Source organism: Hyalangium versicolor (assembly GCF_020103695.1).
Classification (GTDB): Bacteria; Myxococcota; Myxococcia; order Myxococcales; family Myxococcaceae; genus Hyalangium; species Hyalangium versicolor.
This window is the reverse complement of sequence record NZ_JAHXBF010000016.1, coordinates 298,803-342,872: the sequence shown is the minus strand read 5'-3', so window position 1 is coordinate 342,872 and position 44,070 is coordinate 298,803. Positions and strand designations below refer to the sequence as shown.

31 protein-coding genes (1 of these 31 cut by a window edge) are annotated in these 44,070 nt (G+C 66.8%); 15 read left to right on the top strand and 16 right to left on the bottom strand.

Annotation, left to right across the window (positions count from 1 at the left end; all coding sequences use genetic code 11):
• Window positions 1–96: 96 nt before the first annotated feature.
• Entirely contained in the window at window positions 97–1,056 is a 960-nt protein-coding gene (locus KY501_RS31705) for a CHAT domain-containing protein (protein WP_224367373.1), read from the bottom strand.
• 191 nt (window positions 1,057–1,247) lie between these two features.
• On the opposite strand from KY501_RS31705, the gene KY501_RS31700 reads away from it, so the two are divergent.
• Window positions 1,248–2,162 (top strand): hypothetical protein, encoded by a 915-nt coding sequence (locus tag KY501_RS31700; RefSeq protein WP_224367372.1) that lies wholly within the window; start codon window positions 1,248–1,250, stop codon window positions 2,160–2,162.
• The gene (locus tag KY501_RS31695) at window positions 2,143–3,270 is read left to right on the top strand and encodes an oxygenase MpaB family protein (RefSeq protein WP_224367371.1); all 1,128 of its coding nucleotides are present in this window, start codon (window positions 2,143–2,145) and stop codon (window positions 3,268–3,270) included. The genes KY501_RS31700 and KY501_RS31695 overlap by 20 nt, the downstream gene beginning before the upstream one ends.
• A 10-nt stretch (window positions 3,271–3,280) precedes the next feature.
• Here KY501_RS31695 and KY501_RS31690 read toward each other — a convergent pair whose 3' ends face one another.
• From KY501_RS31690 to KY501_RS31680, 3 genes are all read right to left on the bottom strand, one after another.
• Window positions 3,281–4,297 carry a helix-turn-helix transcriptional regulator gene (locus KY501_RS31690; protein WP_224367370.1) on the bottom strand — a complete coding sequence of 339 codons (1,017 nt, stop codon included), beginning with the start codon at window positions 4,295–4,297 and terminating at the stop codon, window positions 3,281–3,283.
• Between the two features lie 244 nt (window positions 4,298–4,541).
• Window positions 4,542–5,111: a protein kinase family protein gene (locus KY501_RS31685; protein WP_224367369.1), complete on the bottom strand. Its 570-nt coding sequence runs from the start codon at window positions 5,109–5,111 to the stop codon at window positions 4,542–4,544.
• Window positions 5,112–5,158: 47 nt separating this feature from the next.
• Window positions 5,159–5,386 carry a hypothetical protein gene (locus tag KY501_RS31680; RefSeq protein WP_224367368.1) on the bottom strand — a complete coding sequence of 76 codons (228 nt, stop codon included), beginning with the start codon at window positions 5,384–5,386 and terminating at the stop codon, window positions 5,159–5,161.
• A gap of 606 nt (window positions 5,387–5,992) precedes the next feature.
• Between KY501_RS31680 and KY501_RS31675 the strand changes: the two genes are divergently transcribed.
• On the top strand, window positions 5,993–7,603 hold the full coding sequence (locus KY501_RS31675; protein WP_224367367.1) for a hypothetical protein: 1,611 nt from the start codon (window positions 5,993–5,995) through the stop codon (window positions 7,601–7,603).
• A 97-nt stretch (window positions 7,604–7,700) separates the two neighbouring features.
• Here the strand turns inward: KY501_RS31675 and KY501_RS31670 are convergent, their stop codons facing one another.
• Genes KY501_RS31670 through KY501_RS31660 form a run of 3 tightly spaced genes read right to left on the bottom strand, consistent with a single transcriptional unit; the run spans window position 7,701 to window position 10,209 of the window.
• The gene (locus KY501_RS31670) at window positions 7,701–8,525 is read right to left on the bottom strand and encodes a tetratricopeptide repeat protein (RefSeq protein WP_224367366.1); all 825 of its coding nucleotides are present in this window, start codon (window positions 8,523–8,525) and stop codon (window positions 7,701–7,703) included.
• On the bottom strand, window positions 8,522–9,112 hold the full coding sequence (locus tag KY501_RS31665) for an RNA polymerase sigma factor (RefSeq protein ID WP_224367365.1): 591 nt from the start codon (window positions 9,110–9,112) through the stop codon (window positions 8,522–8,524). Before KY501_RS31665 ends, KY501_RS31670 begins: the two co-directional genes overlap by 4 nt.
• A 44-nt stretch (window positions 9,113–9,156) precedes the next feature.
• Window positions 9,157–10,209: a hypothetical protein gene (locus KY501_RS31660; RefSeq protein ID WP_224367364.1), complete on the bottom strand. Its 1,053-nt coding sequence runs from the start codon at window positions 10,207–10,209 to the stop codon at window positions 9,157–9,159.
• A 176-nt stretch (window positions 10,210–10,385) separates the two neighbouring features.
• Between KY501_RS31660 and KY501_RS31655 the strand changes: the two genes are divergently transcribed.
• On the top strand, window positions 10,386–11,480 hold the full coding sequence (locus tag KY501_RS31655; RefSeq protein WP_224367363.1) for a DUF7305 domain-containing protein: 1,095 nt from the start codon (window positions 10,386–10,388) through the stop codon (window positions 11,478–11,480).
• Window positions 11,481–11,489: 9 nt separating this feature from the next.
• Here the strand turns inward: KY501_RS31655 and KY501_RS31650 are convergent, their stop codons facing one another.
• Both KY501_RS31650 and KY501_RS31645 read right to left on the bottom strand, forming a co-directional pair.
• The gene (locus tag KY501_RS31650; RefSeq protein ID WP_224367362.1) at window positions 11,490–13,526 is read right to left on the bottom strand and encodes a peptide MFS transporter; all 2,037 of its coding nucleotides are present in this window, start codon (window positions 13,524–13,526) and stop codon (window positions 11,490–11,492) included.
• An 85-nt stretch (window positions 13,527–13,611) separates the two neighbouring features.
• A complete protein-coding gene (locus KY501_RS31645; protein ID WP_224367361.1) occupies window positions 13,612–15,069 on the bottom strand; it encodes a POT family MFS transporter in 1,458 nt (485 codons plus the stop codon).
• A 244-nt stretch (window positions 15,070–15,313) separates the two neighbouring features.
• On the opposite strand from KY501_RS31645, the gene KY501_RS31640 reads away from it, so the two are divergent.
• The 3 genes from KY501_RS31640 to KY501_RS54360 are packed head-to-tail and all read left to right on the top strand — an operon-like array spanning window position 15,314 to window position 20,883.
• Window positions 15,314–18,325 carry a serine/threonine-protein kinase gene (locus KY501_RS31640; protein ID WP_309243012.1) on the top strand — a complete coding sequence of 1,004 codons (3,012 nt, stop codon included), beginning with the start codon at window positions 15,314–15,316 and terminating at the stop codon, window positions 18,323–18,325.
• Window positions 18,326–18,334: 9 nt separating this feature from the next.
• On the top strand, window positions 18,335–19,354 hold the full coding sequence (locus tag KY501_RS31635) for a hypothetical protein (RefSeq protein ID WP_224367360.1): 1,020 nt from the start codon (window positions 18,335–18,337) through the stop codon (window positions 19,352–19,354).
• A 17-nt stretch (window positions 19,355–19,371) separates the two neighbouring features.
• Window positions 19,372–20,883 (top strand): DUF4215 domain-containing protein, encoded by a 1,512-nt coding sequence (locus tag KY501_RS54360; protein ID WP_224367359.1) that lies wholly within the window; start codon window positions 19,372–19,374, stop codon window positions 20,881–20,883.
• 36 nt (window positions 20,884–20,919) lie between these two features.
• Here the strand turns inward: KY501_RS54360 and KY501_RS31625 are convergent, their stop codons facing one another.
• Window positions 20,920–21,507 (bottom strand): M15 family metallopeptidase, encoded by a 588-nt coding sequence (locus KY501_RS31625; RefSeq protein ID WP_224367358.1) that lies wholly within the window; start codon window positions 21,505–21,507, stop codon window positions 20,920–20,922.
• A 171-nt stretch (window positions 21,508–21,678) separates the two neighbouring features.
• Here KY501_RS31625 and KY501_RS53315 point away from each other — a divergent pair, with 171 nt between their 5' ends.
• Window positions 21,679–21,978, top strand: coding sequence for a Uma2 family endonuclease (locus tag KY501_RS53315; protein ID WP_255636986.1), 300 nt, complete (start codon window positions 21,679–21,681; stop codon window positions 21,976–21,978).
• Window positions 21,938–22,261, top strand: a complete 324-nt coding sequence (locus KY501_RS53310) for a Uma2 family endonuclease (RefSeq protein ID WP_309243011.1) — start codon at window positions 21,938–21,940, stop codon at window positions 22,259–22,261. The genes KY501_RS53315 and KY501_RS53310 overlap by 41 nt, the downstream gene beginning before the upstream one ends.
• A gap of 8 nt (window positions 22,262–22,269) precedes the next feature.
• Here the strand turns inward: KY501_RS53310 and uvrA are convergent, their stop codons facing one another.
• A complete protein-coding gene (gene uvrA / locus KY501_RS31615; RefSeq protein ID WP_224367357.1) occupies window positions 22,270–25,179 on the bottom strand; it encodes an excinuclease ABC subunit UvrA in 2,910 nt (969 codons plus the stop codon).
• Window positions 25,180–25,310: 131 nt separating this feature from the next.
• Here uvrA and KY501_RS31610 point away from each other — a divergent pair, with 131 nt between their 5' ends.
• The 3 genes from KY501_RS31610 (at window position 25,311) to KY501_RS31600 (ending at window position 30,463) form a co-directional block, all read left to right on the top strand.
• Entirely contained in the window at window positions 25,311–26,225 is a 915-nt protein-coding gene (locus tag KY501_RS31610; RefSeq protein ID WP_224367356.1) for a DMT family transporter, read from the top strand.
• 203 nt (window positions 26,226–26,428) lie between these two features.
• On the top strand, window positions 26,429–29,392 hold the full coding sequence (locus KY501_RS31605) for a choice-of-anchor D domain-containing protein (protein ID WP_224367355.1): 2,964 nt from the start codon (window positions 26,429–26,431) through the stop codon (window positions 29,390–29,392).
• A gap of 144 nt (window positions 29,393–29,536) precedes the next feature.
• Window positions 29,537–30,463: a metallophosphoesterase gene (locus KY501_RS31600; protein WP_224367354.1), complete on the top strand. Its 927-nt coding sequence runs from the start codon at window positions 29,537–29,539 to the stop codon at window positions 30,461–30,463.
• Window positions 30,464–30,465: 2 nt separating this feature from the next.
• Here the strand turns inward: KY501_RS31600 and KY501_RS31595 are convergent, their stop codons facing one another.
• The 3 genes from KY501_RS31595 to KY501_RS31585 form a co-directional block, all read right to left on the bottom strand.
• Window positions 30,466–34,110 carry a two-component regulator propeller domain-containing protein gene (locus KY501_RS31595; RefSeq protein ID WP_224367353.1) on the bottom strand — a complete coding sequence of 1,215 codons (3,645 nt, stop codon included), beginning with the start codon at window positions 34,108–34,110 and terminating at the stop codon, window positions 30,466–30,468.
• 165 nt (window positions 34,111–34,275) lie between these two features.
• Window positions 34,276–35,577, bottom strand: a complete 1,302-nt coding sequence (locus KY501_RS31590; protein WP_224367352.1) for a DUF5011 domain-containing protein — start codon at window positions 35,575–35,577, stop codon at window positions 34,276–34,278.
• 210 nt (window positions 35,578–35,787) lie between these two features.
• The gene (locus KY501_RS31585) at window positions 35,788–36,615 is read right to left on the bottom strand and encodes a GNAT family N-acetyltransferase (RefSeq protein WP_224367351.1); all 828 of its coding nucleotides are present in this window, start codon (window positions 36,613–36,615) and stop codon (window positions 35,788–35,790) included.
• A 152-nt stretch (window positions 36,616–36,767) separates the two neighbouring features.
• Here KY501_RS31585 and KY501_RS31580 point away from each other — a divergent pair, with 152 nt between their 5' ends.
• A complete protein-coding gene (locus KY501_RS31580; protein WP_224367350.1) occupies window positions 36,768–37,793 on the top strand; it encodes an ROK family protein in 1,026 nt (341 codons plus the stop codon).
• Here the strand turns inward: KY501_RS31580 and KY501_RS31575 are convergent.
• Together KY501_RS31575 and KY501_RS31570 are read right to left on the bottom strand one after the other, a co-directional pair.
• Window positions 37,784–39,694, bottom strand: a complete 1,911-nt coding sequence (locus KY501_RS31575; RefSeq protein WP_224367349.1) for an ATP-binding protein — start codon at window positions 39,692–39,694, stop codon at window positions 37,784–37,786. The two genes, KY501_RS31580 and KY501_RS31575, sit on opposite strands and share 10 nt — an antisense overlap.
• Window positions 39,695–39,818: 124 nt before the next feature.
• Complete coding sequence (locus KY501_RS31570) at window positions 39,819–40,712, bottom strand: phosphatase PAP2 family protein (protein WP_224367348.1); 894 nt, start codon at window positions 40,710–40,712, stop codon at window positions 39,819–39,821.
• A gap of 40 nt (window positions 40,713–40,752) precedes the next feature.
• Between KY501_RS31570 and KY501_RS31565 the strand changes: the two genes are divergently transcribed.
• Window positions 40,753–43,971, top strand: coding sequence for a PD-(D/E)XK nuclease family protein (locus tag KY501_RS31565; RefSeq protein ID WP_224367347.1), 3,219 nt, complete (start codon window positions 40,753–40,755; stop codon window positions 43,969–43,971).
• On the top strand, window positions 43,968–44,070 hold the 5' portion of the coding sequence (locus KY501_RS31560) for a UvrD-helicase domain-containing protein (RefSeq protein ID WP_224367346.1). The gene runs 3,545 nt beyond the window's last position; only the first 103 of its 3,648 coding nucleotides appear in the window; the start codon lies at window positions 43,968–43,970; the stop codon falls past the right edge of the window. The genes KY501_RS31565 and KY501_RS31560 overlap by 4 nt, the downstream gene beginning before the upstream one ends.

Here is a 44,070-nt window from a genome sequence, read left to right as displayed (position 1 = left end):
TCTCAACTCCTTCGTTCCTTCAATCGTCCGTCCCATGCATCCTCCCGCCAGCCATTCGACTGGGCAGGGCACGGTACGGACCTTCTCCAGGTCAGATCACGCACGCTTGCCGAAGGGACACAACTGCATGGCGATGACTGCAGCTACTCCCCGGGAAACCAGTGCTCCAGCGACGCTTCCAGAGCCAGTGACTGATAGCGTCCCGCGTGCCGACTGGCATGCGTTGAGGACCACCAACCGCAGGGCAGAGAGGCCACTGAAAAGCTCAGCCACATCCTGCGCGCACAACGGGTCGGACTCTCCGTTCTCATCCCGCAGGTAGACACACCCGGTCCCTGTATCCTCATCCACTTTGCCGTGCCCCATGAAGTGGAGCACGTGAGGATCGAAGCTATAGAGTCCACGCCGTAGATCCTGGCGGGTGGGCATGTCCAGGAACTCGCATTTGACGCCAGTGATGCTGGTGAGAGCATCGGTGATGCTCTCTTGCTCCGATTCGGACCTGAGACCACCATGGCCACGCGCTCCGGCGCGGACCAGCAGCACCCGCAGAGGTCGAACGAATGCCGGTGGCTCGGGTGGTTGTGTCACATCCAACGAGCGGACGATCGAGAGACGATGGTCTAACGCCGCGTGGCCAATTGGAGAGATGGGGGGAATCCGCAAGACCTCCCAGGGAAACTCGGCGAGCCCTGCGAGTTCGGAGTCACAGGGGTCGAAGTGCAGGAAGAGGCGCAGTCGCTGTTGATGTTCTTCGGATGAGAGGAGTACGCCCAGTGACTTCGTCAGGATGTCGCGCACTTGGCCCGGCGGGGAGATCGTCTCGTACAACTCATCGCCAAACTGCGCAAACTCACCATCGATCGCCGAGTCTCGCGATTTCGACTGTAGCAACGCCGTCGAGATCTGGCCATGCAATCCCAGCAGGCGAGATTCGGTTATTCGCAGCGTCACAGGCGCGCTGGCATTCCCGGCGGGAGACGAGAGTACGATCACCCGGTACGAATCCGGCCCGTTCCGCGTAAAGCGTAGGTGGACTTCTCTGTAGTTGTTCATGAGGTGCTCCGCGTAAGCCAGACGGCTTTAGGACTCGAGCTCTGAAGCAATTTCTAGCGGGTTGTGTCCAGAGAGATCCCGACGAATCTTGGGCACAAGCGCGGCCGCACGCCACCTGAATGATGCTTACGCGGGAACGTAAACATTTTACCATCAACGACTGACGGGAAAGCGTTGCTCTTGTTGCTAGTTTGGGGATCATGAACGGACTGCATTACAAGATCATCGCCGAGACGAATGCGCTCGCCACGAAGTACAGGGAAAAATTCATTGGGAATCCGGAGGGCGAGTTGCGAGCTTGGCTCGAGATCGCGGCACGCCGAGAGGCGCTCGTGTACTATGTGTATGGCGAAGCCCAGCGCAAAGAGCGCCTTCCCAACTCGGAGAGCGGGGCGGAACACGCAGCGCGGGATACGTTGACGGAGATCTGGCAAGAAGAGGCGATACACACGGAGTTGACACGTGCGCGCCTCGTCTCCGGATTGATGAGTGTCGGGGGCGGGCCACTGCCTCCAGCGCTGATTCAGGTCATCGGTGGGCTTGAGGCGCGGCTGCTATGCAGCCTCACGCAGGCGCGGCCGACCTTGAGCAAGGCCTTTGCTCAGCTCTGTGTCATGGTTGGCGCTGTGATCGTCCCAGGGGCAGTGCCAGGCTTCGCGCGGGAGCTCGACACGATGGATGCACGCGCCTTCTTCGAGCTCGCGGCGACGTTGGAATTAACCGCGAAGCAGGCCTACCGGCGGATGGGCGAGTTGCTTAAATTGTTCCTGGCTAAGCGTGAAGAACCCTCCGTGCAACTTCAAGGGCTCCAGCGCGCGTTGCATCGCGCATACATTGACGAAGACTTCCACGAGAGGGCCTTCCTCCGGATGATTGGCTGGACGGATGCCGAGGGGCGGTTCAAGCGCGGGTTGAGCGCGACGGAGTGCGTCCAGCAGATCTCCATTCTGCTGCCACAGGCGCCGGAGCCCATCCGGGGGACCGAGCCTCGCGGGAATGCGCTCTACGTGTTGACGGATGGCGGGATTGGCGCGCTTGCCAAGCGGTACGGCATCGAACTCGTGGTAGTTCAGGAGGAGGTAGCCCATGGTCAACGCGAGCAGTGAATGGCTGGATCAGATGCGGAGAATTGGCGACCCTAGAGTGGACGCGCTGATCGCCGAGCACATCGCGACCCGTGGCCCGGAGTCGCTGGATCACTTGCTCCGGGAGCTGTTTCATTCCCAGCGGATGCCCGAGGCCGATTCGTTGGTGCGTAGCTATCTGACGGAGCTGCCCCAGACCGAGCTCGTAGAACGGGACGTGGTCGCCAGAGGGCAACACCTCTTCAGTCTCTATGGACCAGAGGTGCTCATGATCCTGGGCTCCTATTCTCTACCCCTGGCCTACGCTGCAGGCCACGGCGTCCAGGTGGTTTACCGTTCGCGTCGTCTGAAGGAGGATCCCATCCGCCGTCTGTGCGACACGGCGCAGATGGTCGTGAATGTCATGCAGCCCGGTGAATTGGAGGAGGGCGGGGTAGGGTGGCTCGCGACGCGCAAGGTCCGGCTGATTCATGCGCTCGTGCGACGGAGGGTCCAGTTGGATGTAGACGCTCCCTGGCGTGCGGAGTGGGGGCTGCCGATCAATCAGGAGGATCAGGCTGGAACATTGCTCACCTTTTCCATCGCTACCCTCCGTGGGCTCAGGAGAATGGGGGCGAGGATGACACTGGCGGAAGCGGACGCGTACATCAAAGCGTGGTCGGCGGTGGGGCGTCTTCTCGGAGTGGATCCCTCACTTTTGCCCTCCAGCGAGGAGGAGGCGACCCTCCTGGCGATGCAGATAGGCGAGCGTCAGGTTCGCCCCACGCCGGAAGGACGTCAACTGACGGCGCAGTTGCTGGGTTCGGTGCAGACGCTGTTCCCTGTCTCGGGGTATGCCACGAGTCTGACCCATTTCTTTCTCCAAGATACGGTCTTTGGAAAGGATGTGGCTGCGGCGTTGGATCTCCCGAAGGCGAACTGGACGCGGTGGTTGGTGACGGTCAGGGCGGCCCAGAAGCGGACGTTCCTGGGCTGGCTGGATTGGGTTCCGGGGGCGCGGCGACGTCGCAGTTGGGTGGCCAGACAGTTCGCCCAGCGCATGATTCTCCACAAGCGCCCGGACGCGGATACTCCCTTCGAGGTACCGCCAACCCTCAGGAGGTGTTGGGGCCTGCAGGCGGACCGGTAGTTCCGTTGCGTCATTCTGCCTTGGGACGAACCGCGCCACGGCAGAGCTCCAGCAGCTCCTTCCGGCTGCGGACGCCCAGCTTCTCCTTTGCCCGTCCCAAGAGCACGCGCACCGTCGAGGTAGCGATCCCCAAGTCGTAGGCGATCAGCTTGTCGTGGTGCCCAAGCTGGGCATACCCGATGATCTCCTTCTCCCGCTTGCTCAACAGCGCCGGGCCGGTCACGGTGGGCTCATTCTGGCGGGCGACGATGTATCGCTCGCCGTTCTGCTCGATCTGGTCAATCAGCGACCAGCGTCCGGCCACGAGCGCCTTCCGGATCTCCAGGGATTTCTCCGGGTCCTTTGTCCGGAGGGGGCCCCGCGACTTCTCGAGCATCAGCACTGCATGCCGCAAAAGTTCGCGGGCCTGCTCGCTTCGCGCCTTCCCTGTCGCGTCGTGGATCTTGCCGCTGGGGTCGAAGATGGCTTCGGGTTCAGCGTCGGTCCGCCCCGACGGGGGCCCCTTCAGCGTGTGTCGCAAACGAACGGCATTGGATAGGTGAGCGGCGACGCGTCCCCATTGCCGCACCTGCGCTTCGGACGCCCGGGTGAGCCGCGACCGGCCCGCGTGAAATCCACAGCCCCGTCCAGAGGGCTCGGCAGCTGTGATCCAGAAGGAGTCGTACATCCCGAACTTCTGGGCGTACTGCTTCATGTGCGGCTCATCCAAGAATCCTCGCCGCATTCCCATCATCTGGCTGCCGGTGATGCATGGCCCCATGCGAAAGGGGCGCTGGCGGATTTCGGGATCCATGGTCTGGAAGACGGTCGGGTAGAGCGCCGCGAGCTTGTCCGGAATGCCCAGATGGCAGCGTTGCACCACCTCCGGTAGGCCATCTCCCGGCCGGTAGAACTCGAAGGCGGCCACTCCGAAGCCATCATCGAGATGGGGAAGCACCACCTCCGCAAGTCCCGCCAACCACGCGGTGTCCTCCAGATCCACGCGGTAGGCGGCGTCCACGACGCTCAGTAGATCAGCTTTGGCCATGCGACTGCCCCTGGGCAGACCTCCATCATACGACAGTCGGGCTTCGGTGGGGGCTTGATGCAAATCTCCTCGCGGCCTGTTCATCTTGTTCGGCTGCTGCGCCGTCGCTGCCAGCGACAGCCTTCCTCTGCTCCCCGATGCAAGCCCCCCGTTTGGGGGAGTAGGAATGGCCGGGGCGCCGCACCCGGAGCAAGACGCCGTGGAAGCGGGGCAGGTGAAGGCCACGAGCTACTGCATCTGGCCGTCACTGGGGGCGTCTGGGACTGGAAGTGGTAGGGCGCTTGGAGCCGCGAGGGAGGACTGGCACGTAGCACGCCCCCTGGTACGCTTGGCCGCCAATGCCGTCGCACCTCTCGTGGTTCAGTTCCAGTCGCTCCCAGCAGTGGCCGTTGAGGATGACCTGCGGTTGCGGCAGCCAGCGCAAGCCGCCGTCGCCGCGAGTGCGCAGGCGTGCGAGGAATGGAAGGAGGAGCAGCGGCAGGGGCCTCCTCGCTCTGGACCCTCGGCCGTTCTGGCACGGAAGCACTCGGATGCGAGCGGGGAGGGTGAGTGAGTCCGCTGTCTGCTTGAGCACCTGGGGCAACCGCGCGGCGGTGCCGCGTTGCTCCGGGCGCACCAAGAGCATGCGTAGAATCACCTCGCGCATCGGCGGCGGCACCCGAGAGGAAAACAGTGCAGGAGGAAGCACCAGGGAGTCCAGGTTCCAGATGCCCGGCTCATCCTTTCGGGGAGTCCCTATCTCCGGGTAGGCGCCGGTGGCGAGCCCGCAGGCGGTGACGCCCAGGGAGAAGATGTTGCCCGCAGGCCCCGCCACGTAGCGAGCCGGGGAGTGGCGGTGCTGGAGGGAGAAGGGCCAGTGCTCTATGTCCGTCTCGACGTCAGCCGAGCGGGGAATCGTTCATCGACGCCGGGCAGGAGGAGCGGACGCTCTTCGCGTGCGGCTTCTATCGCCCGGCCGAAGTCGAGGTCGCCGTAGTGATCGAGCACCGACGGGTCGAAGAACCGGACTCCGTCACCGACGCCTTCATTCTCGATGTCCGGCTCAAGCTCTGCCCAGGTGCCCAGCGGCGCATAGATCAGGGTCCGCACACCTCCATCCGCGTACACGCCCGCGGATTTTTCGAGGAACGTCGCTCGTGCCCGGATTTCACCCGTGGCGCTGAGGACGGCATTGTGGTCCCCGTACTGGCCGAAGAGACAGCGTCTACCAAGACCGATCCTTCTACGAAGACGCGAGCACCATTTCCGAATGAGAAGGTACGGGCCCGGAGATCGCCTCGTACGACAACGAGCCCAGGGAGATACTCGTCAGTCCACAGACTGAGGTGGCCCGCCGTCGCGAGCGGGCCGTCGACCATGACGACGTATGGGCCGTTGCCAGTGACGAGGGGGCCTGAGCCGTCGACGCCCGCTTCAATGAGGCGGACGGTGCAGGGAGGAAGGCCGGTGGCACGCTCGAAGATATCGAGCTCGGGCGCTCGTCGGTGGAGACGAGGACGGAGCTCGGCAAGGGTCGTTGCCTGCCCGAGGTCTTCGAGCTTCTTGGAGGCCATGAAGGCCAATCAAGCACGGAATGGACCGGCACTGCCCGAGAGATTGAAGCTGAAGACATGGTCCGCGGAAGCGCCAGAACCTCGCGGCGGGCCATGACGGCGGAAGCTGCCCTGCGGAATCCGCAGAGCGCATGCGTACTCCGTGCGGATTCCGCACATCGAGAGTCGCCAGGAGCTGGATCCGCGGGCCGACAGCAGCCTGAACCGGGCTCGGAGCAAGGGCCACCCGCGCCTGTCCAGGGAGCCCTCGCACACGGCCTCCTGGATGGACTCGCACGCTTCCAACTCCTTGTACGATCAGGAGTTTCGTGGCGTGACGCTGGCTGTGCCGCTCGGCCCGCACCAGCTCATTCGCCCGGGTCCGGCGCGTGTCCAGCTCGCCCTCTTCACTCCCATGGCATGCGCGTTGCTCTGTCCGGTGCCCGTCACCCGGAGTCCCAAGGAGTCAACCATGCGCAAAGTCTTTCAAGCCTCATTTCTCTTCCTCATCACCGCGGCGCTCGGAGGCTGCGGACCCGAAGTCGCCACGGAAAGCACCGAGCTCGCGGAAAGCACCGCGCTGAAGAGCGGCACCGTGGTTCAAGAGCTCGAAGGAAGCCCTGGGATGAACGTCGACATCACGGCCTCGACGGATGCACGCTCCTCGAGCGTCAACGTGACCGGCCGGATCGAGCATGTCATCACCGACAAGGAGAGAACCTCCTTCCGACTCAATGATGCGCAGCTCAAGGCCGCCATCAACGCATACTTCGGCAGTACTCCCAATGATGCCTATCTTCACAGCAGCACTCCCTGGGGTGATCTCTATTCAGGCTACGGTTGGCCGGAGGTCAAGACCGTTCTCCTCCCCAAGCGCGCCCAGATCCTGGAGATCACCTCGGAGCCCATCCTGGTAGCGCGGAGTACGTTCGTCAACAACCTCAGCCGCGAGTCCCAATTCAATACGAGCATTACCTCCAGTGTCGCCAACAACTCGACGAACACGTGGAGTCAGTCGGATAGCATCGAGGTCTCGCAGTCGATCAAATACGAACTGGGGTTTCTGGGGTCGGGAGCTGAAGGAGAAACCACGCTGACCTATTCTCACCAGTGGGGCGTGGGGGGCTCGGAGAGCGTCAACTATGAGGTCGGCACGAGCAATGGAGCCACCGTGTCTGTTCCTCCCTATTGGGGAGTCCAGTCCCGGATCAACGCGTCCCGGGGGAAGATGAAGATCCGGATCACGTATGAGGCCCACCTGGAGGGCTGCACGGCTGTCAATTACAACCCGGCCTACCGGGGACATCACTTCTGGTGCCTCGACATCGGCTCGGTCATGGGGGCCGGCGGCGTCACCAACTCCATCGAGTTCACAGACGATATCGAGGTGGGCTTCTACTCCGACATCAATCTCGAGGTGAAAGACTATCTCGATCTGGTCTGGTCCTATACCGGCCCGCTTGCGAGCAAGTCGTACTGCACCCTGGTGAACGAGCCTGCGGATCCGAACACCTGGAGCGACAACTACCTGTGCTCGAGCATCAACCATAGCCTCCAGTGGAGCCACTCGGGCCCCATCACAGACATGAAATGCACGGCCATCACGGAGTCCGTCGACCCGCATACCTGGGATGACAACTATCTCTGCGTGCCCAAGACCAGCCAGTTGAACTTCGTCTGGTCGTCCGCTGGACCCATTGCCTACAAGGACTGCATCCAGGTGAATGAGCCTGGCGACCCCTACACCTGGAACGATAACTACCTCTGCTACTGATTCAGCGGAGGCCGGCGGCAGGGACGCTCGCGGGCGTCACCTGCCGCCGCGCATGAGGTGCACGTATCCCTTGTCCCTGCTCAGTTCGGCATATCGATCAGGGAGCGGGTGCGGCCAGCTCCTTCAACCGCCGCTCCGCGGCCTCGGCGTGGAGGGAGTCCGGGTGGGCCTTCAGGAAGTCCTTCAGCGCTTCGGCCTCGTGCGCCGCATCCCCGATCACCCGCCAGGCCTCCGCCACGCCATGGCGCGCTTCCTCGCTCAACGCTCCCTGGGGCTGCATGCGGAGCGCCTGCTGGAACTGGCGCAGGGCCCCTTGCGCATCTTGCAGGTGCTGCAGCCTCAACTCGCCGGAGGCTACTCGCGCGACATAGGCAGAGCCCGAGCCAGGGTGGGACTGGATGATGCGCAGGTAGAGGCTCTCCGCGTCGCGCCACTTGCCCGCGGCCCGGCGTTCGTTGGCCAGGCGCAGGAGATCCTCGGGCTCGGACGCGGGAGCGGCGGGCCGAGGCTTCACCACCGGCTCCTGAGAGGGAATCACCGCGGGCTCGGGGGGCGAGGCCGCGGCAGGAGGCTCCACGGGCTCCGGGGCAGGCTCCACCGCGGGAGGCGTGGGCGGCATGGGCACTGGAGCCTGGACGATCTCCTGCACGGGCTGAGGGGCAGGAGGCGCCGTCCGGGACTGCAAGAAGCTCACGGTCGCGGCACCCGCCAGCACCAGCGCCGCTCCCGACAGCCAGGTGCCTCGGCGCAGATACCAGCGCCGGGGCGATGGGGGAGCGGGCGGAGCCTCCAGGGCCGTGAGCACTCCCTGGATGAGCGCCGCGGAACGCTGCGGAGAGATGCGCGGGGCGGGGCCGGCGCTCTCGTCCAGAGGGCTGAGGAGATCGAACGGCTCCTCGTGATTTTCGATCCTCTGACTCATTTCCTGTCTCCTGCGCGGCTCGGCTCCTGCTCGTACAGCTCCCGGAGGCGCGTGCGCCCCATGCGGAGCCGGCTGCGGACCGTCTCGAAGGGAATGGCGAGGTGCTCGGTGATCTCGGGCACGCTCATTCCCAGGACGTAGTGAAGCACCAGGGCATGCCGCTGCTCGTCGGGCAGCTGATCCAACAGTCGCGCCATGTCCCGCTTGAGCATGTAGTCGTCCGGTGCGGCATCCTCGGAGGGCATCTCGCTCAGCTCCTCCTCGGGCTCCCCGGCGGAGCGGCGCTGATCGGCGCGCAGCTTCCTCAAGGAAGCGAAGATGACCCGCACCGCCACCCGGTCCGCCCAGGACTTGAACGAGCCTTCTCCCCGCCACGTGGGCAGGCCCCGCAGGATGGCGATCAGTGCCTCTTGAGCCGTGTCGTCCACATCATCCCCCCGTATCAGGTAGCGCACCAGGTTGCGCACTCGAGGCAAGAGCTCCGTCACGAGGGCCTCGGTGGCCCCCTTGTGTCCGGCAATGACTGCCTGGATACGGCCTTGTTGCTCAGAGTCCACCACCGCACGGGCTGGGCTGGCCGTCGTCATTGATTGCACGGAGCCAGGCACCGGCGGTTTCGGGTCACGAAAACTCATGGGGAGCCCGCGAGTATCGCCAATCCAACGCGGGGTTGGGTTACCCATAGGCGGTTTCGGGGGATGAACTCCTCCCCCCGCTGGTAGCCAAGGGTCGGTGCGCCCGCCACCACGTCCATCGCCAGGGAGGCCTCCAGGGCCACCCGGCCGCCTCGCCAGCGCAGGGAGAGTTCAGGGCTCACGTGCGGAGCCAGGGTGAGTCGGGGCGGGGTCGCAATGACCTCGGGGGCCAGTACCACGGTGCTCCGGCGGAAGCCGGCGAGGCCCACTCCCAGATCTGCTCCCACCCGGAACCTTTTCGTGGAACTCAGGGGAACCCCCAATCCCACGATGGCGGCGTGCCTCGACAGCGAGACGCGGGTGTAGGTGTCGGAGAGACGGGCGGGCAGGCTCATCAGCACCCGTACGCGCCCGCGCAGCCACCGGCCTTCCCAATCCGCTCCCAGTTGCAATCCCTGTTGGCCCTGAGGGCTGGCCCCATCGAGGGTGGCTTGCCACCCCACGGCCACGACCCAGGAGTCCCCTGGCTCCGGAGGGGTTGGGGCCGGAGCGCTGGGCGGTGGTTCCGGCGCCGGAGGGTCGGGCTCCGCGACCTTCACCTCGACCCCGACCTCGCGGCCCGCCTCCAGCGCTTTCACCGCCGAGCGCACCACCAGGGCCGCGGTCTCGGCCAGGGCAGAGGCGTCCAACCGTCCCCGGGGCGTCTCCGCCTGGATGCGCCGGAAGAACAGGTGCTGCGTGGACGGCTCGGCGATGTGGACGCCGATCGCTTCCGGCTCATGGGTGAACCAGATCGCCACCCGGGCGGACTCGCTCCCGGCCAGCTCCACGGCGGTTCTCCATTGCTCCTCTTCGCTCGGGCCGGGCGCGGGCCCTGGGCTCACCCGCAGCACCACCGGAAGATCGCTGAGCTGGCCCTGGACGCGGCGCGCCAGGGCCTCGTCCTCTGGCGAGGACGTTCGGAGCACCGCGATCCAGGGGGACTTCGTCTCGGCTCGGCCCTCCGTTCCCCAACCCACGAGGACACCGAGCAGGAGGCACTGCATCATGCGGTGGAGTGGGCTGCTCAAACGGCGGGGAGCCTAGCATAGGAGCAGCAAGCCCAGACCCGGCCCGCGGAACGTGTCGCACGTCCGGGCGGGATGAGTCCTCCGAGGAGCGAGACATGCGATGCTGCCACCGGCTTCTGCTCTTTTGGCTCCTGTTGAAGAGCGGAGGTTGCTCCGTGCGCGACCCGGTTGCGGAACTGCCCGAGCCGGAGCCGGAGCCGGAGCCGGAGACCTGCGAGCGCAGGGAGCGGGCGGCCCGGCTCTTCACACACTCCCTGTGTACCTGCGAGGCGCTGACAGCCAGCGCGAAGATTTCCACGGATGCCTTCCAGGGCTCTCTGGGGCCCTGGGTGCCAGGAGGGCGGGGAGCGTCCATCGCGACGAATGGAGACCTGACCGCCAATGAGGAGTTGCAGGTGGGTGGCTCACTCTGGGTGGCAGGCACAGGGGCGGGCATCCAGCTCGTGGCTCGGCCCCTGTTCGTCGCTGGAGAGTTTCACAGCGCGGGACGGCTCAATGGTCCCCAAGCCTCGGTCCACGTGGAAGGCGCCGCGTCGGTCGCGGGCGATATCGATCTGGCCTCGTTGAGGGTGGACGGGACCCTGTCACTTCCCGCGGAGCGGACCCTCTCCGTCTCCGGGCCGCTCGAGGTGGCCGAGCTGCGGCGGGAGCCAGTCGTCCCTTTCGCGTCCCCATGTCCGTGTGCGGCGACCGACCTCGATGACATCACCACCACGGTGGGGGATCACGCCGTGGACAACGACAACGCTTCGCTCCCACTCGACCCGGATGCGCTCGCCGGCTTCTCGGGCGATTCGACGCTGCGATTGGAGGCTGGACGGTTCTACCTGCGAGGCATCAGCGGCGGGGGGACGGCCCGGCTCGTCGTGGCAGGACGAAGCGCGCTGTTCGTGGACGGAGCCGTGAGCGTGGGAGGACTCGAGGTGCGGTTGGAGGAGGGGGCGGAGCTGGATCTCTTCATCGCCGGAGGCTTCTCCACGGGCCGGTGGCCGGGCCTGGACGCATCCCAAGCCCCCTCGCGCTTGCGCGTCTACGTGACCGGGGAGCAGCAGCTCACGCTGCCTGCGGACATCTCGCTGGTAGGCAACTTCTATCTGCCGCGCACCTACCTGGATGTGGGCGCGGGCGCGGAGATCTTCGGAGCCGTGGTCGCCCGCAGGGTGGCTTCCTCGGTCCCCTTGTCCATTCACTACGACTTGGATGTGTCCCAGGGGGGGCCCACGTGCCCTCCCTCCGCGCCCAGCCCCTGAGGGGGCTGTCTATTTCACGTCGTGCATGAGCCGGCGCAGCGGGCGCTGCAGCAAGAGCAGCAGCACGGCGCCGACGGCCGAGGCGTAGACGAAGATGGCGAAGTAGCTGGTGGGCACGACGCGGCCCCACATCTCGCTCAGGCTGCCTCCCACGTACTGGGCGACGGCGTTGCTCATGAGGAACACGCCCATGAAGAGCGAGGCGAAGCGGGCGGGAGCCAGCTTCGTCACCGTGGACAGGCCCACCGGGGAGATGCACAGCTCTCCGAGCACGGCCAGCAGGTAGCTGAGCACCAGCCAGAGTCCGCTGACCCGGGCGGCCTGGCTCCTCTCGGCCAGGGTGGTGATGGCCTGGCGCCACTCGGGCTGCGCTCCGGCACCCACGAGTCGTGACTTGGCCACGGCGCTGAGCTTGCTCACCAGCGTCACCGTGCGCGTCTCCGCGTCCCAGCGGCTCACGAGCCCCTGGCCCGGCTCTCCCGCGAGCGGGAAGGCGTAATTCGGGGGGAGGCTCTCGAACTGGAAGGTGATGGGGTGCTCCGGAGCCGCGGTCTCCACGGCGGCCTCCAGGGCGTCGATCTGCTTCAGGTACGTCGGGTCCACCGTGGGCCGGAGCGCGCTCGTCACGGCGAAGGGCGCCAGCACGCCGCGCACGGACAGCTCCTGGGTGGCCGGATCATAGGTGAAGCGGCCCGCGTTCAGCTCCTCGAGCTTGACGGCCTGGGGCACTCCCGCGAGCGACACCCGAGCGACGGTGGCATCCTCCGCCGTCGCCGCGCCCACCATCACCACATCCGAGGCGGCGATGAACACCATGGCCAGCAGCAGCTTCGCGGCGGTGGAGACCTCCATGCCCCGGCGGGCCATCGACGTCCACGTCATCGCGAACAGGGGCGCGAAGATCATGATGAAGATGGCGGGCAGGGCCTGGAAGTACTCGGCCGAGATCTCCACGCCCACGTCCGCCTTGCGGGTGTTGTACTCGGCCCAGACGTTGAGCGCGTTGCCGGCCTGCTCGTAGGCCATCCAGAAGAGGACCGAGAAGCTGAAGAGCACGAAGACCATGGTGCTCTTGTCGCGCCCGGCGCCCTTCACGGAGAGCAGCGTGAAGCCCATCCACGCGCTGATGGCCCCAAAGGCCACGGGCATGATGACGTTCGTCCACGGCACCTGGTGCGTGGCCGCCAGATAGAGGAAGCGTGCCGGCAGGATCACCGCGATCGCGAAGAGGAGCGGAGGGAACAGCCGGGTGAGGGTTCCACTCACGCCGGTGGCGCCCGGGAGCTTCTCATCTGGCTCCTGCGCGGTGGCGGATGGGGCCGTGCTGCTCGCGCGCTTGTGGGGCAGCACCTCGTGCAGGTTGCCGGCCTCCTCCACGGCGCGCATCACGTGCTTCTGGCCGAACAGGAAGATGACGAGCCCGAACACCATGCCCACGCCCGCGGCGGCGAAGCCATAGTGGAAGCCCATGCCGGGAGTGGGGCCCATGTTCTGGCGCAGCCAGCCGCAGACGAGCGGCGCCAGGAAGGCTCCCAGGTTGATGCCCATGTAGAAGATGGTGAAGGCGCCATCCCGCCGCGCGTCTCCCTGCCGGTACATCTTCCCCACCAGGGTGGACATGTTCGGCTTGAAGAAGCCGTTGCCGACGATGAGGAAGGCCAGCGCCGCGTAAAAGATGGGCAGCGGCTCGAAGGCCATGAGGAAGTGGCCCACGGCCATGAGCGAGGAGCCCAGGATGATGGAGGCTCGCATGCCCAGGAAGCGGTCCGCCAGGAAGCCGCCCAGCAGCGGCATCAGGTAGACGAGGCTCGTGTACCACTTGTAGATGCCCGAGGACTGCTCGGGCTGGAACTGCAGGTAGTTCAGCAGGTACAGCACGAGCAGGGCGCGCATGCCGTAGTAGCTGAAGCGCTCCCACATCTCGGTGAAGAAGAGGACGTAGAGGCCGCGGGGGTGGCCGCGCGCGGGTGGTGCTGGGAGCGGCGCCGCTTCATTCGAGGGAGAGGCCGCGGGGAGCGGCTCGACGGCGGAGGGAGAAGCGGACATGGATACCTCATCGAATCGGTCCCCTCGGAGTGCTGTCAAGCGCTCCACCCGAGGGGGGCTGGACGCACTCGGAGTGCGTGTCGGCTCAGGCGCCCTTGGGAGAGAGGTCGGGCGCGGCACGCTCGCCCACGGGGATGGGGGGGGCGGCTTCCTGGTAGTAGTCGCGGACGGTGTAGCGGCGGGCCATGAGAGCCATGCCGATGCCGGCCAGCGCGGCCAGGCCCGCGTAGAAGAAGAACTGGGCCGAGCCTTTGAAGATGTTGAGCGCGGCGGCGATGGCCACCGCCACGTTGGCCAGGGTGGAGTTGAGCAGCCAGAGGCTCTGCACCACGCTCTTCATCTCGCGAGGGGCCTGGGTGTAGGCGAACTCCAGGCCCGTGGTGGACACGAGGATCTCCGCCACCGTGAGGACGATGTACGGGAGGATCTGCCAGGAGATGTTGAGGACGGTGTGGCCTTCGATGAGCACCTGGTAGTAGCCGGCGATGACGTACGAGAGCGCGCCGATGACGAGGCCCAGCGGCATGCGGCGCAGCGGGGTGAGCTCCCAGCCCATGCGCTGGAAGGCGGGGTAGACGACGGCGGCGAGCACGGGGATGAGGATCATCACCAGCGCGGGGTTGATGAACTGCATCTGGCTGGGCTGGAAGGTGAACGAGCCCACGTGGGGATCCATGGCCTTGGCCTGCACCACCCAGGTGGATGCCTTCTGATCGAAGAGCATCCAGAAGAAGGGGATGGTGGGCATCAGCAGGAGGTTGATGCGGAAGACGGCGCGAACGCCCTCGATGGCCTCCTCGGGGTGCCGCGCGCGGGCGGCTGAGAGCCAGCCGCCTCCGGGAGTGCGCTGGCTCTGGTTGCCGAGCGCCGAGAAGACGACCCGGAAGAAGGAGTGGGGGTTGCGGCCGGTGGGGGGGACCATGACGTAGTGGTGCCGGCCGGCCCAGTAGATGACGGTGGCGATGAGCATGAGCACGCCGGGGATGCCGAAGGCCACGGCGGGCCCGAGGTTCTTGAGGGCCAGGGGGATGAAGAGCGAGGCGAAGAACGAGCCGAGGTTGATGGACCAGTAGAAGATGGCGAAGACCTTCTTCACCAGGTGCTTGTTCTCGGCGGTGAACTGGTCTCCGACCATGGCGGAGACGCACGGCTTGATGCCGCCGGAGCCCAGAGAGATGAGCAGCAGGCCCGTGTAGAAGCCGTAGATGTTCTCCACGAAGAGCGCGAGGCAGAACTGGCCCACGCAGTAGAGGAGGCTGAGCCAGAAGATGACGCGGTACTTGCCGAGGAAGCGGTCCGCCAGGTACCCGCCGAAGAGGGGGAAGAAGTAGACCCCGGACATGAAGAGGTGGAAGTGCGACTTGGCCATGGCCTCGCGCATGGCCGCATCCGGGTTCACGTTCCTCAGGAGGTAATCCATGAGGAACACCATGAGGATGTTGCGCATCCCGTAGAAGCTGAAGCGCTCACAGGCCTCGTTGCCGATGATGAACGGGATCTGCGGGGGGAAGCGGCTGCTCGACGCGGGGGTGGTCTTGGCCATTCGGGGCGTCTCGGCGGGAAGGGGGGACTCCAAGGATCAGCCCTCTGTCCCTACCGCATGGGTACGGCCCAACACAACCCGGGGGAGCCGCTGGGATGCGTTCTCCGGGGGGCAATGCCGGGTTTCGGAGCTTGAGGCGTGCTCCTTGGGGGGTACAGCGCTCGTCCCACGCGTGGATGTATCTGATGGGAGGTTCGAGCTTTCCCGGAATTGGGCAGCCATTGCGTGAAGAGACGAAGCGGAAATGAGCAAGATCGAGCGAAGCCCTGTGAGCAGCTCTCCCGCTGCCTCCACGCGGGAGGAGTCTGCCACGGGCGCCAGCGCAGGTGCTTCGCCCTCTGCCACGGGAGGGCAGGCAGTCTTCACGCCCAGCCCGAGTGATGCCGCCCGAGCGGGCAGACTTGCGGCAGTCCGGGCGCATCCTCCGGGGCTTCAGAGCCGGCAGGCTCCCACGCAAGGAGGGGCGAAGCCGCAGCAGGGGCCGGGCACGATGCCGGGGCCGGGAACGCGCATCCATCAGTACGAGCTCATCCGCCAGATTGGATCGGGGGGGATGGGTGCGGTCTTCCTGGCGCGGGATACGCGGCTGGGGCGACGGGTGGCGATCAAGTTCCTGCACAGCACGGACTCGGACACGACTCGGCGCTTCATCCTCGAGGCCCGGGCTACGGCACGTTGTAGCCACGAGAACATCGTCATCATCTACGAGGTGGGCGAGTTCCTGGGCAGCCCGTTCATGGTGCTGGAGTACCTGCAGGGCCAGCCGTTGCACAAGGCGGTGGGGGCGCAGCGGCTGCCGCCCGCCCGAGCGGTGGAGATGATCCTCCCGGTGGTGAGGGCGCTGTCCTCGGCGCATGAGGCCGGCATCGTTCACCGGGATCTCAAGCCTGAGAACATCCTCGTGACGGAGTCGGGCTCGATCAAGGTGCTCGACTTCGGAATTGCGAAGGTGCTCCAGGGGCCGGACCTCACGCCGGAGAGTCCCCGCGTCGAGCGCATGCCCATTCTCACAGGCGCGAATGCGGATGCGGATCTCACCAACCTCACACGCAACGGCGTTCTGGTGGGCACGCTGTCCTATATGTCCCCGGAGCAATGGCGGGGCGGGGCGGAGGTGGATGCTCGGAGTGACATCTGGGCCGTAGGCCTCATCTTGTTCCGGATGCTGGCGGGGAAGCACCCGCTGGATCCGCTGCGGGGGCCGCAGCTGGCGGTGACGGCATTCCTGGACGAGCCGATGCCGCGTTTGCGCGCAGCGGCTCCCGAAGTGCCGCAGGCGTTGGCGGATGTGGTGGACCGCTGCCTGCTCAAGCGCAAGGAGGAGCGCTTTCCGGACACGGGGTCGTTGATTCGGGCTTTGGAGCCGTTCCTGCCGGGCCGTTACACGCGCGAGCTGCGAGTCGACGAAGCGCCCTATGCCGGGCTCAGCTCGTTCCAGGAGGAGGATGCGGATCGCTTCTTCGGGCGTTCGCGAGAGATCGCGGCGCTGGTGCATCGCATCCACGACAGACCGCTCATGGCGGTGGTGGGCCCGTCCGGTGCGGGGAAGTCCTCGTTCGTGAGAGCGGGGCTGGCGCCAGTGCTCAAGCGCTCGGGGGAGGCCTGGGAGACGCTCGTGGTTCGCCCGGGACGCCAACCGTTGGCGGCACTGGCCAGCTTGGTTGCTCCTCTCATGACGTCGGCATCGCTGGTGCAGGACCTCAAGGAGTACCAGCAACTCGTCGAGCAGGTGCGCGCGGAGCCGGGGTACGTGGGCTCGGTGCTGAGGAGCCGGGCGCGTCACCAGCGGCGGAGGATCCTGCTCTTCGTGGATCAGTTCGAGGAGCTCTACACGCAAGTAGCCGATGCGCAGGAGCGCCTGGCGTTCACGGCGTGCCTGTCTGGCATTGCGGATGATGCCACCTCACCGATCCGGGTGGTGCTCTCCATCCGGTCGGACTTCCTGGATCGGGTGCCTGAGGACGAGCGCTTCATGGCGGAACTGGGGCAGGGATTGTTCTTCCTGCCGCCTCCGAGCCGGGATGGTCTGCGAGACGCACTGGTGCAGCCCGCGGAGATGGCGGGCTATGCGTTCGAGACGCCGGAGATGGTGGATGCGATGCTGCAGTACCTGGAGACGGCCCCCGGGGCGTTACCGCTGCTGCAGTTCGCCGCGACCCAGCTCTGGGAGCATCGAGACACGGCGAGCAAGCTCCTCACGATGCAAGGCTATGCCGCGATGGGAGGCGTCGAGGGGGCGCTTGCGAGACATGCGGACACCGTCCTGGAAGATCTCACTCCTGCCTCGCGAGCGCTGGTGCGGTCCATCTTCCTGCGGTTGGTGACGGCGGAGCGCACGCGCGCCATCGCCTCCGTGGAGGAACTGCGGGAGCTGACGAGGGATGCAGTGGAGCTCCAGCGGTTGACGGATCACCTGGTGCAGGCACGGCTGCTGGTGGTGCAGACGGGAGGAGACTCACAGGGCGCCACGGTGGAGATTGTCCACGAGTCCCTCATCCACGGCTGGCCGACGCTGAAGCGCTGGTTGGACGAGAACCAGGAGGATGCGGTCTTCCTGGAGCAGCTCCGCAACGCTGCGAGGCAATGGCAGGCGAAGGGATATGACAACGGGCTGCTCTGGGGCGGGGAGATGGTGGAGGAGGCGCAGCGCTTCGAGCGCCGCAATCGCGCCGAGCTGCCCCAGGTCCAGCAGGACTTCCTGGCGGCGGTGCTCGCCCAGGCAGCTCGCACGGTTCGGCGCAAGCGGGTGCTGATGATTGGCTCGGCGGCCTTCCTCCTGTTGTTGGTGACTGCTTCCGTGGTGGCGATGGTGGTGATCCGGAACGCGCAGGTGGCAGCTGAGAGAGCGCGCGCCGAGGCGGTTGCCTCCAAGGAGGAGACCGAGCAGCAGGCGCAGATAGCACGAGTGTCCGAAGCGAAGGCCCAGAAGAGCCTCGTGGAAGTACAAGCCGCACAGCAGAACCTCCAGCAGGCATTGAGCCGGGAGAAGCAGACCAGCGAGCAGCTCGAAGCCGCCTTCACCCGGCTCCAGCAGACGAACGATGAATTGGCCGTGACTCTTCGCAAGGAAGAGCTGGCGAGGCGGCGCGCCCGGTTCATGCAGTGGCGATCGGATCGAAGCGCCGCGGAAGCACGCAGTGCCCAACGCGATCTTGGCAAGGCCTTGGAAGAGCTTCAGCAGAAACGAGATCAAGACTTGAAGCTGATCGAGGAACTCAAGCGGCGCGGCAGCATCGCCACGGAGTTGCGGCAGTAGGGAGCAGGGATGACGACAGAGCGGATCACATTCCACACGGCATGGTTGCTGGTGCTGCTCATGGCACCTCTGGCCTCGGCGCAGACGTTGAGCCAGGACCTCGATGCGGGGGCGCAGAACCCCTGGACGCAGGGCGTGTCACCCAAGCAGCAGGCTGACGCCACCATGCTGTTCAACGCAGGCAACCGGGATTACGAGAAGGCGCTCTTTCTGAGCGCTGCCGACTTCTACCGCAAGGCGCTCGCGCAGTGGGAACACCCTGCCATCCACTACAATCTCGCGCTCGCCTTGATGGACACGGGGCGGAAGTTGGAACTGCGTGAGCATCTGGAAGCGGCTGTTCGGTATGGCTCCGGACCGTTGGAGCAGAAGTTGTTTGAGCATGCGAAACAACTCAAGACTTTCATCGAGAAGCAGCTCGTGCGGGTGGATGTCTCCTGTGAGGCTGCTGGCGTTTCTGTCAGCATGGATGGACGTCTGTTGTTCACGTCTCCCGGCCGATACGAGGGATGGGAACTGCCTGGCTCACATGTCTTTCTGGCCACCCAGGAAGGCTATCCGCCCAACCAGAGAACTCGGGTGACTCGAGAAGGCGAGTCCATCACCCTGCACATTCAAGGTGTCTACGACGATGTCCAGTTGACCCGGTATCGCAGGAAGTGGGCTGCGTGGAAGCCGTGGTCCGTCCTGGGGGTGGGTGCGGCCCTGGTGGCGGGGGGCGCTTTTACCCACCTTCAAGGGCGTAGTGACATTCGTGCCTTCGATGACACGGTTAAACGTTCCGGGGACACCGGGTTGAAATTGACGCCTGATCTCGATGCTCTTCGCAGCCGGGGAATGCGGCTCCAGAAAGTTGGGGTCGGAGCTTACGGGGTGGGAGGAGCGGCCATTGTGGCGGGAGTGATCCTGACCATCGTCAATCGTGCTGAGCCGTACAGGTTGAGCCCGGATGAGTACGAGGAAGAAGCCACGTTTACGTGGGGCGTCGCCTCATCGGGGCGCGGCCTGCGGTTCGCTTTTCGTTTCTGAGTTCGGGAGGACGAAGAATGAGGAGAGTGATTCTTCAGGGAAGCTGGCAGGTATGGGTGGCGCTTGTGACGCTCCCGCTGCTGTCCTGTCTCGAGCCGGAAAGCGTGGTCTGCCCATCGGGGCGCGTCTGTCGCGCCGGGCTTGCGTGCGCGGCTGTTCAGGATACCTGCATCGAGACTTCATGCGGTGACGGGATAGTTCAAGAGCAGGAGGCATGCGACGACGGCAATATCCAAAACGGGGATGGTTGTAGCCGCGACTGCCAATCTGATGAGACCTGTGGCAACGGACGGGTCGATGAGGCCGTGGGTGAGGTCTGTGATGATGGCAATAGGGAGGCGGGAGATGCGTGCAGCCCCGATTGCAAGTCCACGGAGTTTTGCGGAAATGGCATTCTCGACGAGGCATTGAAAGAGGTTTGTGACGACGACAATAACGTAGACGGGGACGGGTGTAGCGCTGATTGCCGGTCCAACGAGAGATGCGGAAACCTTGTCGTCGACAACAAGTTCGAGGATCCCGGATTGCGCGAGGTATGCGACGACGGGAACGTCAAGAACGGAGATGGGTGCAGCAGCGACTGCCGTTCGGATGAATCCTGCGGCAATGGTATCCGAGATCCCAAGGAGGAGTGTGACAATGGTGCCCCCATCAGCACGGTCACGTGTGATGCGGATTGCACTCGGGCCATGCATGGTGATCGTTTTGTCAATGAGGCCTTGGGAGAAGAGTGCGACGACGGGAATTTCGCGGATGAGGATGATTGTCTCTCTACATTCAAGTGGAATGTATGTGGCGATGGTGTGACCAACCTCCAAGGGACGAAGGTAGAGGCCTGCGACGATGGCAATGAGGTGACGGAAGAAGGGTGTCCCTATGGAGTTGCCACGTGTACAGCCTGTCGGGAGGACTGTGGGGCGGTGCTTCATCTCCAAGGGGCATTTTGTGGCGATGGCACCCGGGATGACTCTGAAGCATGCGACGACGGCAACAACCTGGCATGTGGCACTTGCAATGCAGACTGTACGCGCGCGCAAGGGGCCCACGCAGTGGGTAGTATCAAAGTCATTGAGCGAGCCAATGTTGTTGATGTTTGTGTTCGTGGTAAGTGCTTTTTTGATTCATTCTCCTTGTCGGATGGTCTTGGGGATAAGGTAACCTTCGAGTTCGATACGGATGAACATGTCGAGGCAGATCATGTCAGGATTGACCTCACGCATGCAGACACTGAGGAGGAGGTGGCAGTAGCAACAGCATCCGCCATCAACAGTGTGGGAGATTCGCTCAGGATATCAGCAGCGTCCGAGGGGGGCACCGTGATCCTGACACATGATGAGGTAGGGTCATTCGGCAATCAGAGGATCGCTGAGTCCGTTTGGGACAGGTCTTTCAATGTGACTGATATGGCCGGAGGGGTAGGGGCAGATTGTCCGGTACAGACACCTTGCCATGCCAGGGAAGATTGCCAGCCCAACCTGACTTGTGATGCAGGAAGGTGTGTCCCGCCTCCGTCTTCAGGCGCGCGATGAAGATGATGCGTCCGTGGCATCTCTGGCGGCTATCGGTCAGCTGGGACTCGGGGTGGCGACTCCCTGGGAAGCGCCGTTCTGGGGCGTCAGGGGACGGCTCAGGCAGTCCTCACCCTCGTCCGGTTTCGGAGTGGTGCGCGGCCGGTATTCCCAGTGCCACGGTTCCGAGCGCACTGTGCGCTTGAAGCCGAAGCGGCACGCGTTGGCCGCGAGCCACTCGTACGTCAGTGTGTCCGTGCTGCCCACCGAGATGTCCACCGCCGTGCCGCGCTGGTGGTTCGATCTGCCAGGCCGCGCCGCTCGTGGACCCAGGCCGCGCCGATAGAGCCGGTACAGGTACTTCTGCTCCTGCCATGAGCGGTGGCCGCTGATCACCCAGAGCCTGAGTCCCGCGTCGCGGGCCTCCGAGTACATCTGCTCGAAAGACGCAGCGGCGTCATGGCGCAGCCTCTCTCCACCTGAGATGCGGACAAGCCTCTTGGGTGCAATGGAGGCCTTGGCGGTGAGTTGCTTCTTCGCCCGTTTGGATGAAGGCCTCCGTGGCGGCTCTCCGGCGAGAGCCGCTGGTGCAACCAGGCACAGAATGAGGACGGCGATGCTCCAGCGGAGCAACGAGAGCGGCATCTCGACTCCTGAACAGGAGACCAGGACATCGCTCTCGCCCATCTATTCCCGTTTGACAAAGGGCAGGGAGGCGCATGCTTGTCCGGTTGCCAGGTTGTCCCGGATCGCACGCTGATGAGATGGACCCCGCCCCAGGCCAGGGACTACGTTCTCAGGGCAAGGAGTTCCGCCATGCGTTCCCTGGATGCACTCGAGTCCAGCCTGGTCTCCCCGCGGCGTTTCACGCTCGAGGAGTACCACCGCATGCTCCATGTCGGAGTGCTCGGCGAGGATGAGCACGTGGAGTTGCTGGAGGGGCTCATCCTCGACATGGCACCGCAGGGCAGGCCACATGCGCTGGCCATCTCACGACTCACCGAGTGTTTCATGGCCGCGCGCAGGCCCGACTGCCGGGTGCGTGTCCAGCTTCCGCTCTCGCTCGGTGATGACAGTGAGCCCGAGCCGGATCTCGCGGTGGTTCTCCGTAAGTGAGGAGGAGCGCGCCAAGGAGCATCCTCGCACCGCACTGCTGGTCGTCGAGGTGGCGGCGGACTCCCTGCGCGTGGACCGGATGCTCAAGGGCCGGGTGTATGCCCGTGCTGGCATCCCCGAGTACTGGGTGGTGGACGTGACCGGCAGCGCTGTCGAGATCTACACCGGGCCGGATGTCTCCCAGGGCCGCTATGCCGCTCTGCGCACGGTGGTGGTAGGCGAGACCCTGAGCTCGCCTACGCTTCCGGGGTTGTCCCTGCGAGTGGCCGATCTGTTCGCCTGAGGCCGACTCTACGCCGTCGCCTCGTCCGCGCTCCAGGACGGAGCCGCGCTCACCGTCTCCACCCGCTGGCCCACCCGCTGCCGCCGTGCCTTCTTCAGCACGTGCGCCAGGTAACGCCCGGTGTGGCTCGCCTCCACCTTCGAGACCTCTTCCGGTGTCCCCACCGCCAGCAGATTGCCGCCGCCCGAACCTCCCTCCGGGCCCAGATCGATCACCCAGTCCGCGCTCTTGATCACGTCCAGGTTGTGCTCGATCACCAGCACCGAGTTCCCCGCCTCCACCAGCCGGTTCAGCACCAGCAGCAGCTTGCGGATGTCCTCGAAGTGCAGGCCCGTTGTCGGCTCGTCCAGGATGTACAGCGTGCGGCCCGTTGCCACCCGCGCCAGCTCTCGCGCCAGCTTGATGCGCTGCGCCTCACCGCCCGACAGCGTTGGCGAACTCTGCCCCAGCCGGATGTACCCCAGGCCCACGTCCTCCAGCGTCTGGAGCACCCGCATGATGTCCTTGTGCGCCCCGAAGTGCTGGATCGCCTCGCGCACGCTCATCTCGAGCACCTCGGCGATGTTCTTCCCCTTGTAGCGCACCCGCAGCGTCGCCTCGTTGAATCGCTTGCCCTGGCACACTTCGCACGGCACGTACACGTCCGCCAGGAAGTGCATCTCCACCAGCTTCACCCCATCGCCCTCGCACGACTCGCAGCGCCCACCCTTGATGTTGAACGAGAAGCGCCCCGCCGTGTATCCGAACGCTCGCGCCTCCTGCGTCAGCGCGAACACCTCGCGGATCGCGTCGAACACCTTCGTGTAGGTCGCCGGGTTGCTTCGCGGCGTCCGCCCGATCGGCCGCTGGTCGATGTCGATCACCTTGTCCAGGTGCTCCATCCCCAGGATCGTCTTGTGACGGCCCGGCACCTCGCGGCTCTCGTACAAGTGCCTCGCCAGGGCAGGGTAGAGGATCTCGTTGATTAGCGTGGACTTGCCCGCACCCGATACCCCTGTCACCGCCGTCAGAATGCCCAGCGGGATGTCCACGTCCAGGTCCTTCAGGTTGTTCTCCCTCGCTCCCTGGATCGCCAGCTTCAGCTTGCCCGGTTTGCGCCGCTGCTCTGGGATCTCGATCTCCTTGCGCCCGGACAGGTATGCGCCGGTGAGGCTGTGCTCGTCCTTCATCACCTGTGCTGGCGTGCCCGAGGCCACTACCTGGCCTCCCAGCTCGCCCGCCCCAGGCCCGAAGTCCACCAGCCAGTCCGCCTCCTCCATCGTCTCCTCGTCGTGCTCCACGACAATCACGGAGTTGCCCAGATCCCTCAGCCGCTTCAGCGTGGTCAACAGCTTGCCGTTGTCTCGCTGGTGCAAGCCGATCGAAGGCTCGTCCAGGATGTAGATGACTCCCGTCAGCTCGCTGCCCATCTGCGACGCCAGCCGGATGCGTTGGCTCTCTCCGCCCGATAGCGTCGACGCCGTCCGGTCCAACGTCAGGTACCCCAGCCCCACGTCCACCAGGAACGACAGCCGGCTGCGGATCTCCTTGAGCAACTCCGTCGCGATCTTCCGCTCGTTCTCCGACAGCTTCAGCTCCGCCAGGAACCGCAGCGTCTCGGAGATGGTCCGCTTGCTCAATTGCACCAGCGAGTGCTCGTGCACCTTCACCGCGCGGCTCTCGGGCTTCAGGCGCTCGCCCTTGCACGTGGGGCAGGGCTTGTCGCTGAAGAACTTCTGGTAGTACGTCCGCATCGACTCGGAGGTGGTTGTCTTGAAGCTGCGCATCAGCTTGTGGACCAATCCCTCCCACTCCATCTTGTACCGGCCGCCCTCGCCCCACTTCACCGTGAACGTCTTCCCCTCCGAGCCGTACATCAGCGTCTTCTTCTCGCGCTCGCTCAGCTTGCCGTAGGGCACGTCCAGGTCGATCTTGAACGCGTCGGCCAGGCTCTCCACGAAGTCCGCCGTCCAGCCCTCGCCCTTGTTCATGCCGCTGGCCCACGGCTCGATCGCTCCGTCCCTCACGCTTCGAGACGGATCCGGGACGATCCGATCCGGATCCATCTCCGCCTTCGTTCCCAGCCCGTTGCAGTCCGTGCACATGCCCAGCGGGTTGTTGAACGAGAACGAAGCCGGCGTCAGCTCGCCGAACGACATTCCGCACACGTGGCACGCGTTCAGCTCGCTCATCACCCGGTCCGCGCTGAGCGTCTCCGGATCCTCGGTGACGATCAGCGTGCCCTTGCCCTCGCGCAGCGCCGTCTCCACCGAGTCCGTCAGCCGGTTGCGCAGGTCCGCCTTGAGCACCAGGCGATCGATGATCAGCGCGATGTCGTGCTTGGACTTCTTGTCCAACTCGATCTTGTCTCCCAGGTCCTTCACCTTGCCGTCGATGCGCGCGCGGGAGAAGCCTCGCTTCTGCGCCTCGGCGAGCAGATCCTTGTGCTCGCCCTTGCGGTTCGTCACGAGCGGCGCCAGCAACTGCACCTTCGAGCCGGCCGGGGCCTTGAGGATCTCGTCCACGATCTGCTGCGCGCTCTGCTTGCCCACCTTGCGCCCGCAGTTGGGGCAGTGCTGCACGCCGATGGAGGCGTACAGCACGCGCAGGTAGTCATGCACCTCGGTGACGGTGCCCACCGTGGAGCGCGGGTTGTTGCTCGCCGCCTTCTGCTCGATGGAGATGGTGGGCGACAGGCCTCGCAGCGTGTCGTACTTGGGCTTCTCCATCTGCCCGAGGAATTGCCGGGCGTAGGCGGAGAGGCTCTCCACGTAGCGGCGCTGGCCTTCCGCATAAAGAGTGTCGAACGCCAGGGAGCTCTTTCCCGATCCGGACACCCCGGTGAAGACCACGAGCTTCTTCTTCGGGATCTCCAGCGAGATGTTCTTGAGGTTGTGCTCCTTGGCTCCGCGAATCGTGATGACGTCGGGCTCGGACATAATGGGCGCGCGGTCTAGCACTGAAAGGGCGTTCCGGTATCGAACTTTCTGCCCCGGGTTGCGTAAGTCTTCCTGAACATCCTGGAATCCATGCCGATTTCCGCCTCCTGCATTACGGTGCACCCACTCGAATGAAGGCCCTCTCCATCCCTGAGCGCTGGCGCGGCTTGCCGCTGCTCATCTTCTCCAGCTTCATCTTCGCCGCCATGGCGCTGTTTGCCCGGATGCTCTCGGGCCAGCTGTCCGTGGGCCAGGTCGTCTGTGCGCGCTTCGTCGCCGGGCTGGTGTTCCTCGCCATCTACTTCCCGGCTCTGCGCCGCAAGCCTCGCTTCGGGCACTTTGGCCTCTGGTCGCTGCGAGGCATCTTCGGCGGGGCCTCCGTCTACCTCTACTTCCTCTGCATCGATCGGCTCGCCGTCGGCCCCGCCGTCCTGCTCAACGCGTGCTGGCCCATCTACGGCTCCATCTTCGGCTTCTTCTTCCTCAAGGAGCGCGTCAGCGGGCACCTCCTCGGAGGCCTCATCCTCGCCACCCTCGGCGCGGGCCTCGTCATCTGGGGCACCTCGCTGGAGACTCCCGCCCTCTCCTTTGGAGTCGGCGCGTGGGCGGGCATGTTCTCCGCCGTCTTCAGCGGCGCCGCCGTCGTCGCCCTGCGTGCCCTGCGCAACGAGACGGATGCCGCCACCGTCTTCCTCTCCTTCTGTGTCTTCGGCCTGCTCTTCGGTCTGCCCTTCGCCCTCTCCGATTGGCGGCCCATCACCCCCTCCATGGCGTGGCTCCTGCTCGGCGTGGGGGTGAGCTCCACCGCGGGCCAGATGCTCTTCACCTACGCCATGGGCTACGTCACCACGGCGCTGGGCGGAGTGGGCTCGCAGATGACGCCCGCCTTCTCATGGATGCTGGGCGCCCTCGTCCTCGCCGAGCCCGTAGCGCCTCTGGCCCTACTCGGTGCGTCGGTGTGCGTGGGCGGTGTGCTCTGGGGCACCGGCCTCCTGGGGAAGCTGCTCCCTCTCGAGCCTCAGCCGTCGGGTCGGCCGAGCCCGTAAAACAGGGTCGCTTTCTTCCGTGTGCCCCACGGCACTCCGGAAATAATTTCAGCGACCTTCGTCCAGGGCACTTTCTTTCCACGGGTGGTCTGGGTTTTTGCCCACGCTGACCGGGCCGTTTGCCTCGTTGACTCCTCGGCTTCTCTGGCTGGGCATCACAGTTGCACTAGCCGCTGCCGTCGAGGTTTCGGGAGGCGGCGATTATGTCGGCACGGCGGTGGTGGTTCCTGGTGGCGTGGGCGTGCGTGGCGGCGGCGACAGGGTGCGATCGGCAGAGCTCCAATGGCCGTGGCGCTCGCACCGCGTTCGCGGCCCGGCCCGAGGTGCTCGAGTTCGGCCCCGCGGCGTTGGGCTCCGCCAAGACGGTGAAGCTCCGGCTGGCCAATGAGGGACGCGCTCCCCTCCGCGTGGAGGGCGCTTCCGTCAGCGTGCCCAATGTGGAGGTGGTGCCCTTCGAGCCCTTCTCTCTCAGCGCCGGTGGCGAGCAGGAAGTGGAGGTGCGCTTCTCTCCCGCGGTGGAGGGCACCGTCCAGGGCGTGGTGGAGATCTTCACCGACGCGGACTCGGACGGGAAGGCCTCGCAGGTGGCCTTCTCCGGCCAGGGCGTGAAGGCCTGGGTCGATGTGAAGAACCTGTTGCTCGACTTCGGCAATGTGCCGCTGGATACCGTCGAGGTCCGCAACCTCGTCCTGCACAACCCCACCAGCGTGAACAGCCCGCTGCGCCTGGAGGTGACGGGCACGGACGCGGACCTGTTCTCCTCGAGCCAGCTCAGCAAGGACATGGTGGTGCCGCCGGGCCAGGATCTGACCATTCCCTTCGCCTTCAAGCCGACGCGGTTGGGCTCGGCGCTGGCCGAGGTGCGCGTGGCGGTGTGCGGGGGCTGTGAGCCCGTCGTCGTCTCGCTGGCGGGCATGGGCATCGCGTCCCAGTTGGAGATCTCTCCGGTGCGCGTGGACTTCGGCAACGTGGCCGTGGGGGCCACCGCCGAGGAGCGCATCATGGTCCGCAACCAGGGCTCCGAGCCCATGAGCTATACGGGGGCGAGCGTCGTCTCCGACGCGGCCGGCGTCTTCCAGATAACGAGCGCCCAGATGCCGGCCAATCAGATGCTGAAGCCCGGCGAGTCGGCGGAGGTCCGCGTGTCCTTCGCGCCCAAGGCCCAGGGCCAGTTCCCCGAGGGCCGCGTGGAGATCCAGGTCCGTGCTCCCAACTCCACCGCGCCCGGTCCCAAGGTGGCCCTGGTGGGAGTGGGGGGCTCGTCCTGCATCGCGCTTCAGCCTCGGACCATCGACTTTGGCGAGGTGGCCGAGGGCATGTCGGCCACCCGGCAGGTGGAGGTCATCAACCGTTGCCGCGAGCAGGTGCTGCTCAGCGATCTCAAGGTCGACACCACGCGCGGCGGCTTCTTCACGCTGGCGCAGGCCCCGGCCAGCCAGCCGCTCGAGCCGGGCAAGTCCGCCTTCGTGGGTGTGACGTTCACTCCGCGCTCCGGGGCGGGCGCGAGCGCCGCGGGCATGTCGGTGACGACGCGCCTGGGCACTTCCTCCGCGACCGAGGGTGTGGCGCTTCTGGGCACCGGCAAGGTGTTCCCGCCGTGCCAGTACTCGCTGTCCACGCAGGCGCTGGACTTCGGCCTGGTGCCCGTGGGCTCGGAGGTGGCGCTTGGGGTGTCCGTGATCAACACCGGCTCCACGGCGTGCTTCCTGGCCTCCATGCAGTTGGCTGCGGGTTCGGATGCGGTCTTCAGCGCCTCGCGCAATGAGAACACCGTGCTGCGGCCGGGGCAGCGCTCCACGCTGCTCATCCGCTTCCGGCCGGACGGTGAGGCCTCCTACGCCGGACTGGCCGAGGCCTGGGTGAATCACCCGACCGTCGGCCACCCTACGGTGGAACTGAAGGGCAAGGGTGTGCAGGGCTGCTTCTCCGTGCAGCCCACGCATGTGGAGTTCGGCCTCACCAAGCTGACCTGTGAGCCGCGCACTCGCGATCTCATCGCCTACAACAAGTGCCCCGGCCCCATCACCGTGCAGTCGATGATGTTGGAGCGCTCCACCGAGGAGCTCGAGGTGTCCGGCGCGCCCTCGTTCCCGCTGACGCTGGAGGCCGGGGAGGAGTTCACCGTGCACGCAAAGTACTCCCCCGAGGATGAGGGGCAGGACCTCGCGGCGCTCCGCTTCGATCTCGGCGAGGGCTCCCTCTACACGGCGAGCCTGGTGGGCGAGGCCTCGGAGAACGCCGACAAGAAGGACACCTTCCTCCAGGAGTCCGGCGCCAAGGTCGACGTGCTCTTCGTCATCGATAACTCGGGCTCGATGATGGAGGAGCAGCAGAGCCTGGGCGCCAACTTCGCGGCCTTCATGAGCTCCGCACTCGAGTCCGGCGTGGACTACCACCTTGGTGTTACCACCACGGGTCTCGATATCTCCTCGGGCGGCTGGTCCCAGTGCCCGGGTGGGGCGGAGGGCGGTGAGAACGGCCGCCTCTTCCCGGTGGATGGCTCTTCTCCGCGTATCATCACCCCGTCCACGCCGAACGCCGCGGGCGTCTTCGCCAACAACACCCAGGTGGGCGTCTGCCATTGGAACGAGCAGGGCCTGGACGGCGCCTACCGCGCCCTCTCGGATCCACTGCTGCACAGCCTGGATGACCCGCGCACGCAGCAGTCGGCGGACGGCAACGGAGGCTTCCTGCGCTCGGAGGCCCGGTTGGCCATCATCTTCGTCTCGGACGAGGAGGACTTCTCCGCCCAGCCGGTGTCCTTCTACGAGACCTACTTCAAGTCGCTCAAGGACAACGATCCCGGCAAGCTGGCCGTGTCCGCCATCGTCGGACCCAAGGATCTCACCGCGTGCTCCACCGCGAGCAGCTCCGGCACCCGCTACATCCAGTTGGCCGAGGCCACCGGCGGCGTCGTGGAGAGCATCTGCACCCCGAACTGGGCCAGCTCCCTCAAGAAGCTCTCGGACACCACCTTCGGGCCCAAGCGGAACTTCCCGCTCTCGGACGTGCCGGCGGACCCGGCGCAGATCTCCGTCCGAATCAATGGCGAGGAGATCACCACCCACTGGCACTACGAGCCCTCGACCAACTCCGTCCTCTTCGATGTGGGCTATGCCCCGCCGGCGGGCGCCTTCGTCGAGGTCACCTACCCGCTGGGTTGCTGAGCCGGGGGGCAGGCCTGGGTGAAACAAGGGGACGTCCCACATGGGGCGTCCCCATCATTATTTTCGCTTTTCACTGTTTCTGCACACCCGGAGGAATTCCCCCTCGACACGGGGGTTCGCGCGCGGCAGTTTGAAGGGCGGACGATGCCTCCAGAATCCCAGCTCGTGGTCGGCGTGGGAGACATCCATGGGCGCTTCCACCGGGTGGAGGCGTGGATGGATGCCCTGGAAGCGGCGCGTGGTCGGCCCGTCGATCTGGTGCTCGCGGTGGGAGATGTAGAGGCGTTCCGGCGGCCGGATGACCACCGGCGCAAGGCGGCCAAGCGCGCCATGCCGGCCGAGTTCGCGGAGTATGCGGACGGGCAGCGGCGCATGAAGCGTCCGCTGTACTTCATTGGCGGCAACAACGAGGACTTCGAAGCGCTGCACGACTCTCCGGGTGGGTGCGAGCTCGCACCCAATGTGCACTACCTGGGGCGTGCTGGAATGCGGCAGGTGAATGGGCTGCGCATCGCCTATTTGTCGGGCATCCACGCGCCGCGCTTCTTCGAGCAGCCGCTGAAGCGGCCCACGTCGCTGGATACGGCGAAGCAGGCCGGTTACTTCCGGGCGCCCGAGGTGGAGACGCTCCTGGGCCTCCGGGACGTGGACATCCTGCTGGCGCACGAGTGGCCCCGAGGCATCGTCCAGCGCGCCCGGGACGAGGGGCTGTCCACGGGCAGGCCCCTGCCGTCCTACTGGATCGGCAACCCCATCACCCGTCGGCTGGTGGACACCCTTCGGCCGCGCTGGGTGCTGTGCGGGCACTCGCACAAGGGATTCGCGGTGTCGCTGGGAGGCGAGGGCCACCGGCCGGTGTCTCGCGTGGCCTGTCTGGATCAGGCGGCCCGGCCGGACGAGGCGGTGTTCTGGCTCGAGTACGAGGGCCGGGAGGCCGTGCGCGGGGGCTGGGGCATCTCCGGTGAGGTGTCGTGGCAGGCTGGGGAGTCGTGGTCCCTGCTGCGCCTGCCCGCCGTCCGCCCCGCGGACTTCACCGAGGCGGATGGGGTGGGGGAGATGGACCCGGGCTGAGCTCAGGCCGCCGAGGGCTCCCGTTCCAGCAGCAGGGTTCGGATGCGGGCTCTCAGCGCTTCGGGCTCGAAGGGCTTCTCCAGCCAGGGCTGGGTGGTGGTGTCCAGGAAGGTGCGCACCTCCTGGGTGAAGGCGCCTCCGGTGATGAACACCATGCGCTCGGCCTGCGCGGGCACATCCCGGCGCAGCGTCTCGTGCAACTGCATGCCGGTCATGTCCGGCATCATCACGTCACAGAGGATGAGCGAGAAGTGCTCGCCCGCGCGCAGCCGCTCCAGGGCATGGCGTGCGCTGGTGGAGGACACCACCTCGTGCTCGGGCGTGAGCATGCGAGCCAGGGAGGTGAGAAAGAGCGGCTCGTTGTCGATGATCAGCAGCCGACGTCTCGGGCCGGGCGCGGCGCGGGTGGGAGAGGGCTCCACGCCAGCTTCCGCCTGGGCGCTCCCGGGAGCGGGCGGGAGGATGACTTCGAAGGTGGTGCCCCGGCCGAGCTCGCTGCGCACGCGGATCTCTCCGCCCATGGCCTGGATGTACGAGTGGCAGATGGACAGCCCCAGCCCGGTGCCCACGCCCACCGGCTTGGTGGTGAAGAAGGGCTCGAAGATGCGAGGCAGCACGTCGGGGGGAATGCCGGAGCCCGTGTCGCTCACCGCCACCACCGCGCGGCCCCGCTCGTCCTTCCGGGTGGTGACGCGGATCTCGTGCTGGTCCACCTGGCCCTCGGGGATGGCATGGGCCGCGTTGATGAGCAGGTTGAGGAACACCTGGCCCAGCTGGGTCTCGTCCCCGATCACCGCGGGAGGCGCGCCGTAGTCCTTCACCTTGCGGGCGCGATGGCGGATCTCCACGTCCGCCATGGAGATCGCCAGCTCCAGCACGGTGTGCAGATCCACGGGCCGCGAGTTCTTCGGCTGCGCCCGGGAGAACGTCTTCAGATCCTGGATGATGCGGCGCATGCGATCGGTGCCCTTCAGCGCGTCTCCGAGCGCCTGCTCCACCTCCTTCCAGCGCGGGGGATCCGAGGCCTGCACACCCGAGTCCTTCAGCTCCGAGGCCACGAAGTGCAGGTTGGAGATGATGAAGGCCAGCGGGTTGTTCAGCTCGTGGCCCACGCCCGCCGCCAGGGTGCCCACGGCCGCCATCTTCTCCGCGTGGACCAGCCGCTCGCGGGTGGCCTGCACCTCCTCGATGCGCATCTTCAAATCGGCGTTCACGGTGGCCAGCTCGCGGGTTCGCTGATCGACCCGCTCCTGCAATTCCAGCTCTCGCCGTCGGGCCCGATGCAGGCCCAGCCACACGCTTCCGGCCACCGTCGCCACGCCCAGCAGCGCGCACGCCACCCGGAAGGCCCACGTCTGGTGGAGGCGAGGCTTCAGGTAGAACGTCAAGACGGCCCCCGGTGCGGCTCCTCCTCCGTCCAGGTACTCCGCCTCCACGCGGAACCGGTACGTCCCGGGCGGAAGCCGCGTGTAGTAGGCCTCGCGCCGGGAGCCCGCTCGCACCCAGTCCGTGTCCACCCCCTCCAACTGGTAGCGGAACTGGAGCTGCTGCGGAGCGCGCAGGCCGGCGGAGGTGTAGTGGAACTCGACCTTGCCCTCACCCCCGGGAATGCGGCCCAACTCCGAGACAGGGACCGGCCGGCCATCCACCCGAAGTTCCTCGATGCGCACCTCGGGCGGCGGTGAGCGCATGGCCTCGGAGCCCGGCGTGTAGACCACGGCGCCTCGGATGGTCGGGAACCAGAGCCGGCCGCTGCGATCCCTCCACCCGCCCGGAGAGCCGAGCGCATTGCACTCCTCAGAACGCATCCCATCCTCCGCGCCATAGACGCGGGCGTTGGCTCGCCGGAGCCGGCCCTGGGCCACGGACTCCAACTCCTTCACCGTCACGCGGGAGATGCCCTTGTTGCTGCTCATCCACAGGTTGCCGTTCCCGTCGGAGAGGATGTGGAAGATGCGGTTGTCGAAGAGCCCCTCGTCGGTGGAGAAGCGATGGATGTTCCCGGCGCTCCAATGGAACAGGCCATCGTTGGTGCCGATCCACAGCGTCCCATCGTCCTCTTCGTGGATCGCCATGGGCTTGCTGCTCAGCTTTCCCCCCTCGGGGGTCAGGAGGGTGCTCTGGCCGTCGATCAGGTGGACCAGGCCTCCGCCATTGGTGCCCACCCAGAGGCCTCCGGCAGCGCTGGTTCGCAGCGCGGTGATGTTCTGGCCGGGCAGCCCGCCCCGAGGCGTGAAGGGTTCGAAGCGCTCCCCCGTCCAGCGTGCGAGCCCCGTCGGTGTTCCCACCCACAACGTGCCCTGGGCGTCCACGTCGAGCAGGAGCGCCCGCACATCCGCCAGCCCCTCGGCCACCCCATACGAGGTGAACTGACCGGCGCGCCAGCGGCTGATCCCCAGCCTCGTCCCGAACCAGAGGCTGCCATCCGGGGTCTCGGCGATGGAGCGGACACGATCCTGGATGAGCCCCTCACGCTCCGTCCACGTCGTCATCTTCCCGTCGAGCAGGCGCGAGATGCCCCCGCCCAGGGTCGCGAACCAGAGGCTGCCATCCCGCGTCTCGCGGATGGCCAGCACCATGTCGTTGGCCATCCCCTCCGGCTGCCCATAGGAGGAGAAGGGCGCGTCCTTGAGCCGATGCAGCCCCCGGGCATCCGTGCCGATCCACACATTGCCCTCGGAATCCTCGAGCAGATCGACGACCTGGGTGCTCTCCGGGGCGTTCTCGGCGTTGAGCATCGAGCGTCGCCCACCGGCCAGGCGGGCCACTCCCCGCCCCAGGCTCCCCACCCACAGGCTGCCCCCCTTGTCCACCAGCAGGGTCACCACGGGCGCGCCCGAGAGGCTCGCCTCGGGCACCCGTCGCATGCTCCCGTCTCGAATCTGGTAGACATCTCCCTTGGTATTGCCGGCCCAGATGGTGCCGTTCGGATCGCTCGTGAGCGTCTGCACCACCACCTGATCCTGGCCCTCGAAGACCAGGGGGGCCGACCAGGCCGTGCCATTCCACCGTTGCAGGCCTCCTTCTCCGGCCGCCCAGATCGTGCCGGCCGTGTCCTCCGTGAGCGCCAGCACGTTGTCGCTCGCGAGCCCGTCGGATGCCCTCCAGGTCTGGAAGTGGCCCTCGAACAGCCGCGAGACACCGAAGCCCTCGGTGGCGATCCAGAGGCTCCCGTCGCGCGCCACCTGCAGATCGCGAGCCTCGGTGAGGATCGTCCCCGCGGGGGGATTGATCGGGAAGAACGCGCCCTGGCGCCAGCCCGCGAGCCCCTCGGTCATCCCAATCCACAGCGTTCCATCCGGTGCCGTCGCCAGGCAGCGCACCGAGCGGCCGGGGAGGGCCGGGGTGTTCGTCTTCTCGTAGACCGTGAAGCGCACCCCGTCGAAGCGCACCAGGCCTTCCCAGGTGCCGCCCCACAGGTAGCCATCTGGCGTCTGCGCCAGCGCCAGCACGCTGTTCTGCGGCAGCCCATCCGTCGTCTGCCACACGTGGTGGGGGAACTGGATCAGCGCCTTGTCCGGATCCAGCGCGGAGGCCTCCCACGAGAGCCCGAGCACGGCGGCGAGCACCGTCAGCCGTTGCACGTACACGCGCACGGATCGCGAGATCCGCTCGGCAAGGAACGGGTTCAGAACATGGCGAAGCAAGCAGACTCCCCGACGAGCCCTGGCCATAACCCGCAGCGGGACACTGACGCCTGGATCAAGTCAATGTGCCCTCGCGGGTAGGAGTGTTCGCTAGAAAAACAAGAGCCGGGCGGCCTTGTTGGCTCGCCCGGCTCGGTGTTGATCAGGCCCTACGGTGTGGGTCGACTACCACGGGCAGTTGACAACCTCGACGGTGCGCGTCAGGGGCGTGGCGCTGTTGCCGCCGCTGTCCGTCAGCGTGTAGTTCACCGTGTACACACCCTCGACCCAGCCGTTGGGGAAGCCCGTCCAGTGGACCTCGGGGGTGATGTCGCCGTAGCAGGTGTCGAAGGCCGTCCAACCCGGATCCACCCACTGCGTGCCGCACTGGTGGACCATGTGCGTGGGGCCCTTGAGCGCCAGCGTCGGCGCGTGGGTGTCGTTCACCGTCACGTTGCGGATGGCGCTCACCGTCTGGCCCATGGCGTCCCAGGCGATGTACTGCACGTAGTAGAGGCCCTCGGCGCAGGTGGCCGGGCCCGGGCCGTACGAGTCGTGGCCGGAGTTGTAGTAGTGCACGGTGATGGGCGCGCAGGTGGAGTCGAAGGCCTCGGCGCCCGGATCCGTCCAGGTCGTCTCACCGCACTCGAGCGTCATGTCCAGCGAGCCGGCCGGCACCAGCGAGGGCTGGCCCGAGGCGTTCGGCGTGCAGCTGGCGGAGCTGAAGTTGCTCAGCGAGGTGGCCGTGAGGTTCTGGCTGCCGCACACCTGGCTGTTCACGCACGCCAGCGCCGGGTGGCTGCACGAGCCGTCCGAGTTGCACACGTCCGAGGTGCAGGTGTCGCCGTCGTCGCAGTCCGAGGAGGTGGCGCAGGCGGTCTCCACCACCTGCCCGTTGAGCACCACCGCCGCGCTCTGCAGGTGGTTCTCGGTGCAGCAGTCATCCACCTGGGTGATGACCACGCGGTTGTTCTCACCGGACTTCACGAACGCCGCCAGGTTGGCCGTGCCCGCGCCGCCCAGGTACACGTAGCTGCCCGGGATGATGAGGCCCTCGGGGTGCGCGGAGTTGTAGATCGACACGCGCGAGCCATCGTCCATGCCGTTGAAGGTGATGGTGAACGTCGTCACCGCCACGTTCTGCGGCACGTTCACGAAGGTTTGGAAGTAGGTGAAGTCGCCGTAGGCCAGACAGGTATTGGGGGCCTGACACACACGCGAGGGATAGACGGAAAATCCGATCGTCTCCCCGTTCGGCGCGGCCACCCAGTCCGGATCCGAAGCGGCCGGCACGCTGGCCACGTCGTACTCGCAGTTCTGTCCGTGCTGCGTCGGCGAGCACTTGAACTTCACCAGGCCCAACGGGTTCGAGGCCGTCACCTCGTTGCCGTTGTGCATCTGCCATGGAGTGCGGCTCTGCGCGGCCGCTGGAAGAGCGGCCAATGCGACGACAGCCCCGACTACGCCACCAAGCACCTTCTTGATCATGAGCAAACTCCCGAGCAGGCCTGCAGGCCGGTGGCTTCTGCGCTGGTTGGGCACAACTTCAGCGGCAAAAGTGAAGATGACTGTAAGGGAACAGTGAAGTGGATCTCAAGGGCCTTTCCGGGGAATCCGCTTTTTCCAATTCCTGAGAGGATGGGGCCGCTCGGGAGCGCTTTCAGTCGTGTTTTTGGTGCGCCTGGGGCTTACATGCGCCTACGGAGACGGAGTCAGGCCTGCACCATGCTTCACGAGGGAGACGCGCGAGTAGGCCATGGAGAAGCCCAGGCGCGCGGCGTTGCGCTCCGTGGGGATGCCCGGCCCCGAGATGATGACGGCGAGCTGGCTGCCCCGCTCCAGGCCTCGCTCGAGCCTCGCGACGATGAGCGCCTGCTGGATTCCGCGCCCGCGCCAGGCCGGCTTGACCGAGGTGCCGAACAGGGCGGTGACGCCGCCGCTGGACTCGCAGCCTCCCGCGCCGACGACTTCGCGGCCGATGCGCGCCACGAACGCGTCCTGCACGGGGCGCTGCACGGCCTTGATCCCGATCTCGAGGAACTCTTTCGGGAGCAGCTCTCCCTCCGCGAGGAACCCGCTCTCGGAGACCTCGACGTACTCGTGGACGGCGGCGGTGTCCCGTGGATCGACTCGCTCGACGGTGACGCCCTGGGGCCAGCCGAAGGGGAGACCCGCTCGGAGTGGGGTGTCCGGGGAGAGCTCGCGGGCCAGGACGTTGCCGAACCGCTGGAGCACGAAGCCACGGCGATCGAGCCCTTCGAGCAGCGCTGCCGGGACGAAGGGGCTGAGTTCGATCCGCGGCTCGACGCCGCGTGAGCTGAAGAATGTGACGATCTCATCCAGCTCGGGCTCGGAGATGGGCCGGCCGAGTCCGAACCCGCAGGCCTTGTTCACGTAGGAGCCTCGGCCACCGAAGGCGAGCCAGCCTTCGGCGAGAGGCTGTGCCTCCAAGGCCAGCTCGGCGGCGGCGGCGGCCTGTTTGTGCTCAACGAGACGGGCGATCTCGAGGAAGCTCCTGGCGTGCATGGCGATCCTCGTAGGGCGGGCGAGTCGAGGTCAGGCAGCGGACAGCTGGAGGTGCCCAGGAGGCGCTGCCTCCGCGAGGACCTCGGCGGTCAGGTTAACGTCGCGGCGGCCCGGGGCGCAGCTTCATTCCTGCGAACCCGAGGAGGACCCCGATGCGCGGTGGCGGCATGAAGCAGGTGTTTGGAGGGCTCGACCTGGGCGGGACGAAGATTCAGGCCGTGCTGTTGGATGAGGAGGGCAACGTGGTGGGCCAGGCCCGCCGCGTCACTCCCCAGAAGGGCGGCCCCCCAGCCATCGTCGAGGAGCTGTTCGCCACGCTCCAGGAGGCGGCACGGCCGCTGAAGCTGGAACTCGCGTCGCTCGCGGGCGTGGGCGTGGGCGCCCCAGGAGCGGTGGATCCCGCGGCGGGCGTGCTGTTGCAGGCGGGAAATCTGCCCGGGTGGGATGGCCCGTTTCCGCTGGCCGAGGCGCTCTCGAAGCGGGTGAAGGTGCCGGTGTTCCTGGGCAATGACGTGCAGGTGGCGGTGGGGGCCGAGGCTCGGCTGGGCTCCGGGCGCACCTATCGCTCGCTGCTCGGCGTGTGGTGGGGGACGGGCGTGGGCGGCGGAATCATCCTCGAGGGCCGGCGGTGGACGGGGCGGGGCGCGGCTGGGGAGATCGGCCACATCGTCGTGCGCCGCGGTGGAGCGCGGTGCTCGTGCGGCCGGCGGGGCTGCATGGAGGCGTATGCGGGGCGAGCGGCGATGGAGCGTCGCGCCCGCAGGGCGGTGGAGCGCGGCGAGAAGACGAAGCTGTTCGAGCTGATGGAGGCGCACGGCAAGGATCGGCTCACCAGCGGCATCTGGCTCCGGGCGCTGAAGCAGGAGGACGGCCTGGCGGAGCGGCTGATCGCGCGCGCCCTCCGGATGCTGGGGGCGGGGATCGCCTCCGCGGTGAACCTGTTGGACGTGGAGGCCGTGATCATCGGCGGCGGATTGGGCACGCGGCTGGGCGAGCGGTACGTGGAGCGCATCTCCCAGGCCATGCACCCGCACCTCTTCGTGTCGCAGCGGCCTCCGGACGTGCGGCTCTCGGGCCTGGGCGAGCTGTCGGGGGCCATCGGCGCGGCGCTGCTGGCGGAGCCCGCGGAGGCCCCCATTGCCTCGCGGCACCCCACCCGTGGGCGCACTCAGCTGTGAGTCTCTTCCATGGGCAGCTCCAGGGTGAAGGTGGAGCCCTGCCCGGGACCGGGGCTGGAGCAGGTGAGCCGCCCCTTCATCTCCATGGCGGCCAGGGCGCTGATGTGCAGGCCGAAGCCATGGCCGTGCTTCTTCGTGGTGAACCCCTGGGCGAACATGCGCGGAAGGTTCTCCGGAGTGATGCCCAGGCCGTTGTCGCTCACCTGGATGCGCAGGGAGCCGGCTTCGGGATCCATGTGGATGGAGATGCGCAGGCGCTTGTCCTGGGTCTCGCTGGCGACGAGCGCGTCGCGGGCGTTGCTCAGCAGGTTGACGAGGATCTGCAGCAGCCTGTGGCGGTCGACGAGCATCGTGGGCACGTTGGCATAGTCGCGCTCGAGGTGGATGCCCATCCGCTCGAAGGAGGCGGCGTGCAGGCGCAGGGCCTCGTCGATGAGCTGAGGCACGGGTACCTCCTCCACGGCTCCGGCGATCCGCGCGTGCTTCTGCTGCATGCTGACGATGGACTTGATGTGGTCCACGCTGCGGCGCAGCGAGAGCATCTCCTGGAGCAGGGTGTCGTGCTCTGCCTGGAGCTGGCTGAAGAGGGCGATGAGGTAGCCCGGCAGCTTCTGGCCCTGAGGATCCTCGGAGAGGAATTGGCCCAGGTGGTCCGCGTGCTCCTGGATCAGGGCGTTCGCCTTGCCCAGCCCGGAGAGGCGGGACTGGCGCAGCCGGTCGATGACGAGCGTGGTGGACACGTTGACGCTGGTGAGGGTGTTGCCCACGTTGTGGAGCACGCCCGTGGCAATCTCGGCCATGCCCGCCTGGCGCGACACGTCCACGAGCGTGCGGTGCAGCTCTCCCAGCCGGGCCTCCGCCTGCTTGCGCGCGGTGATGTCCCGGGCGAAGAGCGTCATGCCGGTGATGCGGCCGCCAGCGCCCCGGGTGGGGTTGACGCTGATGTCGAAGGTGCGCGGGCCCCCCTGTCCCTCGTAGACCTCCTCGTAGCGCTGACGCTCCCCCTGCAGGGCCAGGGCCAGTCGGGGCATCCAGAGGGCTCGCACCGCGGGATTCGACTCGGGGAAGAGCAGCTGGCCCACGGTGAGCTCGTAGCCCGTGTCGCGGAGGGTGCCCCCCCTGATCGCGCTGTTGAACGCGAGCAGGCGCCCCTCGGTGTCGAGCGAGGCCACGAGATCGTCGGTGCTGTCGATGAGGCTGCTGAGCTTGTCCTCGTGGTCGCGCATGTCCGACAGCGTCTGCTCCAGCGTCACCTGGGCCTCTCGCTGGGAGGCACTCTGGAGAGAGTCCAGCGCCCAGGCGCCCAGGAAGGAGAGGGTGGAGGCCACGTAGAACGGCCAGAAGAGCCCCCCGAGGGACTCCTGGGGCCCCACGCGGAAGTGCGAGTAGTAGAGGGGGTAGATCAGTCCACTGTTGATGCAGATGATGAGGGTGATGAAGAACCCCCTGCGCGCTCCCAGCAGGTACACGGCGAACGCGGGCAGCAGCATGTGCGCGGCGTGCGTGCCGGCGTAGGGCATGTACCCCGAGGAGAAGACGATGAGCGTGCTGCCGAACGCCATCGTCAGGCACAGGCTGAGGGAGGGCAGCAGGTGGCTCCTGGCGCGGCGCAGCAGCAGCAGGATGCCTGAGTAGCAGAGGGACAGTCCGCCGGTGACGAGGCTGAGCCGCGACAGGGGGAACAGGACCAGGGCCACCAGGTGCAACAGGAGGATGAAGCTGCAGGCGCCGGCCAGCACGCGGTGGCGCGCGAGCTGCGAGGGAGAGGCCTGACGCAGCTCTTTCGAGAGCAGCGAGTCCAGTCGGGCCAGGAGCCAGCGGGCCTGTCCTGAGCGCGGCGGCTGGGAGCCCGGGGCTTCAGCGCGTGACGATATGGATTCGGGAGCCACAGTGCTGGTCATGGAGCCCCTCTTGGGGAAAGGGCGCGATCGTTCTCGGACCATTGTGTCCCGAAGTTGTCGGCTCCTTCCAATGAGCCCTTGGGCCAAGGGCTCACGCCAAAGGCTGGGTTCCGGGTAGGGCGTGTCAGAAGCGGCCCGAGAACACTGCTCCGCCGAGGCCCGCGGACACCCGGAGCGAGACGGCACTTGGAGCGTCGTTCACGCGCTTGTGGAGCAGCAGGGGCACCGCGACCCCAAAGGCTGACCCCAGCACGGCCCCCGTGGCCACATCGGTGAGGTAGTGCTTGTCCGCCGCCATGCGCAGCAGCGGCACGGAGGTGGCCAGCGGCAGCCCCACCGCCCAGATCCAAGCGCGGTGCCGGTACCCGCGCAGCTCGGCCACCGTGCCCGCGGACACCACGAGCGCGAAGGCCAGGTTCGTGTGCCCGCTATAGAAGGAGAGATTGTTGTCGTCTGGATGGGCCGTGAGGGATTTCTGGTCCTCGGGCAGCACGTGGACGAAGGGGCGCTCGCGGCCGGCGATGAACTTCACGGTCTGGTTGAGCACGGATGCCAGCACCGCCGTCTCGATGATGATACCCGCGTCCTGGAAGAAGACGCTCCGAGGCGCTCCGCTCCCCTGAGACAGCGCGTACTGCGCGCCCAGCACGCTCACGGGCAGCAGCCCGAAGTCCACCACGTTGCTCCAGGTGTCCGCGCGCTTGCGCTGGGCCTCCGTGGTGCCGGCCAGCCCTCGCCCCCACCTGTCCAGGCGGTTGAGCGAGTCCGTTCCATCCGCGTTCCGGTCGCACCAGCGGCACTTCTCCGGGGCCAGTTGCTCCTTGAAGAGGCTCTCGCTGCCTATCCAGAGCACCGCGCCCACACCGGTGATGACTCCGTCCCGGGTCCAGTCGAACCGGAGGTTCCGGACGACAGGAGCCCCCTCGGCAGCCGGGAGGGCTTCCGGGGGAACGGGAGATGCAGCGAGCAGGGTGGCGACCGCCAGGACACAGGGGGTGGGCAGCACGGAAGGAAGCATAAGCGGCGGCACCTCGGACGTTCTACACTCCACCCACGGAATGTCTCGTCCCGGCCGCACCCTCCAGGTCTTCCCTGATGCAGCTCGTCGCCAGCAAGTGCTGCGCGCCGCACGGGAAAAGCGCGGCCTCGTGCTGGGAACGGGTTGGCTCACGTGGGACGAATTCGTCAACGCGTTGGGTGGAGCAGGCGAGCTCAATCGACGCCCCTGTTCGGCCCCGACCTCCCGCGTCCTGATCAGCTCGCTGGCGCAGGCTTTGGGAGAGACGCCCTTCGGGGACTTCATCCACGAGCCCGCCTTCGCCCGTGCCGCGCTGGAGCTGGTGCTCGACATGAAGGCCGGGCGGCTCACGCCGCGTGAGTTGCAGGATGCCGCGGAGTCGCTCCCTCCGGACCGGAGAATCCGGGCGCGGCTGCTCGCGCGCCTGTTCGACGCGTATGAGCGCCGCATGGCCGAGCTGGGGCTGGCGGACCGGGAGGATGTGCTGCGGGGCTCTCGCGAGGCGCTCGGGCGTGGGCAGTGGCCGGCGGCCTGGGAGGACGTGGAGTCCATCGTCATTCACGGGGTGTACGACGTGCGCCCCTCGGGCCTGGGGCTCTTGCTGGCGCTGGCCCTGGTGTGTGAGGCCCGGCGGGTGTCGCTGCGGATGGAGACGCCCGTGGGAGGCTCTCCGGTGGCGGATGCGGCGCTGACGGCGCTCTTCCGCGCTTTCGAGAACCGCGGCGACACCGTGGGGCACGTGGACCTGTTCAAGGCGGACCTCACGTTCGAGAACCGCCCGCTGGCCGAGCTGGGCCGGCACCTCTTCTCGCCGCAGGTGAAGCGGGGGGCGCAGGCGGCCACGGTCGCGGGCACGCTGAGGATGTGGAGCGTGGGCACGGCTCAGGATGAGGCCCGGCAGCTGGCTCGGGATGTGCGTCGGCTCGTGTCGGAAGGGGTGGCTCCGGAGCGCATCGCCGTGGCGTGGCGGGAGCCGGGGCCGGAGGCGCGGTGGCTGGCGGGGACGCTCGAGGAGCTGGGCGTGCCGGTGCGCCTGCCGTGGGGCGAGCCGCTCGCGCTCACGGGCCCGGTCCGGCTGGCGTTGGAGCTGCCGTTGCTCGCGGAGGACTCCTTCCCGGCCGCGCGCGTGGCGGAGCTCGTCGCCAGCCGCTATGCGCCCTCGCTGTCTCGCGCGGCTCCGGATGCTCCCGCGACGCTGTTCACTCTGGCCGCCATCCGGGATGATCGGCTCGGGGCTCAGAAGGGGCGCGGCGCGTATGACGTGCGGCTGGAGGCCCTGGCACGGCGGATGGTGTTGGCCCAGGACCCGGACGCCCATGCGGCGCGGGTGCTGCGCGAGCGGTGCATGCGGCTGATGGAGTGGTGTCGCCGCATCCCCGAGTCGGGCAGTGCGTTGGAGTTGCTCGGCGCGTGGTGGCGCGTGGTGCAGCAGCTCGGGTTGCAGGACTCGGAAGGGCCGCTGGAGCCTCGGGAAGAGGGCTCGCTCGGGGGGCATGGGCTGGAGGCTCGGGCTCGGGACGATGCCGCGCGCCAGGCCTTGCGGCTCCGCGTGGGCGAGCTGGAGCGGGCGCTGAAGAAGGTGGGTGGGGGTCCGAAGCTGCCGCGGCGCGTCTTCGGGCGCTGGCTGGCGGATGCGGTGCGGGACACGTACCTGCCCGCCCGTGGGCCGGAGTCGGGCGCCGTGGAGGTGTTGGATGTCCGCGAGCTGCCGGGACGGACGTTCGGTTACCTCTTCCTCGCGGGGATGACGGAGGGCCGCTTCCCGGGCCACGAGGAGCCTCACCCGCTGCTCGGAGATGCGGACCGCGCCGAGCTCAACAAGCGGCTGGGGCGAGAAGCCTTCCGGCTCACGGGCGGCGAGTTCGATGACCGGGCTGCGTGGCGGCTCACGGAGGATCGGCTGCTCTTCGCGAGCGCGCTGGTGGCGGCGGAGAAGCGGGTGAGCCTGTCGTACGCGGTGGCGGGAGTGGGAGGGCAGGAGCAGGTGCCGTCCGCGTTCCTGGAAGAGGTGCGGCGGCTGACGGGCATGACGTGGGAGGCGCGCTCGATGATGGCGGTGCCTCCGCTGGACGACGTGCTCACGGAGGCGGAGCTGCGTCAGCGCGTGGCGCTGGAGACGATGGCCCCTGCGCGGCTGCGTGTCACCGAGCCGGACGTGGCAGCACCGATCCTGCGGCGGCGCTTCGAGGACGAGACCTGGTTCTCCGCCGCGAAGGAGCTGGCGCATGTGGAGTACGAGCGCCTGCACTTCTTCAGCAATCCTTCGTCCCGGGTGGGCCCGTATACAGGCGAGGTGGATGGCCCGGGGCTTCGCGAGGCGCTGAGAGAGACGTTCCGCTTCGACAGCGCGAAGCCGCTGTCGGCCTCGGCGCTGGCGCGCTTCGGGAACTGTGGCTTCCAGGGCTTCCTGGCCTACGGGTTGAAGGTGGCCGAGCCCGAGTCCCCGGGGGAGGAGTTCGACGCGCGTGGGCGCGGGACGTTCTGGCACCGGGTGGTGGAGGATGTCTTCAAGCAGCTCAAGGAGAAGGGGCTGCTGGGCAAGGGGTTGGAGGAGATCCCCGAAGAGTTGCTGACCAAGGCGCTGGAGAAGGCGGTGCGCTACTTCGAGGAGCGCTTCCATGTGGGGCACCCGGTGCTGTGGCAGCTGGCGGCGGAGCGGGCGAAGGCCATGGTGCGGCGCATCCTGGCGGACGAGCGGCGTGGGCTCCCCTTCGATCTCTACATGCCCGAGCAGTTCGAGCTGAAGTTCGGTCCGGACGCGTCTGAGGATCCGTGGCAGGACGTGTCCCTCTTCTCGGGCGACGATGCCATCCACTTCGAGGGGAAGATCGACCGGCTGGACAAGGGCGCGGGGGACGTGGGCGTCATCGACTACAAGTCGGGGCGGCTGGACAAGCGAGCGCTGAAGGAGCGGCTGTTGTCCTCGGACTTCCAGCTGCCGCTCTACCTGTATGCGGCGCGAGCGAGCGGACACCGTGAGGCGCGGAACGCGGCATGGTTTTCGCTGCGCACGGGGACGACGATCAGCCTGACGGAGGTTCTGTCGGAGGCCGAGATCGAGGCGATGCTGTCCACGGATCCGACGGTGCGCGCGAAGCTGGCGGAGGAGGGAGGGCTCAACCTGGCGAACGCGGTGGAGGGGCTGGTGCGCTCCACGCGTGAGGGCCAGTTCGGGATGCGGCCGAAGGACTGTGGCGGGTGTGGCTATCGCGCGGTGTGCCGCATCTCGGAGCGGAGGGTGGTGGAGGAGAGCGCATGACGGCGGTGTCGCCCCTGGCGCTGGAGCGCAACCTCGCGCTCATGGCGGGCGCCGGAGCGGGCAAGACGTACAGCCTGGTGACGATGGTGCTGCACCTGT

Coding starts and splice junctions, on each gene's coding strand:
- KY501_RS31705 (WP_224367373.1), bottom strand. CDS start 1,056: ATGAACAACTACAGAGAAGTCCACCTACGCTTTACGCGGAACGGGCCG.
- KY501_RS31695 (WP_224367371.1), top strand. CDS start 2,143: ATGGTCAACGCGAGCAGTGAATGGCTGGATCAGATGCGGAGAATTGGC.
- KY501_RS31690 (WP_224367370.1), bottom strand. CDS start 4,297: ATGGCCAAAGCTGATCTACTGAGCGTCGTGGACGCCGCCTACCGCGTG.
- KY501_RS31670 (WP_224367366.1), bottom strand. CDS start 8,525: ATGAGTCAGAGGATCGAAAATCACGAGGAGCCGTTCGATCTCCTCAGC.
- KY501_RS31665 (WP_224367365.1), bottom strand. CDS start 9,112: ATGACGACGGCCAGCCCAGCCCGTGCGGTGGTGGACTCTGAGCAACAA.
- KY501_RS31660 (WP_224367364.1), bottom strand. CDS start 10,209: ATGATGCAGTGCCTCCTGCTCGGTGTCCTCGTGGGTTGGGGAACGGAG.
- KY501_RS31650 (WP_224367362.1), bottom strand. CDS start 13,526: ATGTCCGCTTCTCCCTCCGCCGTCGAGCCGCTCCCCGCGGCCTCTCCC.
- KY501_RS31645 (WP_224367361.1), bottom strand. CDS start 15,069: ATGGCCAAGACCACCCCCGCGTCGAGCAGCCGCTTCCCCCCGCAGATC.
- KY501_RS31640 (WP_309243012.1), top strand. CDS start 15,314: ATGAGCAAGATCGAGCGAAGCCCTGTGAGCAGCTCTCCCGCTGCCTCC.
- KY501_RS31635 (WP_224367360.1), top strand. CDS start 18,335: ATGACGACAGAGCGGATCACATTCCACACGGCATGGTTGCTGGTGCTG.
- KY501_RS54360 (WP_224367359.1), top strand. CDS start 19,372: ATGAGGAGAGTGATTCTTCAGGGAAGCTGGCAGGTATGGGTGGCGCTT.
- KY501_RS31625 (WP_224367358.1), bottom strand. CDS start 21,507: ATGCCGCTCTCGTTGCTCCGCTGGAGCATCGCCGTCCTCATTCTGTGC.
- KY501_RS53315 (WP_255636986.1), top strand. CDS start 21,679: ATGCGTTCCCTGGATGCACTCGAGTCCAGCCTGGTCTCCCCGCGGCGT.
- uvrA (WP_224367357.1), bottom strand. CDS start 25,179: ATGTCCGAGCCCGACGTCATCACGATTCGCGGAGCCAAGGAGCACAAC.
- KY501_RS31610 (WP_224367356.1), top strand. CDS start 25,311: ATGAAGGCCCTCTCCATCCCTGAGCGCTGGCGCGGCTTGCCGCTGCTC.
- KY501_RS31605 (WP_224367355.1), top strand. CDS start 26,429: ATGTCGGCACGGCGGTGGTGGTTCCTGGTGGCGTGGGCGTGCGTGGCG.
- KY501_RS31600 (WP_224367354.1), top strand. CDS start 29,537: ATGCCTCCAGAATCCCAGCTCGTGGTCGGCGTGGGAGACATCCATGGG.
- KY501_RS31590 (WP_224367352.1), bottom strand. CDS start 35,577: ATGATCAAGAAGGTGCTTGGTGGCGTAGTCGGGGCTGTCGTCGCATTG.
- KY501_RS31585 (WP_224367351.1), bottom strand. CDS start 36,615: ATGCACGCCAGGAGCTTCCTCGAGATCGCCCGTCTCGTTGAGCACAAA.
- KY501_RS31580 (WP_224367350.1), top strand. CDS start 36,768: ATGCGCGGTGGCGGCATGAAGCAGGTGTTTGGAGGGCTCGACCTGGGC.
- KY501_RS31575 (WP_224367349.1), bottom strand. CDS start 39,694: ATGACCAGCACTGTGGCTCCCGAATCCATATCGTCACGCGCTGAAGCC.
- KY501_RS31570 (WP_224367348.1), bottom strand. CDS start 40,712: ATGCTTCCTTCCGTGCTGCCCACCCCCTGTGTCCTGGCGGTCGCCACC.
- KY501_RS31565 (WP_224367347.1), top strand. CDS start 40,753: ATGTCTCGTCCCGGCCGCACCCTCCAGGTCTTCCCTGATGCAGCTCGT.